This is a genomic window from Subdoligranulum sp. DSM 23681, assembly GCF_057005535.1.
The window spans coordinates 572,856-628,174 of sequence record NZ_CM168050.1; the positions used below are offsets into that span (position 1 = coordinate 572,856).

Sequence of the window (55,319 nt, forward strand, 5' to 3'; positions counted from 1 at the left end):
TCAAAATGAGTGATTAAATGATTGAATGAAGTTGTTTAAAGCAATGTGACAATGTATGCCTTTTGTTATGTGACTTCATAAAGCGATGCAGTTGCTTGTTTTCTAATCCTTGTCAACTTGACCAGAATGTTTATGCGCGATAAATCAGAAAAGAGTGGGTAGGTTGGCATAGAAAAAATCGGACCAAGTTGGTCCGATTTTTATGCGAATAGAGTTTTGCAATTCTTTTGCCAGAGACAAATTCGGGCCAACTTGGCCCGAATTATAATCGAAGCCAATTCAACTGCATTTTCGAAATTCGTGCCAAATTGGCACGAATTTTAGCGGCGTTCACTCAAGCGTGAAAAATTTTTCGTTTCCGCTTTTTTACAGGCTGAAAAAAGAGCTTTACCCTTTTTTCCGTCTCCCTCGCTTTTTGGCAGCTTCCTCTTGTCTGCGTCGCTCCGCAGCAGCTTCTTCCTGACGGACCTTGTCAAAGATCTCGCACAGCTGAGCATCAAAAGCCTCTTCATCAAAGGTTTCTGGATGATCGGTCGCTTCCTGCACCAGCGGCTTAACCTCTTTGCGCCAGATCTTCAGGATACTGGCACGGCGCTCTGTGGTCATACCCACTACACGAGCAAGTCTACCGTTCATCCGATTGTTGACCTTGTTAAGGACCTCAACCGGAGGCGGAACTTCCCGCACATCAGCTTTTTCTGCCTCACGGACTTCACGGCAGGTGTGTTGTCCACCGTTTGGTCCTTTTCGATTGCAGCACTTGGCGCTCGTATTATAGGGCAGGAACAGCATCCCACAGCAAGAGCATCTGCGGGCGGTCTCGTGTTGGCTGCACAGCTGCACAAATTCCGCCATGGCCACAGCAGGAAGATTATCCGCAACAAAATAGCTTCGGCTGGCGATATCCGGGTGCCTTCTGGTGGTAGGCTTTTCCTGCGGCAAGGACAGCCTGCCCAGCATTCTCAGCCGCAGCTGTTCATACAGTTTCTGCCCGGCTGCAACGCCGGAGTGCCGCACCAGCAAGGCGTCTCCGTACCGCTGATCGGCACTTTTGTCCGGGTGGAGATCCGCTTCCACCAACGTGTACTGAACCAGACTGGCCAGTTCCGGCTGGAAATCCGCCAAAAGACGGAATTGTTCGGCCATCATTTTCAGAATGGTTATAGAGGCTGCGCACAGTTCCCGATCATCCATCCCGGCATAGGATTTCATGAGAAAATCGGGTGTGGGAAAACTTTTCATATAGCGCTCCACACATTCGCTGCACTGCACCAGCGCATTGCACCAATAGATCTCATGATGCAATACCCTTAAAAATCCGTTTTGTTCCATGATACTGCGGTCAAGATCGGTCAGCTTTGTCATGTCCAGCGTTTTAATGGCTTGCAGATAATAATCCGATGCGGCGTTGGTACAATAGTGTGCCAACAAGGCGGCCATGGCAGGATAATCGGATAAAGATTTTTTCACATTATCATACAACTGAGCTACCCGACAATAGATTGTTTCATCCGGGGCGGCCAACCCCTGGGCAATCGTGCGGGGAGGTGGCGCAGCGACAGGCCCCTGCTCAGCGGATTCTTTTGCCGGACGGGAAAACAGTTTCAACGGGAACCATGACGGCGCAGGTGATTTTTTCTCTGGATGCGGCGGCTGATAATGGCGCCAATCCACCTGCGTGAGCAAGTCCGGGCGGATGGTCATTTCATAGTCTTTATATTGCTCCAGAAGCAGCTGGGCTTCCTCATAGAAATCTTTCCAGCGAATGTCCAGCACGGCAAAAACCAGATCTCCCGAATCGTAGGATTCTTCCAGCCATACTCGGGGCTGGTTTTGCTCCACATATTCCGGTATTTGCAGCTTGTCTTTGATTGCCTCCATATGTGCAACGACGGAAGATCGTTTGCCTTCCGCTGTTGGGGTTTGTCTGTTTACGGCCATTTGCCGCTGCCTTTTGTTGGGCATCTGAAAGGGGATTAGAAGGTTGCCCTTTTCAAAGCGGAAGATAAAATTTGTCGGCATGAAAAAACCTCGATGATTGTCGAAAATTGACGATAAATTGTTGTAAAATGACGAAAAAGGCGTATGTTTCACGCCTTTTCTCCATCGTAACACGCAGCGCGAATCGCGTCAAGATTGCAGGATTTCTGACGCTTATCCAAAAGCATATCTTTCAGAAAAAATTTACAAAAAATGCCCTGGGGAACATTTTTCACCCCTAGGTCTTTTCTGGACAACACCCAGCCAGGCGCACCTGTCTTGAGGAAACTTAGTGCGGAGGGAAAGCAGGAGAATGAGGAAATTTGCGAGAGGACGATATAGCACGAAAAATTCCGATTTGATCTGCTCGTAAGATATTCCTTTTTTATGGGCGCATTTGCGGATACCGTGTTAATACCATTTGATAGAAGCGGACAGAAAATATAATCAGAGCCAAAATAGGAGCACAGGATGGATAATCAGTTCGTATTTCTCATTTACCGCACGGCAGAGGAAAATGTATCGGTAGACGCGCTGGTCAGGACGAGGCCATCTGGCTGACCCAAAAAGGAATGGCGGAATTATTCGGTGTGCAGACCCCCGCAATCAGCAAACACCTAAAAATGTTTTTGAAGAAGGGGAACTGCAAGAAGGAGAGGTCGTTTCCAAAATGGAAATAACCACTTCTCGGGGTAATCCTGGGAAAAGCACAAAGTCATTTGACACAATTCTATAATCTGGATGTAATTATATAGCAGGCTATCGGATGACCCCCCGCAGAGTGAATCTTTTTCCGACTTTGACAAGGAAGTCTAAAAGATGCTGGAACAGGATGGATATAACTGATCCTGAAAAAGCAGACCATCACTCATTTCATCTATCAAAGTGAGCGATGCAATGATTGATGAAAATATCTGAAAGAAAAATGCTGGTCAACTTGGCCAGCATTTTTTCTGTCGTATTGCCGAGAAACATTATAGTGGAGGCAGAATGTCCACAGCTCCAGAGTTGTGTTTTCGATTGATCAAGAATCAATAAAACCGCAGCTGCCCCTCCTTGCAGGACTTCACCGCCCGCTCCTTTACCACATCCTCCGGCAGGAGCTGCCCGCAGAGCAGCGGAGAGTTCGGATCGTGGGCTTGCGTATTGCGTGCAACGGTTTTCAAGCTGTGCGTAGCATAACAATACTTGCAACCGTGGCGACAGGTGTCGTACATTCCAATGTCGATGCTGGCCATGCAGCCGCATTCCGGGCGCTGGTTCTTGTCTTTATCCAACGAAAGACGGCACCCGGTAATCTGCTCCAGCAAGGTGCGGTCAATGCAGTGGCCGTGAGCAATGCCGTATGGTGATAAGTCTATTTGTTCTGCGCAGGTTTCCAGCACAAGGTGATGTTTGCCTGCGATACCAGCCAACCGCTGTGCCAGTTCCATGATTTCTTTTTCCGTAAGCGGTGCAAATCCCAGCCCGTTCATGTTGGACTGGGTGTTGCGGTAGAGGTCCACAAAGCTGATGATGCATTTGCGGGTATAGCCTTCCAGTCGCTGGGCCAACTGGCTGAAAAAGGTAATGTGGTAGTCCATCGTGTACCGGTCGGTGAACAAAATAGGGTCATACCGCCAGATCACCCGTTCGGGGCCGATCCTGCGGGAAAGTTCCTGAAAGGCAGGCAGGATTACATCATTCTTGCTGGGTACTCCCGGTTCCACGTCTTTTCCGTATGGGGTCAGGGTGAATTGAAAATAGAACGGGTAGGCCCGCAGTTCCTCCAACCGAGACATCAGCGGCAGCGGATTCTTGGTCCAGAATACGATGCCATCCACCACATCCGGTGACAAGGAAATGCGGCTCACCTGATGGAAGTTCATGGGGTTGCGGACGCAGACAAAGCCCTCCCGGATGCGGTTGCAAAACCAATCAGGGTAATAGGCGGGAATATCAGTCCGCCTGCTGGCGCTGATAATCAAGGGGTTCACCTCCGGGTTACATTGGACTGATTACCGGGCAGCATTTCCGTCTGTGATGCGGTTCATTTCCCGCAGCAGATCATCCATATACAGTTTCTGCTGTCGTTTCAGATAGCCAGGGACAAAGGGGCGCATCCACCAGCGCTTGCCGTTGACGGTTTCTACGCAGGTCAACCGGGAACCACCTTCCACCGCCTCGAACCGTCCCTCCCAGGAGCCGGACATGTTCACGTTTTCCATCGTGAAGGCCCAAAACTGTTTTGGTTCACAGGACGTAACCGCAAAATGGGTGGCATAGCCGCTCTTGGTATGCTCCACAAAGCGGGCTTCGTTCAGAACTTCCACCCGCGCCAGATCGCTGCGCCAGTCGGTATGCGTCAGGTCGGTCACGATTTGCCACAGCTGTTCTACAGTACAGGGAAACGAGCGTGTCACTTTAGAAACTGCCACACGATCACCCCTTCTTCTTCAGCTTCAGACAGATACCGCGACCATCGGCTGCCCCTTGCAGCAGCTTCACGGCAGCCGCAGCCCGCTCTTTGACGGAACATTCCGGCTGACCCTCCAGCTTGGCCACAACGCTTTGCAGATTTTCCAACGGCAGCAGGTACGCCGCCGCGCAATAGAAGGTTTTGCGGCGGCCATCGTTATAGTTGGCGAGCAGCTTATCCAGAATGGCCCGTTTGGCCCGCAGTTCGTCCATGTAGGCGTCCAGCCCCAATTCCCGGGCGCGGTCCAGATCGGTGGCACGGCGGCTATGAGGCACAAAGGAATCTGCTGCATCAAATTCGTCATACCGGGCGCAGGGGTAAGAGGAGCAATCACTGCAAAAGGCATGCCCGCCTTTGTCCAGTGAACACCGGGCAATGGCACAACTCTGGTTGCCCGGTCCGCCGCCGCAGCCGGGGCAGTAGCCACCCACCTGCATGGGACAGAGCAGGCAGTTCAGACCACACAGGCTGAACTCGGTATGTTCCCGTGTGAAGCCTTTCATACCTGGTCCGCCTTTCGCACCGGATGGCGCACCACAGTTTTCAGGCTTTCCGGTTTGCACCTGCGCACATCGCTCAGATAAATCTCATGGTGGAATCGGTTCTCACCAAAGTCCGCCGTGTAACCGTGCGCTTTGGCGTATTCCGCCATGGCGGCAACTGTAGCGGGCTCGTCATCGTAAGGGCCGATGTGCATGCACTGGACGCACAGACCTTCCTCCCAGGTGAAGAACTCCACCGGGGAGCAGTCCAGTTTCTTTTTGCGGGAGGCTTCCTGCACGGCCCAGTCAAACTCGGCCTTGGTCACGAAGTCCGGCAGCCGGATCAGAGAAATCCAGCAAAAGTCCTCCTTGCGGGAATAGTCCACGCCCTGTACGCCTTCCTGCCACCACAGGCCCTCCAGCGGCGGCACCACATAGTCGAAGTAACCATCCATCTTGTGGCTGCCCATCTTGCTCATTTTGATGGTGTAGGCCACCGCATACAAAAGGCCGATAGCCTGTTTGTAGGCCCCGTTTTCCTCGTTGGGATCGCCATGCCCACGCACCGCCAGAAAGTTCATGGCAGGCACCGTGACGATACCCGGTGTTTTGGGCGGCAGATAGAATTCCTTGTATTCTTTCTTGTAGTCAAAGGGCATCTTTCGGTACTCCTTTCCAGTTTTCCAGGCGTTCAGAAACCGAAGCGCGAAATTCTTCCTCGGTCAGCGCCGGGTCCCGCACCTGCTCCCACAGTTGGCAGGGCGCATCCGCACAACCGCCGCAGCCGGTGCGATGGTTTCGGTGTACGGCACAGGCATAGAGCGGGCAAGCCTTGTCCTGCGGTGCATGGAACACTTTCCCGGCGCATTCATTGCACCCCGGACATTCGCCCCGGTACAGCGGGCAGGCGGCGCACTCCAGGCCGCAAACGGTCAGCCCCAGTGCCAGACGCCGGGCCTTTTTGCTCATTCCGGCCAGCACCAGGCCGTAGGACCTGTCCAGCATACCCCGCAGCAGCTCGTCCGGCACGGCACCATCGGGGCGCACCGAGACCCAACACCGCTTGTCGGAATAGTAGCCGGGCAGGATATCTTCATACTGCCTGCGAAAGAAATCCGATTCTTCCGGCTCCAGCTTCAGGTTGATGTAATAGGGTGTTCCGGCGTTATCCAGGCATACCGCCGCAAACATTTTGCCGCCGATATGATACCGGGTCCACTGCCAGACCGGCTGAAAATCCCGCGTCACGCCGCGTTTTTGCATGAGATATTCGTCCAGCCACAGGTAACGCATAGTCAACCCTCCTCTGAATATCGCTGCGCCAGCCGCCTAACAAGAGCGCCCAGCTGTTCCCGCAGTTCGGCAGGCTCCAGCAGTTCAGCGCCGTCGCCAAAGGTGAGAATCCAGCTCAGCACGCTGTCTGCGTCCGGAAATCCCCAGCGAAACAGCAGCCGCCCGTCCGGCTGCACGGTAAAGCTGTCCGCGCCGTATTCTTCCACCAGCCGCCAGCGGCAGGCCGGTTCAAAGCTGGCGCACACCTGGTATTTGGTGGGAAAAATCCGCTCCAGGGCGAAGTCCGGCAGCGGTGCGGGACGCGGGGAGATCGTCTCCCCGGTGGAAAGGCCGGTCATGCGGTTGAGTTTGAACAGGCGGAAATCCTTCCGCGCCAGGCACCAGCCCCACAGATACCAGGCGGACCACCGAAACACCAGGTAATAGGGCTCCGCACGGCGCGTCGAGGTGCCCTTGGGGGCGTCGTAGGTGAACTGCACCAGTTGGTGCTGCTGGATGGCGGTCTGGAGCGCTTCGATCTTCGGGGCCAGGCTGCTCTTGTACCAGGAGGACAGGTCGATGAGCATGTGCGCACCACCGGAAACAAGTCCGCTATTTCCTGCGGACAGCTTTTCCATCAGCTGGGCATAGCGCCGGGTGCCGCTGACGCTGTCCAAACTGCGCAGACCCGCCAGGATGGCCTGCATCTCGGGGGCGGTGAGGACCGTGCGGTCCACCCGGTAGCCCTCCATGATGGAGATGCCGCCGCCCGCGCCCTGGGCGGTGGCGATGGGGATGCCCGCCCGGCCCAGGGCTTCGATGTCCCGCTGGATGGTGCGGCGGGAGACCTCGAACTGCGCTGCCAGCTCCGGCGCGGTGACCTGTTCCCGCCGAAGAAGGATGGACAAAATGCCGATCAGCCGGTCCATTTTCATGCCAACCACCGCCCTTGCTCTTTTGCCTGTATTATACCATAGGAACCGGACAACTGTCTGTCATGTTTGGCTTTTCGGGGATGTTTTTCTGTGGAAAAAGCAAAGGGATTTTCTTGCAATCCCGCCGAAAATACGTTATGATAGGGCTGTCATCGGAGGACAGTACACCGTAGTGTAGGGGAGTAAGCTAAGGCTTGCAGGCCGCCTGTCGGATACGGTGTCGAGTGCGCTCGGTTATTGCAGTTGCTGTAATGGTCGGGCGTTTTTCTTTAGGAGGGCAATCATGCAACACACAGCCGTCAGTCTGGTTCCCCTGGAGGCCGCCGACCGGGAGCAGTTCATTCTGGACAACCAGCGGTCTTTCCGATACGGTGCCTTGCAGGAGTTCGGGATGCGGGACGATCACCTGGACAGCCACGGCGAGATCATCTCCCGCAAGACCATCGAAGCATGTCTGGACGCTCCGGACAGCGAAGCCTACCGCATCGTCTGCGACGGGCAGAAAGTGGGCGGTGTGATTTTGAAAATCGACCGCACCACCCACCACAACGAGCGGGATATCCTGTTCACCGACCCGGATGTCCACAGCCGGGGCATCGGCTACGGCGCATGGCAGGCGGTGGAGGCGCTGCACCCCGAGACCAAGGTGTGGGAGACCTTCACCCCGTATTTTGAAAAGCGGAACATCCACTTTTACCTCAACAAGTGCGGCTTCAAGAGCGTGGAGTTTTTCACCGCGCAGCACCCCCTTGACCTGCCGCCTCAGAACGGAGAGGAGCAGGACGGCCCCGACGAAATGTTCCGCTTCGTCAAAGTCATGGAGTGATGGCCGGCAAGGCCCGGTCTACATAGGCCGCTGATTCGGCCGATTCGGAAACAGTGGCATTTATAAAGGTGAAAATTTTCATGAATATCAACTACGCTAAGATGGATAATACATTTGATGAAATCTATGCTCTACTGGTGACGAACTATCTGTTTCCTGGTTTTGCGGATAGCATGAAGAAATGGGAGAGCCCGGACTGGAAAAATGAAGATGATACGTTTTCTCTGGAAGTCACACGCGCGCAAAACAGTCATATCGGCTACACAAACAATGTAATGGCCAAGTATCTAGGGCAATTTCAGAATCAAATCCCTCCGAAAATACTTCAAAGCTTCCGTGGTTGGACGTGTTTTAAGGATGGGAAATTGCTGGCCATTTCCGATAGCAAAGGACTTGTTGATGGGGCTCGTCATATTTACTTCTTGTTAGACCATCTAGATAACAAATTAAAAAAGCTGAATGCTTCTCACTTTACAAGTTGTTGCCATAACTATTTGTTTGAATTTTCTGAAGGCTGTTTTTCAGATTACGACAAACAGCAATTATCTGATGGCATACAAAAGTTATCCTCATCGTATCCGCGTACCTTTGACAAAATAATTGCTAGCGCTTATGACAATGTTTTATATTTTCTTTCTGATGGCACTTGTTTTGAGGACAATGTGCCAACTCAAGAATTTACACGGTTGGCAATTCTGTACCGCAAGTCTTCCAACTGGCAAAAAGGTACATCCTATTCCGAAATACGGAAACATCTTTTGAAGTAATGTTTTATGAGGCTTTTTATGAACAAAACACCCCAAAACAGGCAGATTCAGATCCGGCTTCCCGGAAGCGGAGAGCTGTGTACCTTTTCCGTGGATAGCAACACCCGCTTCAGCGACGTTTTCCATACGCTGATCGGCAAGGGCTGCTTTTCCAGCCCGCAGGGGGAACGCCCCGTCTGGGTGCTGCTGTGCGGTGATCAGGACCTGGTCACTTGGGTCTCCGGGGAGAACGCCTTCTATGACCGCTTTCCTTTCGGGGAACCGCCCATCGCCAGCGTTCCCGGTTGGGTCGCGCAAGAAGTTCATTTTACATCCTACCCTGACCCGCTGGCACGGGCCAAGGCGATTTATCTGTACTTTGCAGGGTCCAAACCTATCATGGGGCATGAGGGATTCCTGCGCGAGTACAAAAGCTATCAGGTTTCCCAGGAGCAGGAAGCGCTCTGGCAGGCTGAGTGCAGCGGGAACCGGTAAAACTGAAACTATATTGAACCACCCGGCGCTGCCGGTCAAGGGATGATCCTTTGGCCGGTGGCGCTGTTTTTTGTGTCCAGTTTGCTTCACCGCCGCCAAAAGCGGGAAAATCACAGGAAAACGGGCAAAAATTTCTCAAAACGCAAAAAGCCAATAAAGCGCGATACATCGATGGATAAACGTGTGACTTTTTCAAAACTAACGTGCAAATCCATCTTCACACGGAACCGTTCCCAAACGTATAGCATTTGGCGTCAAGGCGTGATATTCTGTTGCCACGGAACCTTGAAAACTGAATACCCGGCCGCTGAAGGAGATACGATCTTGCCATGACCCGCAGGGCGAGCGAGACGACGTTGGGGAGACCCCCGGACAGGAACGGATTTGGCGGACCGGCCCTTTATTTGAACTTCATGAGGGAGGTGCTTTTGTGAATGAACAAGAGATCCTCTGTTTTGCGGATATCCAGGCAGAGGAAGTGAAGTGGCTTTGGTATCCTTACATCCCATACGGGAAGATCACCATATTACAGGGCGACCCCGGATGCGGCAAAACCATGGCGGTGCTGTCATTGGCGGCGCTGCTCTCCAAAGGGGAAAGCCTTCCCTTTGAAGAAGCCGTCCGGGAACCCATCAACATCCTGTACCAGACCTCAGAGGACGGCATTGCCGACACTATCAAACCGAGGCTGGAGAGCGCGGGGGCCAACTGCACCCGCATCAAGATCATCAATGAAGAAAAGCGGGCGCTGACCTTCGACGATCCACGGCTGGAGCAAAGCATCCTGCAGGAGAACGCCCGTCTGCTGATCCTCGACCCACTCTCGGCCTACATCGGCCCTACGGTGAGCATGAATCAGGCCAACGAGGTGCGGGGCGCTTTCCGCAGTCTGTACGCCATGGCCCAGCGCACCAGATGCGCCGTGCTGATCGTGGCGCACATGAATAAGATGAGCGGCATCAGCGCCCTGTACCGAACCAGCGGTTCCATCGACATTGCCGGAGCCGTGCGGTCCATTCTGACCGTAACACGATACCAGCGTTCGCCCACACAGCGGGTGCTGGTGCCGGTGAAAAGCAATCTGGCCGCTGCCGGTCCGGCACTGCTGTTTGAGCTGAGCGACCATGTGGAATGGCTGCGGCAGCTGGACGAGGACGCCGAATCCCTTTTGAACGGCTGCGACAGTCTGTCGGAAGCCCCCACCAAGCAACAGCAGGTGGAGGAAGAACTGCCCCGGCTGCTGGAAAAGGGCCCTATACCCAATCAGGAGATCATCCAGCATTTCAAGAGCAAAGGCATCCAGGACCGGACGGTGAATCTGGTCAAAGGCAGGCTGAACATCCGCAGCGTCCGCAAGGGCGACAAGTGGTACTGGCAGCTGAACGCATGAACCAAGGCAACCATGCAAAGGGACGCGCCGCCGCTGCCCCTTGCGTTGTTGCATACTTACCCAAATTGACGAACCAAAAGGAGAACCCATGAAAAACAAAACCAAACAGCGGACCAAAGAAGTGAAGGTCCGCCTGACCGAGGGAGAGCTGGCACGGCTCAACGACAACGTGGCCCTCACCGGGCTGTCCCGGGAGCAGTATCTTCGTCTGCTCATCATCCACAAGACACCCACGGCACTGCCGCCCGCCGATTACCGGCTGTTGCTGCGGCAGATGCAGTGGATGGAAACCCAGCTGAAAGAGCTGGCAGGCAACCAGTCCACCGACGAGAACCGGGAGCAGCTGGACTACACTCTCCAGCTGCTGAACAGCACGGTGCTGCTCATGCAGGGTGCCATGCTGCCCCGGACGTTTTCGCCTTTCACACCCAACACACCCGATGGAAAGGAGGTAAATCCCTATGGAGGGTTTGCAGATTGATTCCCGCTACATTGCCCACAAGCTGATTCAGCGCCTGTATGAGCAGGGCAAGATCAACAAGGCCACCTACGACAATGTGCTGGCCACCTATCCGCTGGTCCCGGCAGTGCCGCTTGCCCCGGGCAAAAAGAAAAAGAAGCGGCATTGAAGAATACCCGTTTGTACATTTCTCAAACAAAAACCAATACGCTACAATGAGCGTACACCAAAGGAGGTTGATCCTATGAGCTTTTTACAGGAATACCGGAACCGGCCCCGAAAGGTGGTCTTTTACGGGCGGGTTTCCACCGAACACGAGGCCCAGGTAGCGGCGCTGGACAATCAGATGGACTGGTACCAGGACCTGGCGGCCAGAAATCCCAACTGGGAGGTGGTGGGCCAGTATGTGGACGAGGGCATCACCGGCACCCAGGCCACCAGGCGTCCGTCCTTCATGCAGATGATCCGGGATGCGGAGCGCGGCAAGTTTGATCTGGTGGTCACCCGCGAGGTCTGCCGCTTCGCCCGCAACACGATGGACACGCTGTTCTACACCCGGAAGCTGAGCAAGCTGGGGGTGGAAGTCTACTTTGCCGCGGACAGCATCTGGACGATGGACAACGAAGGCGAGCTGCGGCTCACCATCATGGCCACCATGGCCCAGGAGGAAAGCCGCAAGACCAGCGAGCGGGTGCGGGCCGGCATCCAGATGAGCCGGGAAAAAGGGGTGCTATTCGGCAACGGCAACATCCTGGGCTACGATCTGGACAAGGCCCACAACACCTACGTCATCAACGAGGAACAGGCCGAGACGGTGCGGATGATCTTTGAACAGTACGCCACCGGCGACGGGCTGGGCAAGGTAGCCAAGGCCCTGATCGCAAAAGGCCGCAAGGATGGCGGCGGGCACATGAAATGGGATTCCAGCAAGATCACCCGCATCCTGCGCAACCCCACCTACATGGGCTACTGCGTCTACAACCGCACCCGGACCACCGACCTGCTGGACCACACCCGGGAGAAGAACAACGACGAGGGAACCTACATCCTGAAAAAGGGAAACTTCACCCCCATCATCGACGAGGCACTCTGGCACCGGTGCAACGACATCCGCCGAAGCCGCCAGCGGAACCTGCTGGACGAGAACGGCAAGCCCCGCAAGTACGGCGGCACCGTCGCCAAGAACGTATGGGTCACCAAGCTGGTGTGCCACTGCGGTTCCAAGCTGCGGCGGTATCTGTGGAACACCAAGGCGGACGGCACCCAGGTCTATGGCTTTGAGTGCTACCGCCACAAGAAGCAATCTGCCCTGTATCTGAAAAAGCACGGCCTGCCCGAGGGCATCTGTGAACTGAAAGCTTTCCCCGAATGGAAGCTGGAACTGATGGCCTTGAAAATCTTCGAGACCGTGTGGGGCAACCGGCGGGAGGCCGTGCTGGAAGCCTGCCGGATGCTCAATGCCTGCTACCGGGAGGAAAGCGCCGACCCGGCCAAGCTGAAAGCGCTGGACAAGCGCATGGACGCCCTGAACCAACGGCTGGACAACCTGATCATGATGAAGGCGTCCAACCAGATCACCCTGAGCCAGTTTGTGGAGCAGAGCAACGAGATCGGCGTTCAGCAGCAGCGGGTCAACAAGGAGAAAACGGAACTGCTGGCCAAGCAGGGGGATCACAAGACGCTGGACATGGATGCCATCGAGGCCAGCCTCTGCGAAGCGGTGAATTTTACCGACGGCATGGTGAGTGAGTGGTTCATCCAGAACTTTGTCCGCCGCATCACACCCATCGACGATACGCGGTTCGCCTGGGTGCTGGATCTGGCGCCCGAACCCCAGACGCTGGTCTGCGAGGTCAACGGGCGGAAGGAATATCCGCGTATTACACTGGAAAGCAATTTATACCGGGGGGCCTGGCCGCCCCCCGGGGCTTCCCGCCAAACCTTTCTGATCAACAGGAACGGTCGGCTGAATGGGGACATTTCGGCGGCGGGATTGGCACAGGACAGGCTGCGTGCAAAAGGCTGTGTTCCGGGAGCACTCCCCTCTCAAAAAAGTGCATGACCGCTTGCATGGAAGCAGTCCCACCTCCTACAATAAAGTTACGGTTCAAGGCGCGGCAGCCAGCCGCGTCTTTTTCCATCTCAAAGCCGAAGCTGTTAGAATGGGAGAGCAAATTGCCTGACATAGCTCACCTTGGGCCGACACGCCCGTAAATGAGTCCGTCAGCCGCCTCTCTCATTCGCAGCATTCGATTTGCGCAGGTTGTACCACCGATTTGCGGTGCGTTCGCGTCACCCAGGAGATTGAACAGGCGATGAGTAAACGGCGGAAAGCCATATCCAATCAGAAGGAGGAGCAAAATGAACGCAGTAGGGATCGACATTTCCAAAGGGAAAAGCACGGTGGCTGCCCTGCGGCCAATGGGTGAAGTGGCATTTCTGCCACAGGAATTTCTCCATACCGAAGTTGGTTTGGAGCAGATGGCTGGCGCCATCGTCGCATTGGGCGAAGATACCCGCGTCATCATGGAATCCACAGGCCGTTACCACGAACCGGTAGCGGCAGCACTACATGAGTACGGGATCTACGTCTGCGTCCTGAATCCGCTGCTCATCAAGCAGAGCGGCGGCGGCTCCATCCGCAAGGTCAAGACCGACAAGGCTGACGCTCTGAAGATTGCAAAGTATGGCCTTGACAACTGGGTGGATCTGCGGGAATATACTCCCATGGATACGATTAGACAACAACTGAAGCTGTGCAGCCGCCAATACAATCTCTACATGAAAACAGTGGTGTCGCTGCAAAACAATCTCATTTCGCTGACCGACAAGACCTTTCCCGGTGTAAACGAGCTTTTCTCCAGCCCAGAGCGTGCTGACGGCCACCAGAAATGGGTGGATTTTGTCATGACCTTCTGGCATTGCGATTGCATCTGCCGTGCCAGCGAAAAGGCGTTTACAGAACGTTACCAGAAGTGGTGCAAACGCAAGGGATACCATTTCAGTGCAGAGAAGGCGCTGGACATTTACGCCGGAAGCTGTGGCCATTTTACGACACTGCCGAAAAACGAGAACACAAAGCTGCTCATTGTCACGGCTGCTCAACAACTTCTGGCGGGAAAGACCACGCTGGCCACTCTGCGGGCGGAAATGACGCGGCTTGCATCCCAACTTCCAGAATACGAAACCGTGTGCGCCATGTACGGCGTTGGGAAAATAACTGCCGCGCAGCTTATGGCCGAAATTGGAGATGTGCGCCGTTTCCCGCGCCGCAGCTCCATCGTGGGCTTTGCAGGTGTTGATCCCGGCGTGGATGAATCCGGCAAGCACAGCGCAAAGAGCGTTCCCACCACAAAGCGAGGCTCACCACATTTGCGTAAAACACTCTACCAAATCATCTGCACATACCTGAAAAAGTCTCCAGCGGATGAGCCGGTGTACCAGTTCCTTGATAAGAAACGCGCAGAGGGCAAGCCCTACTTTGTCTACATGACTGCCGCTCAGAACAAGTTCCTGCGCATCTACTACGCCCGCGTGAAAGAATGCCTGGAGGCTTTTGATACAGAACCTGCTAAGCAATCGTAATCTTTAACAACCGAATTTCTTTCCGGCTGGCGAGATGCTTTCTCTCCGGTCTGGTTTGTTGTACCTTTTTTAGCCTCGCAAAATTTGCGGGACTTTTTTTATTTCATCTATTGACTTTTGTTTGCAGGACTCATTTTCATAACCAAAAGAGGCGGAACCTTCCTGCAGATGGTCCGCCTCTTCCGGGATTGCTATTGGTCATCATTTGCGTAAAAACAGTCAACGCTCCATTCTTCGCTCCGAATCAGTAGCGGCAATAGGAGTGGTTGCACTGTTCGCCGCAGCCGTCGTGAGAATCACAAGTGTCCCCCTGGCACGACGCATTCAGCGTCACGTGCTTCATCTTTTCAGCCAGGTTATCGCCTGCATAAATCAATTCCATTCTTTTCACCTCCTTTGGTTCGGACATTTTCTGTTCTGATGATTCGGTCAATTGCCGGTATCCGCAACATCCGCGCCGACACTCAGGCTGTATTTTTTGTTGACATAGTCGTCCATGTCATATTTGACAGGAGAACATGTCTTCTGTTTTTCCCAGACGCGTTTCAGAATGCATCCTCCCATACACAGCGGAAGAACTTTGCAAGCCAAGCATTCGGGGTCATCCGGGAAACTGCGGGCCAGGAAGGCAGTCGCATTCACGGAAGAGAGCTCAAGCCCTGTCTCCATTGCCGAGAAAACGTTGTCGTAGGCACGGGATGGCGTCCCGATATCATTCCAACATTTGTACATATTCCCCTTCTCATCGAAACAATAGGAATACACTTTGGCCGCATCGCAAAAAGCAAATCGCGCGCGGTTTGCCTTGCTGTTTCCCATAATGCCGTTTTTCTTAAGTACGCCGGAAAATTCCTGCATGGAAAGAACCATGTCATCCACATTCTCGTTGTTGAATTCATATTTCGCCATGTGGGCGCCATAGGCGGACATGTTCACTCCGTTTTCCGCTGCAATGGAATTGATCAGCTGCTTGAGCTGTGTGAATTCCTCCGCATTTTTCTTGTGCAGATTGCTGCGGATCTGAATCTGAATGGGCGTCTTCATCCGGCGCAGGTTGGAGATGATGACATCAAACGATCCTTCGCCATTGGCAAGGACACGCGTTGCATCGTTGGTCTCCTTCATGCCGTCCAGAGTGATCTGGATGCGGCCAACCTGGGCCCGCTCCAAAATGGCCATGTTCTCCGGCGTCAGGAAATATCCATTCGTGGACATGGCGGACGTATAGGAAACACCGTATTTATGGGCAAGTGACAAGAGCTGCTGCGCCATGTGGTCAATGATATCAATCCCAAGCAGCGGCTCTCCGCCGAACCAGTACACAAAAAGCTGCTTGTGATGATGCTCCTGGATGGACTTCTCAATAAACCGGATGATGGCATCCTGCGTTTTTTCGTCCATCATGCCGCTGCCGTGGCGCTCGAAACAATAGGGGCACCGGAAGTTGCACGACAGCGTCGGGGCAATCAGCACGGAGAGAAGTTCACTGTCGGTACAGGTAAGCTTGTTCCCGAGCAAAAGATAGTTCAGCTCGTCAAAATTGTCGATGAGGAACCCATTCTTCAGCAAAAAGGCACGGACATCATCGTGTCCCTCTGTTTCCAGAATGCCTTCATACAAACGCTTGTGTTCTTCATCCAGTTTGACCAGCGCACCCGCCAGGAAATTATACAGCAGATAGGCGTGGGAATCGCCTTTGAGTTCACACAAATGGTTGTACTTTGAATATTGCATCGGCAGCCCTCCCTGCGGACAGCACCGCTTGAAAAGTCCGGATGGCCTGAAATGTGACCATCTTCACAGGATAACAATAAAACCAACTATTTACATTCATTGTATCCAATGAACCCGAACAAGTCAATTGCTGGTACAGTTGTTTTTTCTGCCGGGGCTTTGGGCAGTTTTCAGCACAGCAAGGCAGCCAGACGATCCAGACCTCTCCCCTGCCCCGGGGATCCCACGCAGCGGCTGGGACAGGTGTTGACCGCATGGTCCAGCAGCGGCTGGCCGCCGGATGCGGGGTCCAGGAATGTCTCCATTGCCAGCACGTCCTCCCATGCCCGGTTCAGGAAAGCCACCTCCCGGCGGCCATGGGTCCTGGTCAGGACATCCTCCCCCGCCGCCTGCAGATACCCGGTCACACTTTCGGGCGGGAATCCGGCGGCCAGAAGGCTTTCCCGCAAACCCGTCCGGAACAGGGCCGGCAGGTCCGCCCAGAGCAGCGGCGGCACATCATACCGCACAAAGGTATACCGGCTGTGGCAATGGACCGCCAGCAGGCATTTGCGGCCCCGCAGTTCGATCCCGTGCAGGTCCCAGCAGAAGCGCCGGTCCGGCTGGGTACCGTAGTCCGGCGGTTTCAGCTTCAGAAACCGCTGCAGAGGAAACGTCAGTCCCAGTTCCATCATGGTACCTCGTGGGGAATGGTGATTTTTTCCACCCGGATCTGCCCGTTTTCTGCCTCCGCCATCATCATGGTGATTTCCTGATGAAAACGGCGGGGTCCGCAGGAGCCCGGGTTGAGCCACAGGTGCCCATCCCGCTCTTGGTGCACATACTTATGGGAGTGACCGAACACCACCACGTCCACCCCGCTCAGGTCCGCCGGGAGTTCCTTTTTGTTGTGGACCATGTAAAAGGTCACGCCATCCAGCGTCAGGGTGAGGTCGTGGGGAATGTCCGCGGCCCACTCCTTGTCGTTATTGCCGCGGACAACATGCACAGGTGCATACCGGCGCAGTTCTTCCACGATCTCCGGTTTGTTGATATCACCCCCATGAAGGATGACATCGGCGGTTTTCAGCATCTCCTTGACCTCCGGCCGCAGCAGGCCATGGGTGTCGGACAGAATGGCGATCTTCATATCCGGTTGCCTCCGTTATGACGCTGCAGGAGGTCCCGGCAGAATTGTCGGGCATCCTCCAGGTCCCGAGCATCCGGGTGCCCTTTGGCAACGCCGCCCACCAGACGGAAAGGTCCGAAGGTGCAGTAGCCCCGGCAGCCGAATTCACCCCATACGGGGCAGCCCTTTTCTTCGGCGACCGCAGCGATGGACCTGGTCCCGCTGCCCTTGGCTCCGCCGTAGGTGTAGACAAAAAAGACCGGTTTGCCCGCCGGCAGATACTGTCGGGCAAAATCCACCACCGCTTTCTGAAATTCAAAGCCGGAGATTCCCGCGGCAAACCCGATGCAGTCGTAGTCTTCCAGCCGGACGGTCCGGCAGACGGTCACGTCGATCAGGTCCATTTCCGTTTCCCGGGCCATGGCCTGCAGCACTTTCAGGGTATTGCCATGGTGGCGGGAATAGTAACAAACGGCCATTTTCATTGTGCATCGCCTCCCTGCAAAGTCCATCCGAAGTCATTGTGGTAGATCATCTGGCGGGTCATGCCGCCGTCGATACAGATATTTTCGCCGGTGATGAAGCCCGCCTTGTCGGAGCAGAGATACAGCACCATGTTGGCGATATCCAGCGGGTTGCCCACACGCCCCGCCGGCTGCTGGAACGCATCGGGGCCCTGGTACACGGTATAGTCCGTGTCGATCCAGCCGGGAGAGATGGAATTGACCCGCACTTTCCCTGCCAGACTCACAGCCAGGGCATGGGTCAGGGCCGATATGCCGCCCTTGGCAGCCGTATAGCTTTCGGTCCCGGGCTGGCTCATGCGGTCCCGGGAGGAAGAGATGTTCACGATGGCAGCGCCGGGGGCAAAGTGCGGCGCAAACAGTTTGGTCAGGTAAAACGGCGCCGTGACCCCCACCCGCAGGGCGTAGTTGAACTCCTCATAACTGCAGGAATCCAGCCCTTTCATCAAAGGCAGGGCGTTGTTGATCAGGTAATCCACATGGCCATGGTCCTCCACGACCTTGCGGGCAAAGGACTCCAGGACCTGCTGGTCGGCCAGATCCCCCACATAGTACCCGTTGGGCAGCAGATCAATGATGCAGACTTTTGCCCCCGCCTTGCGGAATTCCTCCGCAATGGCTTTGCCGATGCCTTTGGCACCGCCGGTGACAACAGCCACTTTGTTTGTAAACATGGTTTGCTCCTTATTCTCGGTCATTCTGCGTCCGACTCAGATGATGATGCCGTCACAGTGGTCGATTTCATGCTGGATGATCTGGGCTGTCCATCCGGTGAACTTTTTGATTCGCTGCTGAAATTTTTCATTCTGCCACCTGACCTTGATGCTCTTCCACCGTTTGGCCGGACGTACCCCGGTAAGGGACAGGCATCCTTCCTCTGTCTGGTAGGGTCCGGTTTTCTGGATGATCTCCGGGTTGAACATGACCATATAACGGCCCTCGTTGTCAAAGGCAATGATGCGCTTGTTGACCCCGATCATATTGGCGGCCATGCCCACACAGCCCGCCTGATGATGTTCCAGCGTTTCCAGCAGGTCCTCTGCCACCGGCAGGTCCGCCGGGGTGGCCGGCGCTGATTTTTGGGCCAGGAACGACTCGTCCCGGCAGATATCCCGTATCATTTTTTGGTCTCCTCCTGTTGCTTGATGACAGCGGCAATGGTCTCGGCCGCCACACGGGCTCCCTCTTCATTGGGGTGAACCCCGTCGAACTCATACAGGTCCCTGGTCTGGGACAAGGCACTGAACCGGCTGCCCACATCCGCCAGCAGCGCATGATTCTCCCGAGCGGCCTGCCGGTAGGCGTCGGACAATCCCTTAGCCATTTCCTCATAGGTCCAGCCCTTGTCGGCCAGTTCGGCCCCATCCCGTCGGTAGGCCCAGGTGGCATACAACACCGGCACGGCCCCGTTTGCCCGGATTTTCTCACAGAGCTGCCGCACACTGGAAAAGAATCGCTCCGGCGTGGTGATCGGGCCATGGCTCATCTCCTGCAGCACCACATAGTCCCAGTGCTCCTCCGTCAGTGCCTTCCGGGTCATGGCGCCCAGCCGGGTCTTCGGGTTCAGCTGTTCCGCCAGCCGCGCACCGCCGCGGGTATGCTGCACCACCTCCGCACCGGTCAGTCCGGCCAGAAGCTCCGGCATACGGTTGGTGAAAGTCAGGCTGTTGCCCAGCATCAGTATCCTCATGGTCATCCCCCTTTTTGTAACTTATTCTTTGCAGTCAGGAAGTCCTGCCGAAACTTGTACGACAAAGAGACCGGCGCTGCGTTGGGCCGTGTCTGCCTGCCGCTTTACCGCAGGCCGTAATCCCGCAGGCAGCGCCGGATCCCGTCCGCGGTATCATCAAACACCACGCCGCCCTTGCGGGCCCTGGCAGTGTTCATGGACAGATTGCGGGCACGGTCCCCCGGTACAAGTTCGGGCGCCACCTGCAGGGCTGCACAGAACCGCCAGGCCGTTTCCAGCATATCCAGGTCGTTTTCGCTGCCGAAGTTATAGACCCCGCCGGACAGTTCCAGCACGGGCAGCAGGTTTTCCACCGCCTGACGCACATAGGTGACACCGCGGTAATCTCCGGGGGAGAAGGTCAGGGACTGGCCGTGCAGGGCGGCGTGAAGCAGATTCAAGGGCAGGTTGCCCCGGATGGGCAGACCGTACCCGGGCAGATCATACAGCCAGGTGGCCCGCAGCAGCACCGCATCCGGCAGAGCGTCCAGCACCCGCTGTTCCATCTCCAGTTTGTGGCGGCCGTAGACGTTGGCGGGCGTCAGCGGGAGTTCTTCCGACAGAGAGCCGTGCAGCTCCACGCCGGCATAGACCTGGTCGGAACTGAACGCCACCAGCTTGCTCCCCTGCCCTGCCGCCGCTTTGGCCAGCCAGAGCGGCAGCTGCACATTGGCGCGATAAGATTCTTCCGGGTGGGCTTCACAGTAACCGGTATCGGACAATGCCGCCGTGTTCAGGATGGCATCGGGGCAGGTTTCGGCCACCAGGCGGGCGATGTCGGATTCGGTGGCCCGGGCCATAAGGCCGCGGGGCGCCGGGATCAGTTCCAGCCTTCCGGCCAGCTGCGCCATCACCCGGGCCCCCACAAACCCGCCGGAACCGGTCAAAAGAACACGTTTCATCGGGAAACTCCTTTCTGCCGGGGGAGGGAAAAAATTCACCAGGCAGTTGCATTTTTTTCATTGTACCACAGGGGCCGTTTTTTGGCTATCCGGGGTTTACCCGCTCCTTTGCCATAGGGTATAATGGGACACAACGATTACGAAAGTACGAGGAACTCTATGATGAAAAAACTGACGCTGCGTCAGCTGCTGACCGTGGCCACCATGCTGTTCGGGCTGTTTTTCGGCGCCGGCAACCTGATTTTTCCCGCCGCCGTGGGGCAGATGGCAGGGCGGGACCTGTGGTGGGCATCGGCGGGACTGCTGATCACCGGTGTGGGCCTGCCCCTGCTGGGTGTGGCCGCCCTGGGCATCAGCCGCAAGGAAGGATTGTTTGCCCTGAGCAGCCGGTTGGGCCGGGGATACGGATTTTTCTTCACCTGTGTCCTGTACCTGACCATCGGGCCATTTTTCGCCATTCCCCGCTGCGCCACCGTCTCCTACACGGTGGGCATTGAGCGTCTGCTGCCCCAGGGCGGCAGCGCGGCGCTGGCCATCTTTTCCCTGGTCTTTTTCGGGGCGGTGCTCTTCTTCTCCCTGCGGCCCGGAGAGATCCTGACCTGGGTGGGCAAAGTGCTCACCCCGCTGTTTCTCTGTTTTTTGGCCGTGCTGGTGGTGCGCGCCCTGACCGCACCGCTGGGAGATGTGAGCCTGGTAGAGCCTTCCGGCAGCTACGCCGCCAACGCCTTTACCGCCGGGGTCCTGGAAGGGTACAACACCATGGATGCCCTGGCCAGTCTGGCCTTCGGCATCATTGTGGTCAATGCCATCCGCAGCCTGGGGGTGGAGGAACCCGGCGCGGTGGCCAGGAGCACCGTACTGGCCGGACTGTTCAGTTCCCTGTTCATGGGGCTGATCTATGTGCTGGTCATTGTGATGGGCGCCCAGAGCCGGGGCGTGTTCCCGGTTTCGGCCAACGGCGGCGAGGCCCTGGCCCTGATTGCCGAGCACTACTTCGGCGGCGTGGGTGCCCTGATCCTGGCCGCCACCGTCACCCTGGCCTGCCTGAAAACGGCGGTGGGCCTGATCACCAGCTGCAGCGAAACTTTTGTGCAGCTGTTCCCTGCCGGACCTTCCTACCGGGTGTGGGCCATCGGGTTCTGTGTGGTTTCCTTCCTGATTGCCAACCTGGGCCTGAACGCCATCCTGGCCTACTCCACCCCGGTGCTCATGTTCCTGTACCCCTTGTCCATTGTGCTGATCCTGCTCACCCTGGGCGGCGGGCTCTTCGGCAATGACCGGGGCGTACTGCGGTGGGCCATCGGTTTCACCATGGCGGCGGCCATCATCGACCTGCTGCGCACCCTGCCGGAAACCACCCGCACACTGCTTCACCTGGAACCGCTGGTGAACGCCGCCGAAAACTGGCTGCCGTTGTGCAAACTGGGATTCGGCTGGGTCTGCCCTGCCATCCTCGGACTGGTCATCGGGCTGGCGCTGCGCCGGGTCCGCCGGACAGCCTGAATCTTCTTACATCCATCCCCACAAAGAACACCCCTCTGCCGCAGCGCTTTTGCAGCAGAGGGGTGTTTTTGTATGGGACGATATGCGTCAGACGCAGGCGCGGGCAGCGGGTATGGCGGCGGAAACCCGGGCTCCATGCAAGGCCGGGTCCGGCAGAAAAGCCTGCCGCAGTTCGGCCACCGAGGGGAAGATCCAGGTGGGCTTGTCGGCGCTGGCCGCCACGTCGGCTTCGGTGGCTTCCCCGCTGAGGACCAGAGCGGTGTCCACCCCGGCACGCAGACCGCAGGCGATATCGGTGTAGAGACGGTCCCCCACCACCAGGGCTTCCGCCGGGGTGCAGCCGGTGTTCTGCAGGGCATACTGCACCATGGCCGGTTCCGGTTTGCCCAGGAATTTGGGGTTGCGGTGGGTGGCGGTCTCGATCATGTTGCAGATGGCGCCGCAGTCCGGCAGATACCCGAAGTCCACCGGGCAGACCAGGTCCGGGTTGGTGGCGATGTAATCCAGCTGGCGGGTGGTCAGCAGCAGGCAGACATCCTTGATCTTCTCATAGTTCAGAGCATTGTCGTAGGAGACCAGCACGCAGGTGATGGCCTTGTCCGAGGCATCAGTGGTGATATTCAGGCCGTTCTGGCGGCATTCCCGGATGAAGGAGTCGGTGGCCAGGGCATAGATATGCTGTCCGGCATAGTGTTCTTTCAGATACCGGATGGTGGCGTAGGCGGCGGTCAGGTAGTTGTCCGGGGTGGTCTCCACCCCCAGGGTGCGGAAAAAGCGGATATAATCCGCCGTTCCCCGGGTGGCGTTGTTGGTGATGAAGACAAACTTGCCGCCGCTGCGCCGCACCGCCTGCAGAAACGCCCCTGCCCCGGGGATCAGGGCATTGCCCCGGCAGATGGTGCCGTCAATGTCCAGCAGGAACAGGCGCTTTTTCATGGGAGTCACTCTCCCAGACGGCTGCGCACCGCCAGGGCCAGTTTGGGGTCGTTGGTGATGACATCGGCGCCTTCCTCCATGAGCCAGCGCAGGTCCTCCTCCCCGTTGACCGTCCAGACCCGCACGGCCAGACCGCTGTCCAGGTAGGTCCGGAGCAGGCTGCCCATCTTGACGCAGTACAGGCCGGGGTGCAGTCCGCCTACGCCCCGCTGCGCGGCATACTGCTCCATATCGCAGGGAATGTCCCCGAAGAGGTAGGCGGTCTGGGCGTCCGGGTCCAGACGGCGCACTTCGGCGATGCTGTAATGGTTGAAGGAGGAGTAGATGATGCGGTCCTGCATGCCCAGTTCGGCCACCAGGTCCAGGGTCTTTTTCTCGATGCCCTCATACCACAGGATGCCGGTCTTGAGCTCGATGTTCACCAGCATTTTACCGGGCTTGACCTGCTCCAGCACCTCCCGCAAAGTGGGAATGCGGACCTCCTCATAGCCGGTCATGCCATTATCCGCACAGAAGGTCTTGAGTTCGGCCAGAGTGTAATCTTTCACCAGGCCGATTCCGTTGGTGGTACGGTTCAGCTTTTCGTCGTGAATGACCACCAGTTCCCCGTCTTTGGTCAGATGCACATCCAGTTCGATGCCGTCGGCCCCCTGCTTTTCGGCCAGAATGAAGGCGGGCAGGGTGTTTTCCGGCGCGTAGGCACTGGCGCCGCGATGGGCGTATACTTTCACATTTTTCATATACCAAGTTTCCTTTCCTGCACAAAAACCGGGAAAAGCCGTGCCTTTCCCGGTCAGTGCTCTCTATACGGGTTATCCGTTGATCAGGTTGTAATTCTCGATGGAGTCGTTCACCTGCTCGGTGATGGCCTTGACGGCGTCCTCGGCGCTCTGGCTGCCGTTGAGCATCTCCTCGATCTCGGTCTCCACGATCTGGCGGGATTCGGGGAAGACGCTGAGCAGGGCGCCGGCGTACTGGGGCGCGGAATCATGCAGCTGGTCGATGGCCGTCTGGAACTGGGGATACTGCTCCATGTTCTGCTTGTACACTTCCTCATCCGCTGCGGCGGTGGTCACCGGGAAGTAACCGGTCTGGGCGTTCCAGTAAGCCTGGGATTCGGGGGAGATCAGGAACTCGATGAAGCGCCAGGTGGCGGCCAGCTTGACGGGGTCGTTGTTGTTCAGTGCCCACAGAGAACCGCCGCCGATGGACACGCCGCCTTCATCGGAAGCGCTGACCGCCGGGAAGTAGGCGGTGCCCACCTCAAAGGAGTCACCGGTATCCTGGAGGACCTGCTTCAGGGAAGCGGTGGAGCCCAGCATCATGGCCGCCTTGCCGGAGGTGAAGTCGGTGGTGGCGGTATCGCTGCCGCTGCGGCCCACGTTGGGGGCGTAGCCTTCATCGTACAGCTTCTTCCAGGCGTTGAGGATATTCAGGGCGCCGCCGTTCTCGTCAAAGACCACCTTGGTGGCAGGGGCGGTGCGACCATTGCCGTTGTCCACCATTTCCAGGCCCTGCTTGCACAGGAACTGCTCGAACCACCAGCCGTACACGCTCATGGCCAGCACTTCCTGGGTGCCGGCCTTCTCCTTCAGCTGGTCGCCCACCTCGGCGATCTCGTCCAGGCTGGTGGGAACTTCGGTGATGCCGGCAGCATCAAACATATCCTTGTTGTAGTACAGCAGCGGGGTGGAAGAGTTGAAGGGCATGGAATACAGCCCCGCGTCGGTGGTGTAGTAGGCGGCAATGTTGGGCTCGATCTGGGACAGGTCATACCCGGCAGCGTCAATGAGCTGCTGCATGGGGATGACCCAGCCGGAGTCGATCATAAAGCGGGTGCCGATGTCGTAGATCTGGACCAGGTCGGCGCCCATGTTGCCGATCTGGGCACTCTTGAGCTTGTTGATGGCGTCATCGTAGCTGCCCTGGTAGACCGCTTCCACCGTGATGCCGTACTGGTTTTCCTGATTGAACTTGTCCACAAGGGCGGTCATGGCTTCGCCGTTGACGCCGCCCATGGAATGCCAGAAGGTGATGGTGGTGCCGGTGGTGTCCAGGGTGTTGAAGTCGTCCCCGATGAGCTGGGCAGCGGCCTGGGCCTCCGCGTCAGCCGCCGTGCTGGCGGTGTCGGCGGTGGCGGTGCTGTTCTGGGTGGAACCGCAGCCCGCCAGGGGCACGGCAACGAGGGCGGCGGCCATCAGGCCGGCCAGGATCTTTTTGGCTTTCATCTTACACTCTCCTACAATATCACATTTGTCAACAGAAATCTATGTCAGGCGGGATATCCCGCCGCAACAGCGAACTTAGCCCTTGACGGCGCCGGAGAACATACCCTTGATGAGCTGCTTCTGGCCGGCAATGAAGATGACCATGCTGGGAATGATGACCGAAACCACACCGGCCATCATCAGGGTGACCGACTGGGCGTCGGTGTTGTCCAGCATGCTGATGCCGATCTGGACGGTGCGCATCTCCTGGGAGCCGGTGACCAGCAGCGGCCACATGTACATGTTCCAGGCGTTGATGAAGGTGTACACCGACATGGCACCGATGGCGGACTTGGTCAGAGGCAGCAGGATGCTGACGATGAACCGCAGGTTGCCGCAGCCGTCCAGCTTGGCGGACTCATACAGGGACATGGGGAAGGTCATGTAGAACTGGCGGAACAGGAAGATGCCCATGGCGGAGGTCAGGGAGGGCAGGATCAGCACCAGGTAGGTGTCCAGGATGCCCAGGGAACTGACGGTCAGGTAGTTGGAGATGATGGTGGCTTCCCCGGGGACCATCATGGTGGCCATGACCAGCATGAACAGCAGATTTTTGCCCTTGAAGTTCAGGAAGGAGAAGGCAAAGGCGGCCAGGGAGCAGGTGATGATCTGGCCCAGGGTGATGCAGCCCGCCACAATAAAGGAGTTGAGCACAAAGCGCAGCAGGGGCACCTGGGTCCAGGCGCGGATGTAGTTGCCGAAATCCGGATGCTTTGGCAGCAAATTCATCTCCATGGTGAAGAGTTCCTCACCGGGCATGAGGGAGACGCTGACCGCGTACAGCAGCGGGAAGAGGATGAACAGCGCCATGATCACGTTGAGCACGATCAGCACGCCGGTGCGGATGCGGCGGCGGCGCAGAGCCGCCAGACCCATGCGGCGGTGCAGGGCGGCCAGTTCCTCCTGGGTGTAATCGGCACGGCGGAGGGTGGCGCCGGTGGGATTTTTCAGAGTTGCGGTGGTATCCATCAGTATTTGACTCCCTTCTTTTCGACCTTGAACATGACCAGCGTCAGCGCCATGATGATGAGGAACAGGATCACGGACTGCGCCGCCGCGCTGCCGAACTTGTAGTTGAAGAAGGCGTCGCGGTAGATGGAGTAGACGATCAGGTTGGTGGACTCGCCGGGGCCGCCCTGGGTCAGGATCTTGACCTGGCCGAAGGACTGGAAGGCCTGGATGATGTTGACCACCAGGGTGTAGAACATGATGGGGCTCAGACCCGGCAGGGTGAGGCGGAAGAACTTCTGGATGCCGCTGGCGCCGTCCACCGAAGCGCGCTCGTAGATGGATTCATCGATGTTGCCCAGACCCGCGGAGAAGTACAGAAAGTTGATGCCGCTGTTCAGCCATGCAGTGAGCACGGCCACGCAGATCAGGGCGTAGCGGGGGTCGCTGATCCAGTTGATGTCCAGACCGGTGACCTTGTTGAACAGGCCGATGGTGGGGTTCAGGATGACCTTGAAGATCATGGCCGCGCCGCTGGAGGCAATGGCCATGGGCAGGGCGTAGGAGGTGCTGAAAGCCCGGATGCCCGGGAAGGTCTTGCTGCACAGCACCGCCGCGATGAGCCCCAGCAGCATGCTGCCGAACACCACGATGACCACAAAGATCAGGGTGACGATGATGCTGTTGTAAAAGCTTTCGGAGGTGAGCAGGTCGATGTAGTTCTGGGCCCCCACAAAGATCTTGGCCCGCCCCAGCTTGTCGGTCAGGAACATGCTCAGGTAGATGGTCTTGACAAAGGGGTAGAACAGAAACATGGCAAAGATGGCAAAACAGGGGATCAGGTAGGCATAAGGGCTGCAGCCCTTGAGTTTTTCCGCAAAGGATTTCATGCTTCGTTCCTCCACTGATAGAAAAGATTCTGTTCGGTCTCGCCGTCAAAGAAGTGGGCGTTGGCCATATTCAGATACAGGGTGGCCTGCTCACCGGCCCGGGCACCATGGTCCGGGTCCAGTCGGGCAGCAAACTCGCCGTCCTCGTTTTCCAGATGAACGATGGCCTCGTTGCCCAGGGATTCGCAGGCGGTGACGGTCCCCTTCATCTCGCCGTACACCTTGCCGCGGGCAGGCGCGGCGCAGATATCCTCCGGCCGGATGCCCAGCACCAGGGCCCGGTTGTCATGCTGGGGCCACAGCACATGGGCCTGGTCCTCGGTCAGGGGGAAGATCTCGCCCCCTTCGGTGAGGAAGGCGGCGCCTTTGCCGGCCCGCTTGACCTGTCCCCGCAGGAAGTTCATGGCCGGAGAGCCGATGAAGCCCGCCACAAACATGTTGGTGGGATGGTTGTACAGGTCGATGGGGGTGGCCACCTGTTGGATGTACCCCGCTTTCATGACCACGATGCGGTCGGCCAGGGTCATGGCTTCGGTCTGGTCGTGGGTGACGTAGATGGTGGTGATGCCCAGCTTGTGGTGCAGGTCCGCCAGTTCCACCCGCATGTGGGTGCGCAGCTTGGCATCCAGGTTGGACAGGGGCTCGTCCATCAGGAAGGCTTTTGGCTTGCGCATGATGGCGCTGCCGATGGCCACCCGCTGCTTCTGGCCGCCGGAAAGAGCCGACGGACGGCGGTTGAGCAGGTTGGAGATGCCCAGCATCTCGGCGGTTTCCTCCACACGGCGGCGGATCTCCTTTTTGGGGACCTTGCGCACCGACAAAGAGAAGGCCATGTTGTCGTACACCGACATCTGGGGGTACAGGGCATAGTTCTGGAACACCATGGACAGGTCCCGCTCCCCGGGTTCGGCGTAGTTGCACAGCTCATCCCCGATCCACAGCTCGCCCTTGGAGATATCCTCCAATCCGGCGATCATCCGCAGGGTGGTGGATTTGCCGCAGCCGGAAGGCCCCACAAAAACCACAAACTCCCCGTCACGGATACGCAGGGAAAAATCACTTACCGCATACTGGTTCTTCTCGAACACTTTGCATACATCTTTCAATACGATCTCAGCCATAGAAGATCCCGTTTCCTCCTCCGGTAACAATCACTGACAGAAGGGCGCTTTTTGTGCCCGTTGGATATGATACCGCAATCGGATGGGCTTTGTCGTTCATGATTCCGTAAAATCTCCGAAAACATTCCAGCACGCAGCTTTATGCACAGATACGTTAAATTTTGTTTTTGTGTCCGGTCTTTCTCCCCTGCCTTTTACCGTTGCTTTACCCGGCAGCCCACTTTCCTTGCCGGAAGTTGACAAATTCTTTTCTTTGGCATGCAAGGGGGCCTCTGTCCCCTGCGGGAAATTTTTCCATCAAAAAAGGCCCGCCGCAGAGCAAACTTTCTGCGGCGGGCCCTTTTTGGGTTATGAAGAAAATAAAAACGCCCCGGTCCATGACCGGGGCATGTGTCTGGTGGAGGATGGGGGACTCGAACCCTCGACCTCTGCGATGTGAACGCAGCGCTCTAACCAGCTGAGCTAATCATCCGTAACGACATGTGTTATTATAGCGCATGCCGGGATGTTTGTCAAGCATGAAACCGGATTTTTTTCACAAAGAAAAAATGCCCCCGCCGGCGCACAGGCAAAGCGCAGGCAGGGGCGGAGGCTGGCTCAGCGGGCCGGCATTATTCCGGCAGATAGATGTGATGGGGCAGGCCTTCCACATAAATGGGGGTCAGTTCGGCCTGGATCAGGGGCATGGCATAGGAAATGAACTCCGGCATCATGTCGGTGTGGTCGGCGTTGATCCATTCCAGCGGGACCTTCTTTTCCAGGTTGGCCACCTCACTGATGGGATGCAGCTCGGTGGTGGACTGGTAAGGCGCGTTGGAGATACGCTTGATGGCCACCATCTCGCCGGTATGGCCTTCAAATGCGGCCTTGACGGCGGCACCTCCCACCTGGTAGGCTTCGGTGATATCGGTGCGGCTGGTCAGGTGACCGGCGCAGCGCTGCAGGGTGGAAAGCTCAATGCAGCGGGTCTTGGTATCCAGGCGGCGGGCCACGGTATTGGCCAGGAAGCGGGCGGTACCGGTCAGGGCCTTGTGGCCGAAAGCGTCCACCGCGTGCACATCGTCGGCCAGCTCGCAGACGTAGCGGCCATCCTCCAGCTTGACGCCTTCGGACACGGCAATGACAATGCTGGGCTTTTTGGCCTGCATGCGCTCCACCTTTTCCACAAAGCGGTCCACATTGAAGGGGATTTCGGGCAGGCAGATCATATCCACGCCCTCGCAGTCCTCGGCCCGGGCCAGAGCGGCGGCGGCGGTCAGCCAGCCGGCGTTGCGGCCCATGATCTCCACAATGGTCACGTATTTGGTGCCGTAGACGGTGGCGTCCCGGATGATCTCCTTCATCACCACGCCGATGTACTTGGCGGCACTGCCGTAACCGGGGGTGTGGTCGGTGACCATCAGGTCGTTGTCGATGGTCTTGGGCACACCCATGAAGCGGATCTCGCTGCCGATATGGGTGCCGTAATCGGCCAGCTTTCCGATGGTGTCCATACTGTCGTTGCCGCCAATATAGAAGAAGTACCCGATGTCCAGTTCCTTCAGGATGGCAAACAGCTGCTGATACACCTGCTCCCCTTCCGGCGTGTGCCAGTCGGGCAGCTTGTAGCGGCAGCTGCCCAGGTAGCTGGAAGGCGTCCGCTTGAGCAGTTCGATGTCCATGGCGCAGGTCAGCTTTTCATCCAGGACGCAGACACGGCGCTCCAGCAGTCCGGCCACACCGTGCATCATGCCATAGACCTTTTCCGCGCCGCGGCGCTTGCAGCTCTCAAACACACCCGCCAGACTGGCATTGATGACCGAAGTCGGACCGCCAGACTGACCCACAATCGCATTTTTTGCCATATTGAACCTCCCGTAATTCTTTCCGGCACTCGATCTCTGCCGGACCTTTTCCTTGTATTCAGTGTAGCATTTCCGCCCGCTCTTGGCCATTGTGGGAGTTGGCAACCGGATATTTCCCTTTGTGCAAGGCAAGTGTTCCGCTGAGTGGAACGCCGTTCCGTATGTTGAATTTTGCCTTTTCCAGTCGTTCCGCTCAGCGGAACAGCAAGGCTCTCCGCGGAGTGAAAGGCCCCCGCTTTCAGCATTGTAAAAATTGCTTTTCTGCACGTTTCCCTTCCCCCGCCGCCTCTTCCCATGGAGCGGAAAGTGAAAGCCCGTCCCTGCACAAAAGGCGCAGGAACGGGCTTTTTTAGAATCAGGCCGTCAGACCGCTGTCCTTCAGGCCCTCAATCAATTTTTGTGTATAAAGGGCGGCGCCCTCACTGTTCAGATGGTTGTTGCTGTCATAGAAGTATCCGGCGTCCATGACGGCATCGGGATAATCCACCAGCACCGGCAGGCCCAGTTCTTCCCGCACTGCATCGGCATAGGCGGCATTGTCTTCCGCACTGCTGGTCACGCACAGGGCATTGAGGGGCGCGTGGCTGAAGAGTACCGTCACCCCGCGCTGTTCCATGGTTTTGGTAAACCGGCGGATGGCCCGCAGGTTATCCTGATCCAGAATTTCCGCACCGAGGGAAACCATGTCCTGGGTGTTGTACTTGTGTTCCAGGATGTTGGTGCGCGGGGTGACCACATCCCCCAGGGGACCGAAGTCATCACTGTGGGGCGTCTGGCCGGGAGCGTAGTCATATGTCGTCCAGTGCAGGCCCTGCAAGGGAGTCCAGTCACTGGGCCAGCGCTGGGCCAGATACCGTCCGGCACTGGCCGCCGCCCCCAGCCACAGGTCCGGCGGCACGCAGGCCCAGGCATCCGGGTCGGTTCCGCAGGCCTGCCACAGCACCAGATAATCCACCCCGGTGTCCCGGAGCATCAGATGTTCCAGCATGAGGATCACCGTATCCCCCGGCTGGGCGTAGCGCTCCAGCATGTTTAGGTACATATCCACCCCCAGATAGGCTGTCACCCCCACGCAGTAGGTGGGCCGGCCGGTGGCGTCAGCAATGGCCTGACAGTCGGTGCCGTACTCGGTGGAGGAACCGCCTGCAATGAGGATGCGGTCACCGCCGGGGGTGTCCCGCAGCAGGTCCAGTTTGTAATGCAGGGTATACAGAAGGCTCTGCTGGGTGGTTTCGGGCACGAAACCGATACAACCGATCAGCAGGGCAAAGGGCAGGCAGAGTGCCAGCAGAAAGACCAGCAGTTTGCCCAGATAGCCGGCGAATGCTTGTTTTGTCATAGTGCCTCCCCTGTCAGAACTGGAAATAAATGAAATCGGCGGTGGCACCGAAGGGGCGGGAACAAAGTGCCGCCAGCACTCCGAAGCAGAGCAGATAATAAAAAGCATACCGCTGCCAGGGACGGGCACGGCAGATGGCGCGCAGGGGGTCGGTGCGGTAGGCGGCGTACCAGTCATAGACCAGCAGGGCTGCCATGAGGGCAAAGGCCAGCCCCAGCAGCGCCGGCGTAAGCCCCGCCGCCCCTGCATAAGCCAGCAGGTGCACCGGGCTGAGTCCCTGCCCCAGATGGGTCAGCACATATACCAGATCAGACAGATCGTTGGCCCGGAAGAAGATCCAGCCGAAGCCGACGATGCAGCAGGTGACCATGGTACGCAGGACCGAGAAAGCCGCGGCCCGGGCGCCCTGCAGGCGGTTCTGCAGGGCCTCCACGCGGGGCAGGTAGAAGGTCTCGGCGCAGAGCCACAGGCCGTGATACAGTCCCCACAGCACAAAGGTCCAGCTGGCCCCGTGCCACAGGCCGCTGAGCAGAAAGGTCACCACCAGATTGCGCAGATGCCGCCCCCGGCTGCAGCGGCTGCCGCCCAGGGGGATGTACACATAATCGGTAAACCAGCGGGTCAGGCTGATATGCCACCGGCGCCAGAAATCCTTGACGCTGCGGGCCATGTACGGGCTGCGGAAGTTTTCCATCAGGTCGATGCCCAGCAGTCGGGCACTGCCCACCGCAATGTCGGAGTAGCCGGAGAAGTCGCAGTAGATCTGCACACTGAACAGCATGGTGGCCAGGATCAGGGTCAGGCCGCCCTTCCCTGCCAGATCGTTATAGACGTTGTTCACATAGGTGGAGACAAAGTCGGCAATGACCACTTTCTTGAACATCCCCACGCAGATCTTGCGAAGGCCGGCGCTGAAATTGCCCAGGTCCGGATCATGCCTTTGATGCAGCTGGGGCAGCAGGCTGCCGGCACGCTCGATAGGGCCGGCCACCAACTGAGGAAAGAAGCTGACATACAGGGCATAGTAGCCGAAATGCCCTTCGGCTTGCAGGTCTCCCCGGTAGACGTCCACCACATAGCTGAGGGTCTGGAAGGTATAAAAGCTGATGCCCACCGGCAGAACCAGTTCCAGGGTGGTGGGCTGCAGAGGCAGCCCCACCGCCTGCAGCAGCGCCGTGACGTTCTGAGAGAAAAAGTTGAAATATTTGAAAAAGAACAGACAGGCCAGACACAACCCCACACCGCTCCACAGCGCGGCCTTGCGCAGACCGGGGCGTGCGGCGTGCTGCACGGCCAGCGCGGCCAGCCAGCTGACCACGGTGGTGAAGAGAATCAGCACAATGAGTTCCGGGTTCCAGCTCATGTAAAAGTAATAGCTGAAGCCCAGCAGTGCCGCCCAGCGCCAGCGCTGGGGCAGCAGAAAATAAACCAGAACGGCCAGGGGCAGAAAGACCGCATAGGCCAGAGAATTAAACAGCATGAGACAATTCCTTGTTGTGATAACAAAAAGGTGTCCCCGCCGGACAATACGGCGAGGACAGCATCAGAAAGGAACGGTTACTTAAAGGCGGGCAGGTTCCGCGTGCAGATAAAGCTGACGAACCAGAAGCGCCACCAGAATCACCAGGATCAGCGTGGCGAATTCCGTGGGCCAGACTCCGATCACACCGGCCTGATACAGCATGGCAGGCAGGTTGGATACAGCATGCAGGCCGATGGCAGCGGGATAGCCCCAGGCGGGCAGACGGCGGGTGACCACCATCCAGATCAGCATGGACAGGGCCAGATGCAGCCCGATGGCACACAGCCGCTCAAAGCCGGCGGCCAGCCACTGGGTGGCGGGCACCGCCGCCAGCTGGGCCAGCTGCTCCTGGGCCAGGGTGATCTGGTCCCCTTCCAGGCCGGTGAGCAGGCTGTCGGTATTGCCGCTGTTGATGGCATACATGACCATGAGGTTGTTGACCATGGTGAGTCCTGCCAGCAGAATGGCCTCGATACCGCCGTGGCCCACACCATAGGCAAAGCCCACCGCGGGAGATTTGTCTTTCCGGCACAGCATACGGAGGCCGAGCAGGCGGGCCGTTTCCTCAAACAGACCGGCCGTCAGGCAGCCGTACAGGCAGAACACCACGATATTGTCCCGGATATTGGGAAAAGCGGTGAACACAAGGCCATGCAGGATCTGTTCCAGCACATAGGCGCTGACAATAAAGCAGAACGCGCCGATCATGATGGCATAGCCGCTGCCCTTATGCTTGCGGTTCACCGCAATGCCAAGGCCGATGGGCACGCCAAAAATCACCAGCAGACTGAGCATGGCACAGGCCACCGAAGGAAAAGGAACCGACGTAGGCATACAAAGCACCTCATTCTTTATCCGAGACCGCCGCCCGCGAACGGGTATCATTTAGACGATCCTCTAAATTATGCCTCATTATACCGCACCGTGCCGCACCTGTCAATTTTGCGGCAAAGGGCTGCCATACGCAAATTACAGTTGACAACCTTCCGTTCGTTTGCTATAATGTTAAAGCTATATAAAGCAGCGGATAAGTGCCCGTAGCTCAGTTGGTAGAGCATCTGACTTTTAATCAGAGGGTCCAGGATTCGAGTTCCTGCGGGCGCACCAAAGAAACAACGATAGAGAGCCATTATTTGGTCGTTATCGTTGTTTCTTTTTTTATTGTTTTCGCTTTTGACTACTTTTTGACTACTAAAAAAATAGGCAGACGTTCCAATAGGAATGTCTGCCTATTTTCATTTTTACTTTTCCCTACGGCTCTGGGTACCGAAGTAGAATGCCACCACCATGGTGACGATGGTCATCACCGTGTCGGGCTGCAGCTGGCCGGTCAGGGCCATGACCGCAAACACCGCAATGACCACCAGGGTCACTATGGTCTTGACCTTGATGAGGGCCGCCAGGTTCTGCCAGAGTTCCTGCACAGGGCTGGTCTCGGTCTGGATGACCGGATTATTCTCTTCCTGCATGGTTTTCTCCTTTCATTCTCTACCGGAGCACACCGGCAGACTTATGCCAGCCCTTCAAAGACAGCGCCGTCATCCATGGTAATGCGGACGTTTTTTCCGTGGGCTTCTCGCAGTGTGATCCTGCGCCCCATCCTACTGTCCCTCCTTATCAAATCCATACTTTTCCTGCAGCTGCTTCAGCTTCTGGCTGCGCTCCCGGCACAAGTCCGCGGTGTCCCAGCCATCGCGGCCCCGGTATCCTTCCGGCGGGCGGCGGGCTTCGATCTTTTTATCGTACTCCGCAAACAATGCTTCCGCCTCCTTTCGATAGGCGGAAAAGTTCGGACTGTTTTTATCGATCATCGCGCACCACCCTTTCATAGCGGAACCGGTATTCCTGAGAAAGCAGTTTCATCGCCTCGTGATATTCGTCCGTATCGGGATCAATACGACCGTAGAATTCCATCTCCCTTACAGGACCATCCAGGATTTCCCTGAACCGTCCAGTAACGTCTTCATACTTCGCAAGGAGCGTTTCGGGGGTCCGCTCCATGAAGTAAATGTAACGGTCATCACTTGCCTGGGAATATTGTACCTCATATTCCAGGAAAAAACCAGCATCTTCACCGCTCATGGAATAGTGGGTACTTTTGGCCGGATGGTTATGGTAGGAGTAGGACCCTTTCAATGTGTGCCCGTATTCGCTTTGGATGGTTTCCGGGTGTACAGAAGCGGTGGTTCCCTTTGTTCTCCAAACAGTTCCATCCCGCAGGATTGTATAGTCCTCCTCATGGGGCAGATCATGCGTACGCTTTTCTACTTCCTGCAGGAAAGCCTTGGCATGCCCGTCGGACATTTCCGGCAGCTTTCCGATTTGTTTCGGCAGTTCTCCATCGGTGCGTCCCGTATCAGAGACTTTGCCCGCATATCGCCCCTTGTCTGCCGGCATGGAGCTTCCCGGAAGGTCATTCCGCTCCCGCCAGCGGTCCCGGCGCAGCACGTCGCCGTGCTCGTTCACAAACTCACGCAGTGCCTTCTGGTCCCGGCGAAGGGTCTCCTTGTACTCCTTCACCTTGTCCGGGTCCTGGGTACCTTCCACGAGCCGCTTGTCCTCGCGCACCTTCAGTTCCATACGGCACTGTTTGGCTTCCAGCTTGTTGACCGCCTCGATTTTGGCCTTGTCCATGGGCTTGGGCCGACGGCTGACGCCTTCGATCCAGGTCCCCACCGTGTGGCGGCAGTTGGGGTGGAACAGACCGGCCTTGACCGCTACACTCAGCAGCATATAACTGCGGCCATTGCGGCTGACGCCATAGCTCCCGCCGGGGGTTCGTTCTCCGCTGTACGGCTGCCACACATCATCGATGTAGACCACCCCTTGCCAGGGCAGGCAGGTATCGCTGCAGGCGCCGCACTGGCTGACCAGCACGGTATCGATGCCTATGCGCTCCCGCTTCTGGGCCTCTCCCAGCAGCATGGCCCGTGTGTTGGAGGTGCGCAGCGCCATCTCGGCATAGGTGGCGATATTGACCCGGCGCCCGTTCTTATACCGGATGCAGGTGATGCCTTGCACCAGGAAATCCTTGACCGCCAGATCCGCCGCCTGCTGCATGGTGACGCCGCCGGCAGTCAGAGCCGCGTCCGCCCGCAGGATGGTGCGCCGGTACACGTCGTCCATATACCGCAAGGCCGCCTTCTGCACGTCGGCTTCTGTGGCGGTCATCTCATCGATGAGCGCCCCTACCTTATCGGCATTGACGCCGAAGAAAGCCTGCTCACTGCCGTCCGCCTCGGCGAACTGCTCTTCCATCATGGTCCGGGTCTCGGCGTCGATGCTGGAGGAGAACTCGTCCACGATCTTCTGGTTTTGCTGGCGGAACTTGTTCAGGTTACGCAGCTTCTCAGCCTGCCAGGCGGGCCAGGATTCGGGGACGCCGCCCTTGCCGCCCTCCGCCTTTTCCTGATCCTTGTGGCGCCGCAGGTTGCGCTTGAGCGACTGGATCAGCCGCAGTTCCAGGTCGGCAAAGAGATCCGCGATTTCCCGGGCGGTCATTTCAGGCTATCCCCACCCAGGGCCGGCTCTTCCAGTTCGGCAATGCCGCGCTCGTTCAGGATGCGCCGCACTTCCGCCGCTTTCCAATCGTCATCCTTGCTGGACCCCCACAGTTCATCCACCTGTGCCTGCACGCTCATGATGCCGCCGGTGGCCGCGCTGGACAACGTCTTGACCCGGCTGTCGAAGTCGGGGGCACCGTATTCCCCGAAGCTGACGGTGGCCTTATATGTCCCCGGCATCTTTCCGGCCAGGATGTCCGCCGCAGCCAGTGCGGTCTGGGCCAGCTGATGTATGCAATCGGTGCAGCTAAAAGCTGAGGCAATTTCCACAGCACCTTTCTGAAACGTTCTTGAACGGCATCTGGCCCCCGGGAAAAACGGAGCAAGACGCCGGACCATCTCCGAAACAAAAAACAGCCCCGCAGATGTCTCCATCTGCGGGGCTGTTGAACTTTTTACTGATATTGCGCGTTGAGGAACATGGGTTTGATGGCCACGACCTCGTCGTACTCTTCCTGTTCCACCTGCACGCCGGCATTCAGGGCTTTCAGATCCTGCTTGACCACCTCCAGGGCTTCCTCCGCGGAGTTGGCCCTGCCGTCCAGCACCGCCCGCTGCATGCGACGCAGCACAATGGGATGGGCGTAGCGGACCGGCACCGGGAAGTTTTGGAGGGAAGACAGGTACTGTTCCATATCGTCCATGGACGTCTTTTCCTGCCTGAGGATGCTGCCACGGTTGTTGCGGGCGGTGGGCAGCACACTGAATCCGGCAAAGGTAAAGACAGCCGCCAGCCCGAACAGGGCAAAGTAAACGCTGAAACCGCCCTTGCCCATGAGCAGGGACCATAACCCGTACACGATCCCCGCAAACCCCAGGGCCGTGATAGCCATGGCCACCCACCGGTAGCTGGGGCTGGAGCGCTCATAGGCGCGCCTGCGCTGTGCCGCACGGCTCAAGGCGCTGCTCAGTTCCGGCTTTTGTTCCAGGTAATCAATGGCCTGCTGCAGTTCCTTCACCACCTGTTGGCCGTGGGGTGTCAGGGGCGGACGTCTGCGTTCGGCTTCCTCTTTTTCGGCCTGCCGCTTGGCCAGCCGTTCTTCGGCCGCGGCACTGACCAGCTTGATCTGCGGCTGCTCCTTTGCCAGCTTTTCCAGGAAGGCGTCCACCTGCTCCTCATGCTTGAAGTTGCACTGCTTCTGCTGCCCGTTGTCATACACCACCACCAGGTAGGGCATACTGGCAAACACGCCTTTTCCGGTGTAGCCGCCGCGGCTCATGGCCACCCGCTTGAACACCCGCTGCACCGCCGAGATGGGGATGTAATAGCGGCGGTCGATGAAAAAGCTGTTCAGGTACAGTGCCTTTTTGCCCAGGCCGCAGGGACCAATCTTGCGGCAGTTCTTTTTGTCAATTTCCAGTTCCCAGGGTTCCAGGCGGGAGGTGCTGAGAGGATAGGGTTTGAAGATCATGGCGGAAAACCTCGCTTGTGTGGAAGATGCGCCAACACAAAAGCCGGCCGCCTTTGAACAGCGGCCGGCTCTCAGTTGTACGTTGCCGGCTCAGCCGCGCAGGATCAGGCCTGCGCTTTTGCCGAATGTCTCTTGGTGGCCATCAGGAAGATGACGAGCAGAGCAATGGCGAAGATGATGCCGATGGGATAGGCAACCGCGGTGTTGTACACGGTGGCGCCGTCGGCCGTCTTGCCGTTGACCAGACCGCCCAGGCATTCCGGAGCCAGGATGAAGTAGGTGCTGGAAACCGCGCTCATGAAGGTAGCGGGCACGGCAGTGATCCAGAAGTTCTTCTTCTCAACGAACAGGAACATGGAAGCAGCCCACAGAACGATCATGGCCAGGGTCTGGTTGGTCCAGCTGAAGTAACGCCAGATCACGGTGTAGTCGATGTAGCCCAGTGCATTGCCGATGCCCAGAACGGCACCAACGCCCAGCACGGGAATGCAGAGCTTCAGGCGGTTGACATAGGAACCCTGATCGATCTTGAACCAGTCGGCCAGGGTCAGACGGGCGGAACGGAACGCGGTATCGCCGGAAGTGATGGGGCAGACAACCACGCCGATCATGGCCAGCGCGGTGCCGATACCGCCCATGGTGCGGGAGCAGACGTCATAGATGGCAGCAGACTGACCTTCCGCCAGCGCAGCCGCCAGACCGGTGTTCAGACCGCCGGTGACTTCATACAGAGCGCAGCCGGCAGCAGCCCAGATCAGGGCGATGATGCCCTCGGCGACCATGGCGCCGTAGAAGACGAAGTGGCCCTGTTTCTCGCTCTTCATGCAGCGCGCCATCAGGGGCGACTGGGTGGAGTGGAAACCGGAGATGGCACCGCAGGCCACCGTGATGAACATGAAGCTCCAGATGGGGGTGGCGGAGGGGTGCATATTGTACAGATGGGTCCAGATTTCGGGGATGGTGAATTCAGGGTTGGTGTAGATGCCGACAATGACACCGATGGCCATGATGACCAGGCAGATACCGAATACAGGATAGATCTTGCCGATGATCTTATCAATGGAGATAAAGGTCGCGATGAAGTAGTAGATGAGGATCAGGACCAGCCAGAACAGGGTGGTGGCCAGGAAGCCGGTGGCACCGAAGTTCTTGCACAGGGTGACGATCAGGCCTGCAGGGCCCACTGCAAAGACGGTACCGACCATGATCAGCAGCACCACCGAGAACACACGCATGACGTTCTGCATGGCGTGGCCCAGGTATTTGCCGGTGACTTCGGCGATGGAGCCGCCGTCGTTGCGTTCACTGATCATACCGGAGAAGTAGTCGTGAACGCCGCCCGCAAAGATGGTACCGAAGGTGATCCACAGGAACACGATGGGTCCCCACAGAGCACCCTGCATGGCGCCGAAGATCGGTCCCAGGCCAGCGATGTTCAGCAGCTGGACCAGGAACAGCTTCCACTGAGGCATCACGACGTAGTCAACGCCGTCATTGATGCGCACGGCGGGAGTTTCGCGGTCGTCCGGACCGAAGGTGTTGTCGACGACTTTGCCGTAAGTAAAGTAGCCGATCAGCAAAATGGCCAGACAGATAACAAAACTTACCATAAAGATTCCTCCCATTATTATTTCAGCACCGTTTCGCGCGGTACTGTTTGAAACCGTATCGGGTGGTATTGCCTCTATGGATTCACCTGATTTCCCCGTTTGTTATTATAGCACTCTGTCAAAATAATTCAATATTTTTGGATTTTTTTGTCCCATTTCACCAATTTTTTTGATTTTTTGCCGCATATCGTTCTTTGTATTGCAAAGGTTTCACCCCCGGTCTTCTGCCGCTTTTTCCGCGCAAAAAAGAAAACCTCACGTATGACCGCGAGGTTTTCAAAATCAGGGACCGTTTTCTTTCCCGGTCTCCGGCCGCCTGCCGGAAGCCGGAAACCGGAAATGTTTTTTGCATTCTGAGAAAGCAGATCCTCTTTCCGCAGACGAGTCCGAAAGGGTTTATTCCTCTTCTTCCCGCCGGGGCGCAGGGATGGTCTTCACCCCGAACAGGAAGTACAAAACATGGAAGACCCACACGGCCCCCAGCACGATGCGGCCCAGCAGCACGGCATGCATCATCAGGAATCCCACGCTCATGAGCAGGGTGACCACCACCATGATGCGCACCTTGGTTCTGAGGGTCATGCCCCGGCCGGCCACATAGCTTTCCAGATTGTCTTTGTACAGGCGGGTGGAACGGAACCAGCGGTCCAGTCTTTCGGAACTTCTGCCGAAGCAGAAAGCCGCCAGGAGCAGGAAGGGAAAGGCCGGCAGCAGGGGCAGCACCGCCCCCAGCGCCCCCAGGCCCAGGCCCAGAAAGCCGCCCGCCAGATACAGGATTTTTTTCAGCTTCATTGTGGAATCTCCTTATGTATTTTCCCGCGCAGGGTCTCTGCCATATGATACAGCGCCAGCATCGGGTGGACCAGCAGCATCCGCGGGCCGGAAAACCGCATGACCTGACGGATCTTTTCCCGCATCTCCGGCCGGTAGCAGTGCACCGGACACCGGGAACAGAAGGTCTTTTGTTCCATGAACGGGCAGCGCTGGCTGCGGGCCCGGGCGTATTCCAGCAGAGCCGCACAGTCGGGGCACAAGTTGCCCTTTGTGTGGTGCTTTTTGCGGCAGTACAGTCCGATCATACAGGCCACCACCTGCTGTTCCCGCTCCCGTTTCTGCTGTGTGGTCATCAGCTGCACCTCCCGGCATCCACCTGCAGCACCCGGTCCGCGACCCGCATGGTGGACTGCCGGTGGGATACCAGCACCACCGTGCGGCCCGCCCGCTCACGCTGCAGGGAGCGCAGGATGACCGCTTCGTTCAGGCTGTCCAGATTGCTGGTAGGCTCATCCAGCAGCATGAACGGCGCATTGTGCAGGAAAGCCCGGGCCAGCCCCAGGCGCTGGCGTTCCCCGCCGGAGAGGGTATCTCCCAGTTCTCCCACCTGGGTGTCGTACCCCTTTGGCAGGGAGAGGATGAAATCATGGACCGAAGCCTTGCGGCAGGCTTCCTCGATCTGGGCATCGGTGGCGTCCAGTCTGGCAATGCGCAGGTTGTTGCGGATGGTGTCATGGAAAAGGTGGGTCTGCTGGGTGACGTAGCTTTCCATCTTGCGCAGGTCGTCGGTGTTGATCTGTCCCACCGGTTTGCCGGACAGGCGGATTGCCCCGCTGTCCGCTTCCCAGAAGCGCATGAACAGCTTGAGCAGGGTGGATTTGCCGCTGCCGCTGCGGCCCACGATGCCCAGGATCTGGTTTTGGGGCACCTGTACTGACAGTTCCCGCAGGACAGGCTGGTCCTCGTATCCAAAGCTGACATTCTCGGCATCGGCACCGGAAAATCGGGTGGCGGGCTGTCCGGACACATCCCGTACCTGGGGCGTTTCCTGCAAAATGTCCAGCACCCGGTTGCCCGCGGCAAAGGTGTTCTGCAGGGTGCCGCCCAGCCCCGCCAGGGCCACCACCGGGCCGAAGGAGCTCATGAGGGCCACGGTAGGTACCAACACGCCATCAAAGGGCAGCTGCCCCTGCTGATACAGCACCGCCGCCGTCAGGAGCATTCCCAGGTCAAACAGCAAAATCAGGGCATTGGTCAGGGCCATGCCCCAGCCGGAGATCCATTTCAGGCGGGATTCCTCCCGGGTAAGGGCCACGGTCCGCTGGTCCAGTTCCCGGCGGCGCTGCACACCCTGGGCATACTGCAGAGTCTCGGGCAGGCCGCGCAGGCTGTCCAGCACGAAGCTGCTCAGCGCCCCCGACTCAGTGCGGAAACGCAGTCCGTGAGTCCCGCTGGCCCGGGAGATGAGCAGCGGGATCACCGCCCCCACGCAGAGATAGGCGCCCAGGGCAAGCAGGCCCAGCAGCGGATGGAAGCTGCCGATAAAGACCGACAGGATGCCGCTGAACAGCACCGCAATCAGCACCGGGGAGATGGTGTGGGCGTAAAAGACCTCCAGCAGTTCAATGTCGGAGGTGATCACGCTGATGAGGTTGCCCTTGTCCCGCACTTCCAGTTTGGCAGGTGCCAGCGCGCGCAGGGCCCGGAAGACCTTGTCCCGCAGCAGAGCCAGCAGCTTGAAGGCGATAAAGTGGTTGCAGGCCTGTTCCCCGTACCGCAGGGTGGCCCGCATCACCGCCATGGCCGCGATGCAGCCGAAGAGTCCGGCCAGCCCCAGAGGGGCAGGCAGTCCCAGGATGCCGCACAGGGCGTATACACCGAATATGGTGAGAAAGGCGGCGCACAGATGTCCGGCCAGACCCATGGACACAGCCAGGACCATATATCCGGCCAGAGGCCGGACCAGACCGATCAGTTGGCGCATGACGGCAAAGCCGCTCCGTTGTTTCATTGGGGTTCCTCCTTGAGATTTTCCAGAGCCTGCTGAGCGTTCCACAACCGGGCGTACGCCCCCTTCCGGGCCAGCAGCTCCCGATGCAGACCGGCTTCGGTCACCTTGCCGCCCTGCAGTACATAAATGCGGTCGGCGGTTTCCACATTGGCCAGACGGTGGGAAATCAGGATCACCGTCTTGGTGCCGGCCATGGCCCGGATGCGTTCCATGATATCGTTCTCACTCTCCACGTCAATATTGGAGGTGGCTTCGTCAAAGATGTAGATGGGGCTGTCATGCAAAATGGCCCGGGCCAGAGCCAGACGCTGACACTGACCGCCGGACAGGTTGGCGCCCCGTTCTGCCACGGGGGTGTCCAGCCCCTGTTCCGCCCGCAGGAAGTCCGCCAGACAAACTTCCTCCAGCACCTGCCACAAGGCATGATCGTCGGCCTTGGGGCTGCCCATGCGCAGGTTTTCCCGGACGGTGCCCTTGAAAAGGTAGCTCTGGTGCCCCACATAGGTCACCTTGGAGAGCAGGCTTGCCTCGGTGATGCGATCCAGCGGGATCCCCCCGATGGTCACCCCACCGGTCCAACCCCGGTTGCGTCCGGTGAGGACCCCGGCCAGGGTGGATTTTCCGCAGCCGCTCTCCCCCACCACCGCGATGAAGCTTCCCTGCCCCGCTACCAGGTCCACGCCGTTGAGCACCGGATGGTCGGGCGTGTACCCGAAGGTCAGGTTCTCACACCGGACAGTCACGTCCCGGCCCAGGGTCTGGGTACCGGCGGCAGGTTCGGGTGCATCCAGCAGGCGGAAGATTTTTTCCGAGGCGGCCATCCCGTTCATGGCAATATGGAAGTAGCTGCCCAGCAGCCGCATGGGCAGGAAGAAATCCGCCGCCAGCAGCAGGATGAACAGGGCGCCGTCCAGCTGCACGCTGCCGTCCCGGAAGGCCAGTACCGCCAGAACAATGCCTGCCGCCGCGCCGCCGTAAGCCACCAGGTCCATGATGGTGATGGAGTTCAGCTGCATGGTCAGGACCTTCATGGTGATGCGGCGGAACTTTTCCGATTCCCGGTTCATCTCCTCATGTTTGAATTGGTCTGCCTGGTAGATCTTCAGGGTGGTCAGGCCCTGAAGATTTTCCAGGAAGGTATCCCCCAGGGCGGTGTACTGGCCCCAGTATTTGCCCAGCAGCTTTTTGGCCCAGGTCTGTACCGCCGCGATGGCCGCGGGGATCAGGGGCACACAGACCAGCAGCACCGCGGCGGCGGGCAGATTGACCCGGCAGAGCACTGCGAACAGGGTCAGGGGCGCCAGCATGGCGTAAAAGAACTGGGGCAGATAGGCGCCGAAGTAGGTTTCCAGCTGGTCCACCCCTTCCACCGCCACCTGCACCACCTCGCCGGTGCTGACCCGCTCCCGGTAGGACGCGCCCAGGCGCAGCAGTTTGTCGTAAATCAATCCCCGCAGCCGCAGTTTGACCGTCCGGCTGGACAGAAACGCCATGCGGGAGGCTCCCACGCTGCAGGCCACACGCACCGCCACCGCTGCCAGCACCAGGGCGGCGGCTCGGACCAGGGCGCCCGGGGCCAGGTGACCGGTGAAAAGGTCTGCCAGGACCCGGCAGAAGACCCCCATGAGCAGGATATTGGCGGCCAGGGACACCCACTGCAGGGCCACGTTGGCGGCAATGTATTTTTTGCTTTCCCCCACCGCAGCGATGAGGCGCTTGTTGATCATCATGACTTTTGTTTCCTTTCCGTGGATTTGAGGGCCCGACGGCGGGCAAAGCCGTGGGCTGCCATGGCGCACAGGCACAGGATGCCCAGCACGCCGTGCACGGCCCCCGCCACGCCGCCCTGCATCAGTGCCGGGACGCCGCTGGCAAAGGCCAGCAGAAGAAGCGCCAGCAGCGCCACCCCTGCACCTGTGAGTTTTTTGCGGCAGGCGATCATATGCCCCACGCAGAGGAGCAGAAACACGCTGGCCGCCATTTTATGGACCACAGCCCCTGTCAGCGGCTGCAGCATCGTGAGAAGGCCGCTGACCGCCAGCGCACCGTACATCAATTTTTTGCCCATGATATTCTCCATCCTTTCCGTAAAGGAAATCACTTCCGGTTGGTTTGTTGTACCTAACTCCCATTGCAAGAAAAAGGTGCGTTCTTGGTTAGAGCGCACTAACTCGCGTATCATACCATACCCTGCCCGGTTTGTCAACCCGGCACCGGCCTTGCTTTTTCCCCCGTTTGCGGGCATACTGTTTATAAAAAGAAAAAAACAAGGAGGTCGCTTTTCATGTGTACCAGCATCACCGTATCCTCGCCCCTGTGCCTGCACGGGCGCAACCTGGATCTGGAGTATTCCTTCGGGGAGCAGGTGGTCATCACACCCCGGAGCTATGAATACAGGTTTCATCGTCACCCCGCCCTGCCCCGGCACTTTGCCATGATCGGCATGGCCAACGTGGCCGACAACTACCCCTTGTATGCCGAAGCGGTGAACGAGAAAGGGTTGTATATGGCGGGGCTGAATTTTCCCGGCAACGCCTGGTATCCCCCGCAGGAGGAAGTTCTCGGTGAGGCCGTGACACCCTATGAGCTGATCCCGCTTGTGCTGGGACAGTGTGAAAATCTGGCCCAGGCCAAAGAGCTGCTGGAAACGGTACAGCTGGTGGGCATTTCCTTCGCCCCGGGCTATCCCCTGGCACCACTGCACTGGCACATTGCTGATGCCACCGGCGCCCTGGTGGCGGAACCCCGGAAGGACGGCCTGCGTCTGTACGAAGACCCCGCAGGCGTGCTGACCAACAACCCGCCCTTCCCCTATCAGCTGACGGCGCTGAACAATTTTCAACACCTGTCCCCCAAACCGGCGGAAAACCGCTTTGCCGCCGCCCTGCCTCTGGCGCCCTACGGCCAGGGAATGGGGGCCATCGGACTGCCGGGGGACTTTTCGCCCCAGTCCCGGTATGTAAAGGCCTGCTTCCTGAAAGCCAACGCAGTCTGGGGAGACACGCCTCTGAGTGCCGTGGCCCAGTTCTTCCACATTCTGGACGGGGTGGCCATGGTACGGGGCAGCGTGCGCACCCCGGAGGACAAATGCGATATCACCACCTACTCCTGCTGCATTGACGCGGAACATGGCATCTACTACTTCAAGACCTATGACAACAACCGCATCCGCGCGGTTCATCTCCACGCCGAGGACCTGGAAGCCGATCCCCTGTTCTCCTTCCCGCTGCAGGACCGCCAGGATGTGGAACACCTGAACGGGCGCATTCCCGAGACCCGCTGACAGCATAAAATGACCGCCCCCGCAAAAGCTGCGGAGGCGGTCATGTTTGTTCAGGGATTATTTCTTTTTGGTGTTGCCGCCCATACGACGATCCCGGCGGGCATATTCGGCCAGGGCTTCATCAAAGCTGGCCTTGTCGAAGTCAGGGAAAAGGGTGGGCGTGAAGTAGAACTCCGCGTAGGCGCACTGCCACAGCAGGAAGTTGGAAAGCCGCTCCTCCCCGCTGGTGCGGATCATCAGATCCACCGGAGGAAGGTCCCGATAAAGATGGCTTTCGATGGTGCGCTCGTCGATGGCGGCGGGGTCCAGCCGGCCTTCTTTTACCTCACCGGCGATGGCGCGGACGGCATCGGTGATTTCCGCATGGCTGCCGTAGTTCAGGCAGAAGTTGACAATGCCCTTCTTGTTGTCCTTGGTCAGGTCCATCATGTAGTCCATGGCGTCCAGCACCCGCTGCTGCAGGCCGTCCCGCCGGCCGCTGAACAGGACCTGGCAGCCGCGCTCGTTCATCTCATCGGCGATGGTCCGGAAGTTGTTGGCAAACAGGTCCATGAGATAGCCCACTTCCTTGGCATCCCGGGCAAAGTTCTCGGTGGAAAAGACATACAGGCTGAGCACATGCACGCCCCGGTCCCCCACAGCGTAGCGGGTGATCTCTTTCAGGCGTTCAAACCCGGCCTTATGGCCCAGGCTGGCGGGCATCAGCCGCTGGCGGGCCCAGCGGCGGTTGCCGTCCACAATGATGGCAACATGGGTGGGAATACGTGTTTCGTTGGCAGGCATGATTGTCTCCTTTTTCACTGTTGGGCTGTCTGGGGCAAAACGGTCTCAGGGGCGGATTCACCGGGATGCTGCCGCCGCCAGTTGAGGAAACTTTCCAGAATCACCGCGGCGGATACCGAATCCAGCCGCTCCTTGCGTTTGGCGCCGAAGGTATCGTTCTGCGCCAGGATAGCCGCCGCCGAAACGGTGGTGCGGCGTTCATCCCACAGCACCACCGGCATGCCGCAGGCATCGGCCAGACGCTGGGCAAACCGGCGGCTCTTGGTGGCGCGGGCGCCTTCGGTGCCGTCCATGTTTTTGGGCAGCCCCAGCACCACTCCCTCCGACTTTTCCCGGAAAGCCACCGCCGCCACAGCCTGGGCCGCACGGTTCATGCTTTTTTCTTCGATCTGCGGGGTGATGGGCGCACAGACCAGTTCGGTGGCGTCACATCCCGCCAGACCGGTGCGGGAGTCCCCGTAATCCACTGCAATCCATTTCATGGCCAAACCTCCTGAGCCGATGCAAAGTGTACGGCACAGGGCCGCTTTTTCGTACATTATACCATTTGCGTGCCGCGGGCACAAGGCGGTCACACAGGCAGGCGCTTATCCAGGCGCTGGGCCAGCAGAGCGGCCAGCAAAATCTTGAGCACGTCACCGGGCAGATAGGGCAGCACGCACCAGACCAGACTCTGCCACACACCGGTACCGGTGATGACCATGAACCAGACGGTGCCCAGGGCGTAGCACCCCACGCATCCCACCGCCATGGCGGCGCACATGCGCCAGAAGCTCCGGCCCCAGAGCTGGACCAGGGCGCCGGTGAGCAGCGCCGCCAGCATGAAGCCGATGGCATAGCCGCCGGTCTTGCCGAAGAGAACCGCCGGACCGCCGGAAAGTCCGGCCATGACCGGGACCCCCACCGCAGCCAGCAGCAGATAGACCAGCTGGCTGCCGGCTCCCCACACTGCGCCCAGCAGCAGCCCGGACATGTAGGAGGCAAACAAGGCCAGATTGATGGGCACGCCCCAGGGCATGGGGACCTGGATCTGGCTGCACACGGCCGTCAGGGCCGTGAACAGAGCGCACAGGATCATTTTGCGCAGGCGAAGATGGGTGGTTGTGTTCATGGGGAGCGCCTTCCTTCCTTGGTTGTTGATGAAAAGGCCGGGGTCCGGCCCGGAACCGTCTTGTTCCAGTATATCGCAGGGGTATGGTGCCGTCAACCACGGAAAAAGGAAGAAGCCCCGGCAGAGCCGGGGCTTCCATTGGGAAGGTAAACCGTATAGGGGGGGGGAAAATCTCTTAGCGCTGGATACGGCCGGAACCGTCGCCGCCAGCCAGCTTCTCCACCTCGGAAACGCTGACCATGTTGTAGTCGCCTTCGATGGAGTGCTTCAGAGCGGAAGCCGCCACAGCGAACTCCACGGCATCCTGGGTGCTCTTGCCGGACAGCAGAGCGTAGATCAGGCCGCCGCCGAAGCTGTCACCGCCGCCGACGCGGTCGATGATGTGCAGGTCGTACTTCTTGCTGAAGCAGTATTCGTTGGAAGCAACGTCGTAGAGCATGGCGCTCCAGCCGTTGTCGAAAGCAGAATGGCTCTCACGCAGGGTGATGGCAACCTTCTCGAAGCCGAACTTGTCGGCCAGCTGCTTGGCCACGCTCTTGTAGCCTTCGCGGTTGATCTCGCCGGCGTAGATGTCGGTGGCTTCGGCCTCGATGCCGAACACGTCCTTGGCATCCTCCTCGTTGGAGATGCAGACGTCCACGTACTGGCACAGGTCGGTCATGGCAGCGCGGGCTTCCTCACGGGTCCACAGCTTGCCGCGGTAGTTCAGGTCGCAGCTGATCTTGACGCCATGAGCCTTGGCAGCCTTGCAGGCTTCGCGGCAGATGTCCACGACATTGGGGCCCAGGGCCGGGGTGATGCCGGTGAAGTGGAACCAATCCACGCCCTCGAAGATGGAATCCCAGTCGAAATCGGCAGTGGTGGCTTCCTGGATGGCGGAATGGGCACGGTCATAGATGCAGACGGAGCCGCGCTGAGAAGCGCCCTTCTCGTTGTAGTAGATGCCCACGCGATCGCCGCCGCGGACGATCTTGGTGGTGTCAACGCCGTAACGGCGCAGGCTGTTCACAGCGGCCTGACCAATGGCATGGGCGGGCAGCTTGGTGACGTAGATGGCATGGGCGCCATAGTTGGCCAGAGAGACCGCAACGTTGGCCTCGCCGCCGCCGAAGGTGAATTCCAGGTGATCAGCCTGCACAAAACGCTCGTAGTTGTACGGCTGCAGACGGACCATCAGTTCGCCAAAAGTAACGACATTCATGGGTATTTTCTCCTTTTATCAAAGACTTTTTCAGTTCGGGTACCGTTTCAGGGGGTCCGGCTTATTTCTGGACCAGATGGATGGCAAAGCCGGCGACTTCGTCCGCCATGTAGATGGCAGTGGTCTTGCCGTTCTTGACGACCTTGGAATCCATATCGAACTTGACGCCGCGCAGGCCCAGGTGATAGATGGCACGGTCCACGTTGTTGGTCTTGATGGCGATATGGCCATGGGTGCCGCGGCCCGGCTTCTTCATGATCTCGAATTCCTTGTTGCCCACAAAGATGCTGGAGTTGCCCGGCTTGACAGCCATGCTCAGCAGAGCGCCCAGGGTCTCGGCAGTCTTGGCGGCTTCGGTGTCGTCAGCGCAGTTGATGCCGATGTGGCCCAGTTCCAGACCCAGCATGACATCGACGGCTTCCTTGCACATGGCAGTGATCTCGTCCCAGGCGCCGGCCTTGATCTTGTCGCTCTTGCACATCCAGGTGCCGCCCACGGCAAAGATCTGGTCATTGGCCAGGTACTCGTTGACGTTCTTGGCGTTGATGCCGCCGGTGCACATCCACTTGGCAGCCTTCAGGGCGCCGCCGATGTTCTTCAGCATGTTGACGCCGCCGTTGGCTTCGGCCGGGAAGAACTTGATGGCCTCGCAGCCCAGGTTCATGGCCTGCTGCATCTCGCCGGGGGTGGAAGTACCGGGCATCATCAGGCCGCCCTTTTCCATGACGTGCTTGGTGACGTTGGGGTCAAAGCCCGGGGCAACGATGAAGGAGGCACCCGCGGCCATGGCGCGGTCAGCCTGATCCTCGGTCAGGACAGTGCCGGCGCCCAGCAGCATTTCAGGCACCTCGTCGTGGATCTTCTTGATGCACTCTTCGGCGCAGGCGGTGCGGAAAGTGACTTCCGCGGCCGGCAGACCGCCGGCCACCAGGGCCTTGCACAGAGGCACGGCCTCGTCCACACTGTTGAAAGCAATGACAGGGATAATACCGATTTCGTAAACGCGCTGCACTACCGGATTCATAGCACATTTCTCCTTCGTTATGAAATTTCCTGAGGTTTTACCGTATCAAATTTGCGTTCGGGGGGTTCCATATGTTGGAACGCCGTTCCGCAATTTGCTGATTTATTATACAAATTCCCCTTCCCCGCGTCAATCGAGCAAAATTGCCAGTGGTTCGCAGCTGCTTTTTGTGGTTTTTGCTTGCGTTCCATCATTCGGCATGCCTCTTGCAAAATCGGGTCGTTCCTGCTATACTTGGTTCCATATTGTGGAACAGGAGTCCTGCACTTTCGGGTTGCAGGCTGTTCCCCTTCAAATTATGAACTTTTTGTAAATTTTGCATGCAGGAGGCACAGGATGCCGCAGACACCGGAAAAAGAAACCGACCGCGGGGGCGTACAGAGCGTTTCCCGCATTTTTGAACTCATCGAGGTACTGGCTGCCCACCCCGCCGGGGCAGGGCTGCAGAATCTGGCCACCGAGGCGCATCTGGCCAAAAGCACCGCACACCGGCTGCTGGGCAGTCTGGTCAGCCTGGGGTACGCGGTACAGGATGCCCAGACAGGCAAATACCGGCTGACCCTGAAAATGTTCGAGATCTCCTCCGGCATCGTCAACAGTATGGACATCATGAGCGTGGCCAAGCTGCATCTGGAGCGGCTGTCCCAGCGCACGGCGGAGGCGGTGCACCTGGTCATCCGGGACGGAGCGGACGTGGTCTACATTTATAAAACCGAGAGCGGTCCCATGCGGATGTCCAGCCGGGTGGGACTGCGCAGCCCGCTGTACTGCACCGGTGTGGGCAAGGCCATCCTGGCCACCCTGCCCGACGCGGAGGTGGAACAGATCTGGCATCACAGCCGCCTGCAGAAGCTGACCGGCCGCACTGTCACCGATCTGGACCAGCTGCGCAGCCAGCTGCAGACGGTGCGCAACTGCGGATACGCCATTGACGATGAAGAGAACGAGCTGGGTATCCGCTGCGTGGCTCTGGCCATCCCCGGACCGGGCGGTCGGGCGGACAGCGCCTTTTCCATCAGCGGGCTGGCGCCGTACATGACTGCGGAGCGCATCCGGCGCATCAGCACCCTGGCTCTGGAGACCCGGACGGACATCCTGCACGACCTGGGGCTGGTAAGCAAAACCTGAGCGGTGGACAACCATAGCCCCGCGGGGTATAATGAAGCCGAATGGTCCGGCGCATGTCCGGGCCCCGTTTACCTATAATAATACTTGACCGGAAAGGATCTGCCATGGACCTGATTTTCAGTGCATTTGCCACCCTGGACGGGTTCCGGGAAAACGCCGACGCCAACCGGGGCCGTCAGGTCTATTACCGCTGCATCGTGGTGGCGCTGGTCAGCGCCAAGCAGCAGAATCCGGACTGCGAGGTGGCCCTCATCACCAACGACCCGTTGCCCGCTCCTTTCGACCAACAACTGACCCGGGCCGGTGTTACCATATATCAATGCCCCTTTGACCGGTTCCGGTTCGGGGCCGACCTGCCCTGGTCCCTGGCCTTTTACAAGCTTTGCGCCATGGACTGGGTGCTGAACAACCTGACGTTTGACCGGTGTGCCATGCTGGACACCGATACCTATACCCAGTATCCCCTGACCGACCTGTGGCGGGAAGCGGAAGAAGCCGTTCTGCTGTACCAGGTCCCCCATCCGGCCAGCCAGCCCATGGCGGCGGCCATCAGCAGCTGCTGCGATGCCTTGTATCCCGAAAGCGCCCCCCATGTTCTGACCCATTTCGGCGGGGAGCTGGTGGCGGGCAGCGCCTCCCGGCTGCGGGGATTTCTGGCGCTGTGCCGGGAAATCTATGAGGAGATGCAGGCCCGGAATGTGCTGCCCCGGGATGGCGACGAGGTCATCCTGTGCATTGCGGCATGGCGGGCGCTGCGCAGCGGCGAACCGGTGCGGGCAGCCAATGCCTACATCTGGCGCTACTGGCTGGGCGCACGGCATTACTTTGTTTCCACCAATTATTGTCTGGTACCCATCTGCATCCTGCATTTACCCGGCAGCGGCAAGGACCGGCAGCTGAAACTGCTCTACCGCCGGTATGCCAGACGGGGCACTTTTCCCGACCGCAAGGCGGTGTGGCGCCTGTGCGGGATGCCAGCGGCCCATCCGCCGCTCCTGCGTACCCTGTGGGTGCGGCTGCTGGCTGCCCTGCCGGACTGAGTTTATTTTCACGAATACCGAAAGGACCTTTTCCTATGGCTGATCTGCCCAAGAACCCCCGCAGCCCGCTCTCGGTGGACCGGAGCAAGCTGCATCACGCACGGCGCAAGCGCCCTGCCGAGACCGACCAGCTGACCCCCATGATGCGGGCCATCAAGGCCGTGCACAGCGTCACCTCCTCCGGCTCCACCAACCCGGACGACCTGGAACGGCAGCGCGCCGGACAGGAACTGTTCGGCCGCCTGGTCAGCCCCACCCTGGGACTGCGAAACGATTATCTGGCCATCCGGGGCGGCCCCGTTCCGGTACCGGCAGAGTGGGTGAGCATTGAAGCCGGACACGACCGGCGCCATGTGGTGCTGTACTGCCACGGCGGCGGGTACACCTGCGGCCAGCTGGGCTATGCCCGGGTGCTGGCCAGCAAACTGGCCCTGGCCGCCGGGTGCGACGTGCTTTCCTTTGAGTACCGCCTTTCCCCCGAACACCCCTATCCCGCTGCCCTGACCGACGCCCTGGCGGTGTGGGATCATCTGGCCTATATGGGCTACGGTGCCCGGGACATCATTGTGGCGGGAGACTCCGCCGGGGGCAACCTGGCGCTGGAACTGGCCCTGCGGCTGAAGGAGCAGGGCCGCCGCCAGCCCCGGGCCCTGATCCTCATGAGCCCCTGGACCGACATGACCGCCTCCGGTGCCAGCCACACCGAGCGGGCGGCCCTGGACCCCATGCTGACCATGCAGTATATCGAATCGGTGCGCGCCGCTTACTGCAGCACCCGGACCGATTTTGAATCGCCCTGCTTCTCGCCCCTGTTTGCCGACCTGCGCGGCCTTCCCCCCACCCTGATCCAGGTGGGCACCAACGAGATCCTCTTCTCCGACTCCGAACAACTGCACCGGAAGATGCAGGAGCAGAATGTGTTCAGCACACTGGAAGTGTACGAAGACTGCTGGCATGTGTTCCAGCAGATGCCCATCCGCAGCGCCGCCCAGGCCATGGACAGCGTGGGACGGTTTATCCAACGGCAGCTTTGACCGCAGAAAGGGGGCTTTGCCGTGCCGGAAAACTGGTATAAAGTCGATAACGTGGCCAAATTGTTCCTGGCCACCATGAATCGGCGCGATCCGCGGGTGTTCCGCATCAGCTGTACCCTGAACGAGGAGGTGGACCCGGAGGTCCTGACCCGGGCGCTGGAACGCACCGCCCGGGAATTGCCCAATTTTCAGGTCACCCTGCACCGGGGCCTGTTCTGGCATTACTTTGAGGCCACCGACAAACGGCCGGTGCCTGAACCGGAGACCAAGCAGCCCTGCGCGGCGCTGTACGGTCCGGACCAGAAAAACGCCCTGCTGTACCGGGTGACCTACTATGGCGCCCGCATCAGCGTGGAAATGCTTCATGCCCTGACCGATGGAAACGGCGGGCTGATGTTTCTGAAATGTCTGGTGCACAACTACCTGCAGCTGCAGCATCCTGATTCCCTGGCGGATGTGGCCCGGGACCAGGGGGCTTCGGCCGCAGACATGGAACAAAATTCCTATTCCAAATTCTATGCGGCCCGTCGGGCGTCCAAAGGTGCCCCGGACCCGGCCGCCAGACGCCGGGTCTGCCGGCTGCACGGGCGGCGGCTGCCCCTGGACCAGACCCAGTTCTTTGAAGGGCATCTGTCCGCCTCGCAGGTCCTGGCCAAGTCCCGGGCCCTGGGCGTGAGCCTGACCAGTTATCTGGCCGCGGCCCAGATGCTGGCCGCCTGGCGGGAGATGCCTTCCATGGAGCGGGGCCACGCCATGGCCGTGGGTCTGCCGGTGAATCTGCGCAACTATTTTCCCTCTGACACCGCCCGCAACTTTTTCAACACCGTGCGGGTGGCGCACATCTTTACCGGAGAGGAAACGCTGGACGAGCTGGCCAAAGAATTTGACGCCAAGCTGCGGGACGCCCTTTCGGATGACCGCATCAAGGCCCAGATGGACGGTTTTGAACGATTTGAACGCATTCCCGGTGTGCGGCCGGTCCCCCTCTTTTTCAAGAACTGGGTGGTGGGCCTGTGCAACTGGGTGGAAGCCCGCAAGGTGACCCTGACCATCTCCAACATGGGCCGGGTCACGGTGCCGCAGGCCCTGGGGCCGTACATTCACGGGTTCGCCGCTTATTGCAGCACCCCTTCCCTCTTCACCACCGTCTGCTCTTACGGGGATGATCTGGTGCTGGGCACCGCCTCGGCTTACCGCAGCACCAATGTGCTGAAAAATTTCTACCGCAGTCTGGCAGACGCCGGACTGTCCGTCACGCTGTACGCGAGCGAGGTGCAAAACCCATGAAAACCTGCCCTCATTGTCATATCCAGGTGGGCAGCGGTTCGTACTGCCCCCTGTGCCAGAGTCCTTTGCCCGGTGCCGATGAGCCGGACACCCCTTACTTCCCGCCCGCACCGCCGCCGGGACGGCGGCTGCCTCTCTTTTTCAAACTGGCCACCTTCTTCCTGCTGGCCGGCGTGGTGGTCTGTGCCGCCATTGACTTTCTGCTGCAGGAGGAACTGCATCTGCATTGGAGTCTGGTGGTGGTGGCCTGTGTGGCAGCGGCGCTGCTTCTGCTGCGCGCCCTGATGATGGGCAGCCACAATGCCCCCAAACTGCTGTTCCAGATTCTGGTGGGGGCTTCCCTGCTGGTGTGGTTCTGTGACTGGTTCCTGGACTGGGGCAACGTGTCCATTGACCTGGTCATTCCCATCCTGTGCACCGCCACCCTGGTGCTGAATTTTCTGTTTGCTTTTATCAACCGAAAGTTTACCGAAAACGGTCTGATCTACCTTCTGCTGAACATCGGCGTGGGCGTGGTGCCCTACATCGTGCTGACCATCCGCCACACCCGTGCCGCCCTGCCCTGGGTCATCTGCCTGATTGTGAGTGTCATCACCTTTCTGGGGCTGGTCATCTTCAAGGGTCGGGCCCTGTGGTCTGAGTTTGCCAAGCGGCTGCATATGTAAGGATCCACACACAAAAACACCTCTCTTTCTCATTCGAAAGAGAGGTGTTTTTCATTCCTGCGTCAGAAGGTCACGCAGGGTGGGATTGCATACAAACAGAACCGCGGGGATCAGGGTGAGCATACCGCCTGCCAGGGATACCGGCATCACCCCGAATGCGTCTCCCAGCAGCCCGTACGCTACCATGGAAAAGGCAGTGGTTCCCACACAGGCCGCATTGAACAGGGCCAGGATCCGGCCATGGTAGGCCGGCTCGACGGCTTCCATCACCGCCGGATACATGAACGTATTGGCCACCATATTGCAGAAGGCAAATCCTGTGTACAGCACAGTACAGGCCCGGAACCCGGACGCCAGCATGGCCCCGATGTACAGCAGATTGTACCCCACATTGGCC

The 55,319-nt window shown here is 58.6% G+C and carries 60 protein-coding genes and 2 tRNA genes (1 of these 62 only partly in view); 16 read left to right on the plus strand and 46 right to left on the minus strand.

Annotated features, from left to right (window positions below; translation table 11 throughout):
• Positions 1-387: 387 nt before the first annotated feature.
• The 7 genes from AC127K_RS02810 to AC127K_RS02840 all read right to left on the minus strand — a co-directional run bounded on the left by AC127K_RS02810 (position 388) and on the right by AC127K_RS02840 (position 7,127).
• Complete coding sequence (locus AC127K_RS02810) at positions 388-2,094, minus strand: DUF6076 domain-containing protein (RefSeq protein ID WP_483721483.1); 1,707 nt, start codon at positions 2,092-2,094, stop codon at positions 388-390.
• A 917-nt stretch (positions 2,095-3,011) separates the two neighbouring features.
• Entirely contained in the window at positions 3,012-3,956 is a 945-nt protein-coding gene (locus AC127K_RS02815) for a DUF1848 domain-containing protein (RefSeq protein ID WP_483721484.1), read from the minus strand.
• Between the two features lie 21 nt (positions 3,957-3,977).
• The gene (locus AC127K_RS02820) at positions 3,978-4,397 is read right to left on the minus strand and encodes an SRPBCC family protein (RefSeq protein ID WP_483721485.1); all 420 of its coding nucleotides are present in this window, start codon (positions 4,395-4,397) and stop codon (positions 3,978-3,980) included.
• A gap of 4 nt (positions 4,398-4,401) precedes the next feature.
• Complete coding sequence (locus tag AC127K_RS02825; protein ID WP_483721486.1) at positions 4,402-4,941, minus strand: DUF3795 domain-containing protein; 540 nt, start codon at positions 4,939-4,941, stop codon at positions 4,402-4,404.
• Positions 4,938-5,579, minus strand: coding sequence for a GyrI-like domain-containing protein (locus AC127K_RS02830; RefSeq protein ID WP_483721487.1), 642 nt, complete (start codon positions 5,577-5,579; stop codon positions 4,938-4,940). Before AC127K_RS02830 ends, AC127K_RS02825 begins: the two co-directional genes overlap by 4 nt.
• Positions 5,569-6,213, minus strand: coding sequence for an MmcQ/YjbR family DNA-binding protein (locus tag AC127K_RS02835; RefSeq protein ID WP_483721488.1), 645 nt, complete (start codon positions 6,211-6,213; stop codon positions 5,569-5,571). The genes AC127K_RS02830 and AC127K_RS02835 overlap by 11 nt, the downstream gene beginning before the upstream one ends.
• Positions 6,214-6,215: 2 nt before the next feature.
• Positions 6,216-7,127, minus strand: coding sequence for a helix-turn-helix transcriptional regulator (locus AC127K_RS02840; protein WP_483721489.1), 912 nt, complete (start codon positions 7,125-7,127; stop codon positions 6,216-6,218).
• 283 nt (positions 7,128-7,410) lie between these two features.
• Between AC127K_RS02840 and AC127K_RS02845 the strand changes: the two genes are divergently transcribed.
• The 8 genes from AC127K_RS02845 to AC127K_RS02880 all read left to right on the plus strand — a co-directional run bounded on the left by AC127K_RS02845 (position 7,411) and on the right by AC127K_RS02880 (position 14,629).
• Positions 7,411-7,953, plus strand: coding sequence for a GNAT family N-acetyltransferase (locus AC127K_RS02845; protein WP_483721490.1), 543 nt, complete (start codon positions 7,411-7,413; stop codon positions 7,951-7,953).
• An 80-nt stretch (positions 7,954-8,033) separates the two neighbouring features.
• Positions 8,034-8,720, plus strand: coding sequence for a hypothetical protein (locus tag AC127K_RS02850; protein ID WP_483721491.1), 687 nt, complete (start codon positions 8,034-8,036; stop codon positions 8,718-8,720).
• Positions 8,721-8,738: 18 nt separating this feature from the next.
• Positions 8,739-9,194 (plus strand): hypothetical protein, encoded by a 456-nt coding sequence (locus tag AC127K_RS02855; RefSeq protein WP_483721492.1) that lies wholly within the window; start codon positions 8,739-8,741, stop codon positions 9,192-9,194.
• Positions 9,195-9,624: 430 nt separating this feature from the next.
• Positions 9,625-10,584 (plus strand): AAA family ATPase, encoded by a 960-nt coding sequence (locus tag AC127K_RS02860; protein WP_483721493.1) that lies wholly within the window; start codon positions 9,625-9,627, stop codon positions 10,582-10,584.
• Between the two features lie 88 nt (positions 10,585-10,672).
• Positions 10,673-11,065, plus strand: coding sequence for a plasmid mobilization protein (locus AC127K_RS02865; protein WP_330030507.1), 393 nt, complete (start codon positions 10,673-10,675; stop codon positions 11,063-11,065).
• Positions 11,046-11,213 carry a hypothetical protein gene (locus AC127K_RS02870; protein WP_483721494.1) on the plus strand — a complete coding sequence of 56 codons (168 nt, stop codon included), beginning with the start codon at positions 11,046-11,048 and terminating at the stop codon, positions 11,211-11,213. Before AC127K_RS02865 ends, AC127K_RS02870 begins: the two co-directional genes overlap by 20 nt.
• A 75-nt stretch (positions 11,214-11,288) precedes the next feature.
• The gene (locus tag AC127K_RS02875; RefSeq protein WP_483721495.1) at positions 11,289-13,106 is read left to right on the plus strand and encodes a recombinase family protein; all 1,818 of its coding nucleotides are present in this window, start codon (positions 11,289-11,291) and stop codon (positions 13,104-13,106) included.
• A gap of 299 nt (positions 13,107-13,405) precedes the next feature.
• Positions 13,406-14,629 (plus strand): IS110 family RNA-guided transposase, encoded by a 1,224-nt coding sequence (locus AC127K_RS02880; protein ID WP_087185407.1) that lies wholly within the window; start codon positions 13,406-13,408, stop codon positions 14,627-14,629.
• A 244-nt stretch (positions 14,630-14,873) separates the two neighbouring features.
• Here the strand turns inward: AC127K_RS02880 and AC127K_RS02885 are convergent, their stop codons facing one another.
• The 9 genes from AC127K_RS02885 to AC127K_RS02925 all read right to left on the minus strand — a co-directional run bounded on the left by AC127K_RS02885 (position 14,874) and on the right by AC127K_RS02925 (position 20,626).
• A complete protein-coding gene (locus tag AC127K_RS02885; RefSeq protein WP_294540931.1) occupies positions 14,874-15,011 on the minus strand; it encodes a hypothetical protein in 138 nt (45 codons plus the stop codon).
• 47 nt (positions 15,012-15,058) lie between these two features.
• Positions 15,059-16,363, minus strand: a complete 1,305-nt coding sequence (locus AC127K_RS02890; RefSeq protein WP_483721496.1) for a radical SAM protein — start codon at positions 16,361-16,363, stop codon at positions 15,059-15,061.
• Positions 16,364-16,533: 170 nt separating this feature from the next.
• Positions 16,534-17,037 carry a DUF6933 domain-containing protein gene (locus AC127K_RS02895; protein WP_483721497.1) on the minus strand — a complete coding sequence of 168 codons (504 nt, stop codon included), beginning with the start codon at positions 17,035-17,037 and terminating at the stop codon, positions 16,534-16,536.
• Complete coding sequence (locus AC127K_RS02900) at positions 17,034-17,492, minus strand: metallophosphoesterase family protein (protein WP_483721498.1); 459 nt, start codon at positions 17,490-17,492, stop codon at positions 17,034-17,036. The genes AC127K_RS02895 and AC127K_RS02900 overlap by 4 nt, the downstream gene beginning before the upstream one ends.
• Positions 17,489-17,956: a flavodoxin domain-containing protein gene (locus AC127K_RS02905; protein WP_483721499.1), complete on the minus strand. Its 468-nt coding sequence runs from the start codon at positions 17,954-17,956 to the stop codon at positions 17,489-17,491. The genes AC127K_RS02900 and AC127K_RS02905 overlap by 4 nt, the downstream gene beginning before the upstream one ends.
• Positions 17,953-18,669 (minus strand): SDR family oxidoreductase, encoded by a 717-nt coding sequence (locus tag AC127K_RS02910; protein ID WP_483721500.1) that lies wholly within the window; start codon positions 18,667-18,669, stop codon positions 17,953-17,955. Before AC127K_RS02910 ends, AC127K_RS02905 begins: the two co-directional genes overlap by 4 nt.
• A 36-nt stretch (positions 18,670-18,705) precedes the next feature.
• Positions 18,706-19,116: a peptide deformylase gene (locus tag AC127K_RS02915; RefSeq protein WP_483721501.1), complete on the minus strand. Its 411-nt coding sequence runs from the start codon at positions 19,114-19,116 to the stop codon at positions 18,706-18,708.
• Positions 19,113-19,685: an SGNH/GDSL hydrolase family protein gene (locus AC127K_RS02920; protein WP_294540944.1), complete on the minus strand. Its 573-nt coding sequence runs from the start codon at positions 19,683-19,685 to the stop codon at positions 19,113-19,115. The genes AC127K_RS02915 and AC127K_RS02920 overlap by 4 nt, the downstream gene beginning before the upstream one ends.
• Before the next feature lie 104 nt (positions 19,686-19,789).
• A complete protein-coding gene (locus AC127K_RS02925; RefSeq protein ID WP_483721502.1) occupies positions 19,790-20,626 on the minus strand; it encodes an SDR family oxidoreductase in 837 nt (278 codons plus the stop codon).
• A gap of 159 nt (positions 20,627-20,785) precedes the next feature.
• Between AC127K_RS02925 and brnQ the strand changes: the two genes are divergently transcribed.
• Complete coding sequence (brnQ, locus tag AC127K_RS02930; RefSeq protein WP_483721503.1) at positions 20,786-22,129, plus strand: branched-chain amino acid transport system II carrier protein; 1,344 nt, start codon at positions 20,786-20,788, stop codon at positions 22,127-22,129.
• 87 nt (positions 22,130-22,216) lie between these two features.
• Here brnQ and AC127K_RS02935 read toward each other — a convergent pair whose 3' ends face one another.
• From AC127K_RS02935 to AC127K_RS02990, 12 genes are all read right to left on the minus strand, one after another.
• Positions 22,217-23,065 carry an HAD-IIA family hydrolase gene (locus AC127K_RS02935; RefSeq protein ID WP_483721504.1) on the minus strand — a complete coding sequence of 283 codons (849 nt, stop codon included), beginning with the start codon at positions 23,063-23,065 and terminating at the stop codon, positions 22,217-22,219.
• A gap of 5 nt (positions 23,066-23,070) precedes the next feature.
• The gene (locus AC127K_RS02940; RefSeq protein ID WP_294540952.1) at positions 23,071-23,805 is read right to left on the minus strand and encodes a glycerophosphodiester phosphodiesterase; all 735 of its coding nucleotides are present in this window, start codon (positions 23,803-23,805) and stop codon (positions 23,071-23,073) included.
• A 72-nt stretch (positions 23,806-23,877) separates the two neighbouring features.
• Positions 23,878-25,293 (minus strand): ABC transporter substrate-binding protein, encoded by a 1,416-nt coding sequence (locus tag AC127K_RS02945; RefSeq protein ID WP_483721505.1) that lies wholly within the window; start codon positions 25,291-25,293, stop codon positions 23,878-23,880.
• 75 nt (positions 25,294-25,368) lie between these two features.
• Positions 25,369-26,301, minus strand: a complete 933-nt coding sequence (locus tag AC127K_RS02950; RefSeq protein WP_483721506.1) for a carbohydrate ABC transporter permease — start codon at positions 26,299-26,301, stop codon at positions 25,369-25,371.
• On the minus strand, positions 26,301-27,170 hold the full coding sequence (locus tag AC127K_RS02955; RefSeq protein ID WP_294540956.1) for a carbohydrate ABC transporter permease: 870 nt from the start codon (positions 27,168-27,170) through the stop codon (positions 26,301-26,303). Before AC127K_RS02955 ends, AC127K_RS02950 begins: the two co-directional genes overlap by 1 nt.
• The gene (locus AC127K_RS02960) at positions 27,167-28,291 is read right to left on the minus strand and encodes an ABC transporter ATP-binding protein (protein WP_294540958.1); all 1,125 of its coding nucleotides are present in this window, start codon (positions 28,289-28,291) and stop codon (positions 27,167-27,169) included. The genes AC127K_RS02955 and AC127K_RS02960 overlap by 4 nt, the downstream gene beginning before the upstream one ends.
• Before the next feature lie 96 nt (positions 28,292-28,387).
• Positions 28,388-28,555: a hypothetical protein gene (locus AC127K_RS02965; protein ID WP_483721507.1), complete on the minus strand. Its 168-nt coding sequence runs from the start codon at positions 28,553-28,555 to the stop codon at positions 28,388-28,390.
• A gap of 131 nt (positions 28,556-28,686) precedes the next feature.
• A tRNA-Val gene (locus AC127K_RS02970) sits at positions 28,687-28,763 on the minus strand.
• A gap of 139 nt (positions 28,764-28,902) precedes the next feature.
• Positions 28,903-30,135 (minus strand): 6-phosphofructokinase, encoded by a 1,233-nt coding sequence (locus tag AC127K_RS02975; protein WP_483721508.1) that lies wholly within the window; start codon positions 30,133-30,135, stop codon positions 28,903-28,905.
• Positions 30,136-30,490: 355 nt separating this feature from the next.
• On the minus strand, positions 30,491-31,474 hold the full coding sequence (locus tag AC127K_RS02980) for a hypothetical protein (RefSeq protein WP_483721509.1): 984 nt from the start codon (positions 31,472-31,474) through the stop codon (positions 30,491-30,493).
• Between the two features lie 13 nt (positions 31,475-31,487).
• Positions 31,488-32,954 (minus strand): MBOAT family O-acyltransferase, encoded by a 1,467-nt coding sequence (locus tag AC127K_RS02985; RefSeq protein WP_483721510.1) that lies wholly within the window; start codon positions 32,952-32,954, stop codon positions 31,488-31,490.
• An 81-nt stretch (positions 32,955-33,035) separates the two neighbouring features.
• On the minus strand, positions 33,036-33,830 hold the full coding sequence (locus AC127K_RS02990) for a YhfC family intramembrane metalloprotease (protein WP_483721511.1): 795 nt from the start codon (positions 33,828-33,830) through the stop codon (positions 33,036-33,038).
• 197 nt (positions 33,831-34,027) lie between these two features.
• Between AC127K_RS02990 and AC127K_RS02995 the strand changes: the two genes are divergently transcribed.
• Positions 34,028-34,103: transfer RNA gene (locus AC127K_RS02995), tRNA-Lys, on the plus strand.
• Positions 34,104-34,237: 134 nt separating this feature from the next.
• Here AC127K_RS02995 and AC127K_RS03000 read toward each other — a convergent pair.
• The 11 genes from AC127K_RS03000 to AC127K_RS03050 all read right to left on the minus strand — a co-directional run bounded on the left by AC127K_RS03000 (position 34,238) and on the right by AC127K_RS03050 (position 44,434).
• On the minus strand, positions 34,238-34,465 hold the full coding sequence (locus AC127K_RS03000; RefSeq protein WP_483721512.1) for a hypothetical protein: 228 nt from the start codon (positions 34,463-34,465) through the stop codon (positions 34,238-34,240).
• A gap of 132 nt (positions 34,466-34,597) precedes the next feature.
• The gene (locus tag AC127K_RS03005) at positions 34,598-34,807 is read right to left on the minus strand and encodes a hypothetical protein (protein ID WP_483721513.1); all 210 of its coding nucleotides are present in this window, start codon (positions 34,805-34,807) and stop codon (positions 34,598-34,600) included.
• Positions 34,797-36,497, minus strand: coding sequence for a phage minor capsid protein (locus AC127K_RS03010; protein WP_483721514.1), 1,701 nt, complete (start codon positions 36,495-36,497; stop codon positions 34,797-34,799). The genes AC127K_RS03005 and AC127K_RS03010 overlap by 11 nt, the downstream gene beginning before the upstream one ends.
• The gene (locus AC127K_RS03015; RefSeq protein ID WP_483721515.1) at positions 36,494-36,829 is read right to left on the minus strand and encodes a hypothetical protein; all 336 of its coding nucleotides are present in this window, start codon (positions 36,827-36,829) and stop codon (positions 36,494-36,496) included. Before AC127K_RS03015 ends, AC127K_RS03010 begins: the two co-directional genes overlap by 4 nt.
• A gap of 125 nt (positions 36,830-36,954) precedes the next feature.
• On the minus strand, positions 36,955-37,971 hold the full coding sequence (locus AC127K_RS03020) for an ATPase P (protein ID WP_483721516.1): 1,017 nt from the start codon (positions 37,969-37,971) through the stop codon (positions 36,955-36,957).
• Between the two features lie 104 nt (positions 37,972-38,075).
• Positions 38,076-39,581, minus strand: a complete 1,506-nt coding sequence (locus AC127K_RS03025) for a carbon starvation CstA family protein (RefSeq protein WP_483721517.1) — start codon at positions 39,579-39,581, stop codon at positions 38,076-38,078.
• Between the two features lie 396 nt (positions 39,582-39,977).
• Positions 39,978-40,373, minus strand: a complete 396-nt coding sequence (locus AC127K_RS03030) for a YbaN family protein (protein ID WP_294542543.1) — start codon at positions 40,371-40,373, stop codon at positions 39,978-39,980.
• Complete coding sequence (locus tag AC127K_RS03035; RefSeq protein WP_483721518.1) at positions 40,370-40,708, minus strand: nitrous oxide-stimulated promoter family protein; 339 nt, start codon at positions 40,706-40,708, stop codon at positions 40,370-40,372. The genes AC127K_RS03030 and AC127K_RS03035 overlap by 4 nt, the downstream gene beginning before the upstream one ends.
• On the minus strand, positions 40,708-42,366 hold the full coding sequence (locus tag AC127K_RS03040) for an amino acid ABC transporter ATP-binding/permease protein (RefSeq protein WP_483721519.1): 1,659 nt from the start codon (positions 42,364-42,366) through the stop codon (positions 40,708-40,710). Before AC127K_RS03040 ends, AC127K_RS03035 begins: the two co-directional genes overlap by 1 nt.
• On the minus strand, positions 42,363-44,096 hold the full coding sequence (locus AC127K_RS03045; protein WP_483721520.1) for an ABC transporter ATP-binding protein/permease: 1,734 nt from the start codon (positions 44,094-44,096) through the stop codon (positions 42,363-42,365). The genes AC127K_RS03040 and AC127K_RS03045 overlap by 4 nt, the downstream gene beginning before the upstream one ends.
• The gene (locus AC127K_RS03050; protein WP_483721521.1) at positions 44,093-44,434 is read right to left on the minus strand and encodes a heme transporter CcmB; all 342 of its coding nucleotides are present in this window, start codon (positions 44,432-44,434) and stop codon (positions 44,093-44,095) included. Before AC127K_RS03050 ends, AC127K_RS03045 begins: the two co-directional genes overlap by 4 nt.
• 216 nt (positions 44,435-44,650) lie before the next feature.
• Here AC127K_RS03050 and bsh point away from each other — a divergent pair, with 216 nt between their 5' ends.
• Positions 44,651-45,649, plus strand: coding sequence for a choloylglycine hydrolase (gene bsh, locus AC127K_RS03055; RefSeq protein ID WP_483721522.1), 999 nt, complete (start codon positions 44,651-44,653; stop codon positions 45,647-45,649).
• Positions 45,650-45,706: 57 nt separating this feature from the next.
• Here bsh and uppS read toward each other — a convergent pair whose 3' ends face one another.
• The 6 genes from uppS to AC127K_RS03085 form a co-directional block, all read right to left on the minus strand.
• A complete protein-coding gene (gene uppS / locus AC127K_RS03060; protein ID WP_483721523.1) occupies positions 45,707-46,432 on the minus strand; it encodes a polyprenyl diphosphate synthase in 726 nt (241 codons plus the stop codon).
• A gap of 14 nt (positions 46,433-46,446) precedes the next feature.
• Entirely contained in the window at positions 46,447-46,914 is a 468-nt protein-coding gene (gene ruvX, locus AC127K_RS03065) for a Holliday junction resolvase RuvX (protein WP_294542552.1), read from the minus strand.
• Between the two features lie 89 nt (positions 46,915-47,003).
• On the minus strand, positions 47,004-47,543 hold the full coding sequence (locus tag AC127K_RS03070) for a biotin transporter BioY (RefSeq protein WP_294542554.1): 540 nt from the start codon (positions 47,541-47,543) through the stop codon (positions 47,004-47,006).
• A gap of 175 nt (positions 47,544-47,718) precedes the next feature.
• Positions 47,719-48,744 (minus strand): PfkB family carbohydrate kinase, encoded by a 1,026-nt coding sequence (locus AC127K_RS03075; protein WP_483721524.1) that lies wholly within the window; start codon positions 48,742-48,744, stop codon positions 47,719-47,721.
• A gap of 61 nt (positions 48,745-48,805) precedes the next feature.
• Positions 48,806-49,768 carry a bifunctional 4-hydroxy-2-oxoglutarate aldolase/2-dehydro-3-deoxy-phosphogluconate aldolase gene (gene eda / locus AC127K_RS03080; protein WP_483721525.1) on the minus strand — a complete coding sequence of 321 codons (963 nt, stop codon included), beginning with the start codon at positions 49,766-49,768 and terminating at the stop codon, positions 48,806-48,808.
• 17 nt (positions 49,769-49,785) lie between these two features.
• The gene (locus AC127K_RS03085; protein ID WP_483721526.1) at positions 49,786-49,962 is read right to left on the minus strand and encodes a hypothetical protein; all 177 of its coding nucleotides are present in this window, start codon (positions 49,960-49,962) and stop codon (positions 49,786-49,788) included.
• Between the two features lie 142 nt (positions 49,963-50,104).
• On the opposite strand from AC127K_RS03085, the gene AC127K_RS03090 reads away from it, so the two are divergent.
• From AC127K_RS03090 to AC127K_RS03110, 5 genes are all read left to right on the plus strand, one after another.
• Positions 50,105-50,896 carry an IclR family transcriptional regulator gene (locus tag AC127K_RS03090; protein ID WP_294542383.1) on the plus strand — a complete coding sequence of 264 codons (792 nt, stop codon included), beginning with the start codon at positions 50,105-50,107 and terminating at the stop codon, positions 50,894-50,896.
• Positions 50,897-51,000: 104 nt separating this feature from the next.
• Positions 51,001-51,936: a phospholipase D-like domain-containing protein gene (locus AC127K_RS03095; protein WP_483721527.1), complete on the plus strand. Its 936-nt coding sequence runs from the start codon at positions 51,001-51,003 to the stop codon at positions 51,934-51,936.
• Positions 51,937-51,971: 35 nt separating this feature from the next.
• Positions 51,972-52,970, plus strand: coding sequence for an alpha/beta hydrolase (locus tag AC127K_RS03100; RefSeq protein ID WP_366776851.1), 999 nt, complete (start codon positions 51,972-51,974; stop codon positions 52,968-52,970).
• A 21-nt stretch (positions 52,971-52,991) separates the two neighbouring features.
• Positions 52,992-54,257: a phthiocerol/phthiodiolone dimycocerosyl transferase family protein gene (locus tag AC127K_RS03105; protein WP_294542379.1), complete on the plus strand. Its 1,266-nt coding sequence runs from the start codon at positions 52,992-52,994 to the stop codon at positions 54,255-54,257.
• Entirely contained in the window at positions 54,254-54,922 is a 669-nt protein-coding gene (locus AC127K_RS03110) for a DUF6320 domain-containing protein (protein WP_483721528.1), read from the plus strand. Before AC127K_RS03105 ends, AC127K_RS03110 begins: the two co-directional genes overlap by 4 nt.
• Positions 54,923-54,973: 51 nt before the next feature.
• Here AC127K_RS03110 and AC127K_RS03115 read toward each other — a convergent pair whose 3' ends face one another.
• On the minus strand, positions 54,974-55,319 hold the final stretch of the coding sequence (locus AC127K_RS03115; protein ID WP_483721529.1) for an MFS transporter. 887 nt of this gene lie beyond the right edge of the window; the window shows 346 of its 1,233 coding nt (coding positions 888-1,233); its start codon lies off the right edge, out of view — the gene reads right to left on this strand; the stop codon is at positions 54,974-54,976.

What these genes read in the sequence shown, in the direction of transcription:
- AC127K_RS03110 (WP_483721528.1), top strand. Translation starts at nt 54,254, where the DNA reads ATGAAAACCTGCCCTCATTGTCATATCCAGGTGGGCAGCGGTTCGTAC.
- AC127K_RS02885 (WP_294540931.1), bottom strand. Translation starts at nt 15,011, where the DNA reads ATGGAATTGATTTATGCAGGCGATAACCTGGCTGAAAAGATGAAGCAC.
- AC127K_RS03040 (WP_483721519.1), bottom strand. Translation starts at nt 42,366, where the DNA reads ATGAAACAACGGAGCGGCTTTGCCGTCATGCGCCAACTGATCGGTCTG.
- AC127K_RS02870 (WP_483721494.1), top strand. Translation starts at nt 11,046, where the DNA reads ATGGAGGGTTTGCAGATTGATTCCCGCTACATTGCCCACAAGCTGATT.
- AC127K_RS03095 (WP_483721527.1), top strand. Translation starts at nt 51,001, where the DNA reads ATGGACCTGATTTTCAGTGCATTTGCCACCCTGGACGGGTTCCGGGAA.
- AC127K_RS02960 (WP_294540958.1), bottom strand. Translation starts at nt 28,291, where the DNA reads ATGGCTGAGATCGTATTGAAAGATGTATGCAAAGTGTTCGAGAAGAAC.
- AC127K_RS02835 (WP_483721488.1), bottom strand. Translation starts at nt 6,213, where the DNA reads ATGCGTTACCTGTGGCTGGACGAATATCTCATGCAAAAACGCGGCGTG.
- AC127K_RS02985 (WP_483721510.1), bottom strand. Translation starts at nt 32,954, where the DNA reads ATGCTGTTTAATTCTCTGGCCTATGCGGTCTTTCTGCCCCTGGCCGTT.
- AC127K_RS02920 (WP_294540944.1), bottom strand. Translation starts at nt 19,685, where the DNA reads ATGAGGATACTGATGCTGGGCAACAGCCTGACTTTCACCAACCGTATG.
- AC127K_RS02950 (WP_483721506.1), bottom strand. Translation starts at nt 26,301, where the DNA reads ATGGATACCACCGCAACTCTGAAAAATCCCACCGGCGCCACCCTCCGC.
- AC127K_RS02975 (WP_483721508.1), bottom strand. Translation starts at nt 30,135, where the DNA reads ATGGCAAAAAATGCGATTGTGGGTCAGTCTGGCGGTCCGACTTCGGTC.
- AC127K_RS02850 (WP_483721491.1), top strand. Translation starts at nt 8,034, where the DNA reads ATGAATATCAACTACGCTAAGATGGATAATACATTTGATGAAATCTAT.
- AC127K_RS02955 (WP_294540956.1), bottom strand. Translation starts at nt 27,170, where the DNA reads ATGAAATCCTTTGCGGAAAAACTCAAGGGCTGCAGCCCTTATGCCTAC.
- AC127K_RS02875 (WP_483721495.1), top strand. Translation starts at nt 11,289, where the DNA reads ATGAGCTTTTTACAGGAATACCGGAACCGGCCCCGAAAGGTGGTCTTT.
- AC127K_RS02830 (WP_483721487.1), bottom strand. Translation starts at nt 5,579, where the DNA reads ATGCCCTTTGACTACAAGAAAGAATACAAGGAATTCTATCTGCCGCCC.
- AC127K_RS02825 (WP_483721486.1), bottom strand. Translation starts at nt 4,941, where the DNA reads ATGAAAGGCTTCACACGGGAACATACCGAGTTCAGCCTGTGTGGTCTG.
- AC127K_RS03085 (WP_483721526.1), bottom strand. Translation starts at nt 49,962, where the DNA reads ATGATGGAACGCAAGCAAAAACCACAAAAAGCAGCTGCGAACCACTGG.
- AC127K_RS03045 (WP_483721520.1), bottom strand. Translation starts at nt 44,096, where the DNA reads ATGATGATCAACAAGCGCCTCATCGCTGCGGTGGGGGAAAGCAAAAAA.
- AC127K_RS03005 (WP_483721513.1), bottom strand. Translation starts at nt 34,807, where the DNA reads ATGATCGATAAAAACAGTCCGAACTTTTCCGCCTATCGAAAGGAGGCG.
- AC127K_RS03020 (WP_483721516.1), bottom strand. Translation starts at nt 37,971, where the DNA reads ATGATCTTCAAACCCTATCCTCTCAGCACCTCCCGCCTGGAACCCTGG.
- AC127K_RS02905 (WP_483721499.1), bottom strand. Translation starts at nt 17,956, where the DNA reads ATGAAAATGGCCGTTTGTTACTATTCCCGCCACCATGGCAATACCCTG.
- uppS (WP_483721523.1), bottom strand. Translation starts at nt 46,432, where the DNA reads ATGCCTGCCAACGAAACACGTATTCCCACCCATGTTGCCATCATTGTG.
- AC127K_RS03025 (WP_483721517.1), bottom strand. Translation starts at nt 39,581, where the DNA reads ATGGTAAGTTTTGTTATCTGTCTGGCCATTTTGCTGATCGGCTACTTT.
- AC127K_RS02900 (WP_483721498.1), bottom strand. Translation starts at nt 17,492, where the DNA reads ATGAAGATCGCCATTCTGTCCGACACCCATGGCCTGCTGCGGCCGGAG.
- brnQ (WP_483721503.1), top strand. Translation starts at nt 20,786, where the DNA reads ATGATGAAAAAACTGACGCTGCGTCAGCTGCTGACCGTGGCCACCATG.
- AC127K_RS03070 (WP_294542554.1), bottom strand. Translation starts at nt 47,543, where the DNA reads ATGAACACAACCACCCATCTTCGCCTGCGCAAAATGATCCTGTGCGCT.
- AC127K_RS02990 (WP_483721511.1), bottom strand. Translation starts at nt 33,830, where the DNA reads ATGCCTACGTCGGTTCCTTTTCCTTCGGTGGCCTGTGCCATGCTCAGT.
- AC127K_RS02845 (WP_483721490.1), top strand. Translation starts at nt 7,411, where the DNA reads ATGCAACACACAGCCGTCAGTCTGGTTCCCCTGGAGGCCGCCGACCGG.
- AC127K_RS02935 (WP_483721504.1), bottom strand. Translation starts at nt 23,065, where the DNA reads ATGAAAAAGCGCCTGTTCCTGCTGGACATTGACGGCACCATCTGCCGG.
- AC127K_RS02945 (WP_483721505.1), bottom strand. Translation starts at nt 25,293, where the DNA reads ATGAAAGCCAAAAAGATCCTGGCCGGCCTGATGGCCGCCGCCCTCGTT.
- AC127K_RS02890 (WP_483721496.1), bottom strand. Translation starts at nt 16,363, where the DNA reads ATGCAATATTCAAAGTACAACCATTTGTGTGAACTCAAAGGCGATTCC.
- AC127K_RS02855 (WP_483721492.1), top strand. Translation starts at nt 8,739, where the DNA reads ATGAACAAAACACCCCAAAACAGGCAGATTCAGATCCGGCTTCCCGGA.
- AC127K_RS03090 (WP_294542383.1), top strand. Translation starts at nt 50,105, where the DNA reads ATGCCGCAGACACCGGAAAAAGAAACCGACCGCGGGGGCGTACAGAGC.
- AC127K_RS02910 (WP_483721500.1), bottom strand. Translation starts at nt 18,669, where the DNA reads ATGTTTACAAACAAAGTGGCTGTTGTCACCGGCGGTGCCAAAGGCATC.
- AC127K_RS02865 (WP_330030507.1), top strand. Translation starts at nt 10,673, where the DNA reads ATGAAAAACAAAACCAAACAGCGGACCAAAGAAGTGAAGGTCCGCCTG.
- AC127K_RS03000 (WP_483721512.1), bottom strand. Translation starts at nt 34,465, where the DNA reads ATGCAGGAAGAGAATAATCCGGTCATCCAGACCGAGACCAGCCCTGTG.
- AC127K_RS02840 (WP_483721489.1), bottom strand. Translation starts at nt 7,127, where the DNA reads ATGAAAATGGACCGGCTGATCGGCATTTTGTCCATCCTTCTTCGGCGG.
- bsh (WP_483721522.1), top strand. Translation starts at nt 44,651, where the DNA reads ATGTGTACCAGCATCACCGTATCCTCGCCCCTGTGCCTGCACGGGCGC.
- AC127K_RS03100 (WP_366776851.1), top strand. Translation starts at nt 51,972, where the DNA reads ATGGCTGATCTGCCCAAGAACCCCCGCAGCCCGCTCTCGGTGGACCGG.
- AC127K_RS03010 (WP_483721514.1), bottom strand. Translation starts at nt 36,497, where the DNA reads ATGACCGCCCGGGAAATCGCGGATCTCTTTGCCGACCTGGAACTGCGG.
- AC127K_RS03075 (WP_483721524.1), bottom strand. Translation starts at nt 48,744, where the DNA reads ATGAATGTCGTTACTTTTGGCGAACTGATGGTCCGTCTGCAGCCGTAC.
- AC127K_RS02940 (WP_294540952.1), bottom strand. Translation starts at nt 23,805, where the DNA reads ATGAAAAATGTGAAAGTATACGCCCATCGCGGCGCCAGTGCCTACGCG.
- AC127K_RS03035 (WP_483721518.1), bottom strand. Translation starts at nt 40,708, where the DNA reads ATGACCACACAGCAGAAACGGGAGCGGGAACAGCAGGTGGTGGCCTGT.
- AC127K_RS02925 (WP_483721502.1), bottom strand. Translation starts at nt 20,626, where the DNA reads ATGAAACGTGTTCTTTTGACCGGTTCCGGCGGGTTTGTGGGGGCCCGG.
- eda (WP_483721525.1), bottom strand. Translation starts at nt 49,768, where the DNA reads ATGAATCCGGTAGTGCAGCGCGTTTACGAAATCGGTATTATCCCTGTC.
- AC127K_RS03050 (WP_483721521.1), bottom strand. Translation starts at nt 44,434, where the DNA reads ATGGGCAAAAAATTGATGTACGGTGCGCTGGCGGTCAGCGGCCTTCTC.
- AC127K_RS02895 (WP_483721497.1), bottom strand. Translation starts at nt 17,037, where the DNA reads ATGATGGAACTGGGACTGACGTTTCCTCTGCAGCGGTTTCTGAAGCTG.
- AC127K_RS02915 (WP_483721501.1), bottom strand. Translation starts at nt 19,116, where the DNA reads ATGATACGGGATATCTGCCGGGACGAGTCGTTCCTGGCCCAAAAATCA.
- AC127K_RS03030 (WP_294542543.1), bottom strand. Translation starts at nt 40,373, where the DNA reads ATGAAGCTGAAAAAAATCCTGTATCTGGCGGGCGGCTTTCTGGGCCTG.
- ruvX (WP_294542552.1), bottom strand. Translation starts at nt 46,914, where the DNA reads ATGAAATGGATTGCAGTGGATTACGGGGACTCCCGCACCGGTCTGGCG.
- AC127K_RS02980 (WP_483721509.1), bottom strand. Translation starts at nt 31,474, where the DNA reads ATGACAAAACAAGCATTCGCCGGCTATCTGGGCAAACTGCTGGTCTTT.
- AC127K_RS02880 (WP_087185407.1), top strand. Translation starts at nt 13,406, where the DNA reads ATGAACGCAGTAGGGATCGACATTTCCAAAGGGAAAAGCACGGTGGCT.